This is a genomic window from Acrocarpospora sp. B8E8, assembly GCF_039871605.1.
In the GTDB taxonomy this organism is placed as follows: domain Bacteria; phylum Actinomycetota; class Actinomycetes; order Streptosporangiales; family Streptosporangiaceae; genus Acrocarpospora; species Acrocarpospora macrocephala.
In genome coordinates this window covers 57,060-113,531 of sequence record NZ_JBDPLV010000029.1, presented here as the reverse complement: position 1 = coordinate 113,531, position 56,472 = coordinate 57,060, and the positions used below count along the sequence as shown (strand labels likewise).

57 protein-coding genes and 2 pseudogenes (1 of these 59 cut by a window edge) are annotated in these 56,472 nt (G+C 67.4%); 39 read left to right on the top strand and 20 right to left on the bottom strand.

All coding sequences use genetic code 11. From position 1 onward, the window contains the following. Window positions 1-17: 17 nt before the first annotated feature. Window positions 18-227 (bottom strand): hypothetical protein, encoded by a 210-nt coding sequence (locus tag ABGB08_RS26815; RefSeq protein WP_347594917.1) that lies wholly within the window; start codon window positions 225-227, stop codon window positions 18-20. 408 nt (window positions 228-635) lie between these two features. Then, the gene (locus ABGB08_RS26810) at window positions 636-2,129 is read right to left on the bottom strand and encodes a bacterial transcriptional activator domain-containing protein (RefSeq protein ID WP_347594915.1); all 1,494 of its coding nucleotides are present in this window, start codon (window positions 2,127-2,129) and stop codon (window positions 636-638) included. 168 nt (window positions 2,130-2,297) lie between these two features. On the opposite strand from ABGB08_RS26810, the gene ABGB08_RS26805 reads away from it, so the two are divergent. The 6 genes from ABGB08_RS26805 (at window position 2,298) to ABGB08_RS26780 (ending at window position 5,703) form a co-directional block, all read left to right on the top strand. Next, window positions 2,298-2,537: a hypothetical protein gene (locus tag ABGB08_RS26805; RefSeq protein WP_347594913.1), complete on the top strand. Its 240-nt coding sequence runs from the start codon at window positions 2,298-2,300 to the stop codon at window positions 2,535-2,537. Continuing rightward, window positions 2,524-2,736 carry a hypothetical protein gene (locus ABGB08_RS26800; RefSeq protein WP_347594911.1) on the top strand — a complete coding sequence of 71 codons (213 nt, stop codon included), beginning with the start codon at window positions 2,524-2,526 and terminating at the stop codon, window positions 2,734-2,736. The genes ABGB08_RS26805 and ABGB08_RS26800 overlap by 14 nt, the downstream gene beginning before the upstream one ends. A 127-nt stretch (window positions 2,737-2,863) precedes the next feature. Then, complete coding sequence (locus ABGB08_RS26795; RefSeq protein WP_347594909.1) at window positions 2,864-3,088, top strand: hypothetical protein; 225 nt, start codon at window positions 2,864-2,866, stop codon at window positions 3,086-3,088. Window positions 3,089-3,626: 538 nt separating this feature from the next. After that, window positions 3,627-3,956: a PadR family transcriptional regulator gene (locus ABGB08_RS26790; protein WP_347594907.1), complete on the top strand. Its 330-nt coding sequence runs from the start codon at window positions 3,627-3,629 to the stop codon at window positions 3,954-3,956. Between the two features lie 48 nt (window positions 3,957-4,004). Then, window positions 4,005-5,273, top strand: a complete 1,269-nt coding sequence (locus ABGB08_RS26785) for a hypothetical protein (protein WP_347594905.1) — start codon at window positions 4,005-4,007, stop codon at window positions 5,271-5,273. 298 nt (window positions 5,274-5,571) lie between these two features. Next, entirely contained in the window at window positions 5,572-5,703 is a 132-nt protein-coding gene (locus tag ABGB08_RS26780; protein WP_347594903.1) for a hypothetical protein, read from the top strand. Window positions 5,704-5,824: 121 nt separating this feature from the next. On the opposite strand, the gene ABGB08_RS26775 is transcribed toward ABGB08_RS26780, so the two are convergent. From ABGB08_RS26775 to ABGB08_RS26755, 5 genes are all read right to left on the bottom strand, one after another. Beyond that, the gene (locus tag ABGB08_RS26775) at window positions 5,825-5,989 is read right to left on the bottom strand and encodes a hypothetical protein (protein WP_347594901.1); all 165 of its coding nucleotides are present in this window, start codon (window positions 5,987-5,989) and stop codon (window positions 5,825-5,827) included. Between the two features lie 138 nt (window positions 5,990-6,127). Beyond that, entirely contained in the window at window positions 6,128-6,289 is a 162-nt protein-coding gene (locus tag ABGB08_RS26770) for an ABC transporter ATP-binding protein (protein ID WP_347594899.1), read from the bottom strand. Window positions 6,290-6,371: 82 nt separating this feature from the next. Then, window positions 6,372-6,506 carry a hypothetical protein gene (locus ABGB08_RS26765; RefSeq protein ID WP_347594897.1) on the bottom strand — a complete coding sequence of 45 codons (135 nt, stop codon included), beginning with the start codon at window positions 6,504-6,506 and terminating at the stop codon, window positions 6,372-6,374. Between the two features lie 581 nt (window positions 6,507-7,087). Continuing rightward, complete coding sequence (locus tag ABGB08_RS26760; protein WP_347594896.1) at window positions 7,088-7,330, bottom strand: hypothetical protein; 243 nt, start codon at window positions 7,328-7,330, stop codon at window positions 7,088-7,090. Window positions 7,331-7,616: 286 nt separating this feature from the next. Then, on the bottom strand, window positions 7,617-9,071 hold the full coding sequence (locus ABGB08_RS26755; RefSeq protein ID WP_347594894.1) for a transposase: 1,455 nt from the start codon (window positions 9,069-9,071) through the stop codon (window positions 7,617-7,619). Between the two features lie 981 nt (window positions 9,072-10,052). Between ABGB08_RS26755 and cas10 the strand changes: the two genes are divergently transcribed. The 12 genes and pseudogenes from cas10 to cas2 all read left to right on the top strand — a co-directional run bounded on the left by cas10 (window position 10,053) and on the right by cas2 (window position 21,796). Beyond that, a complete protein-coding gene (gene cas10, locus ABGB08_RS26750; RefSeq protein ID WP_347594892.1) occupies window positions 10,053-11,786 on the top strand; it encodes a type III-B CRISPR-associated protein Cas10/Cmr2 in 1,734 nt (577 codons plus the stop codon). Further along, the gene (locus ABGB08_RS26745; protein WP_347594890.1) at window positions 11,783-12,841 is read left to right on the top strand and encodes a type III-B CRISPR module-associated Cmr3 family protein; all 1,059 of its coding nucleotides are present in this window, start codon (window positions 11,783-11,785) and stop codon (window positions 12,839-12,841) included. Before cas10 ends, ABGB08_RS26745 begins: the two co-directional genes overlap by 4 nt. Beyond that, complete coding sequence (cmr4, locus tag ABGB08_RS26740; protein ID WP_347594888.1) at window positions 12,838-13,680, top strand: type III-B CRISPR module RAMP protein Cmr4; 843 nt, start codon at window positions 12,838-12,840, stop codon at window positions 13,678-13,680. The genes ABGB08_RS26745 and cmr4 overlap by 4 nt, the downstream gene beginning before the upstream one ends. After that, on the top strand, window positions 13,661-14,104 hold the full coding sequence (locus ABGB08_RS26735) for a type III-B CRISPR module-associated protein Cmr5 (RefSeq protein WP_347594886.1): 444 nt from the start codon (window positions 13,661-13,663) through the stop codon (window positions 14,102-14,104). The genes cmr4 and ABGB08_RS26735 overlap by 20 nt, the downstream gene beginning before the upstream one ends. Beyond that, window positions 14,094-14,891 carry a type III-B CRISPR module RAMP protein Cmr6 gene (cmr6, locus tag ABGB08_RS26730; RefSeq protein WP_347594884.1) on the top strand — a complete coding sequence of 266 codons (798 nt, stop codon included), beginning with the start codon at window positions 14,094-14,096 and terminating at the stop codon, window positions 14,889-14,891. Before ABGB08_RS26735 ends, cmr6 begins: the two co-directional genes overlap by 11 nt. Next, on the top strand, window positions 14,888-15,793 hold the full coding sequence (locus tag ABGB08_RS26725; RefSeq protein ID WP_347594882.1) for a hypothetical protein: 906 nt from the start codon (window positions 14,888-14,890) through the stop codon (window positions 15,791-15,793). The genes cmr6 and ABGB08_RS26725 overlap by 4 nt, the downstream gene beginning before the upstream one ends. Next, on the top strand, window positions 15,790-17,118 hold the full coding sequence (locus ABGB08_RS26720; protein WP_347594881.1) for a hypothetical protein: 1,329 nt from the start codon (window positions 15,790-15,792) through the stop codon (window positions 17,116-17,118). The genes ABGB08_RS26725 and ABGB08_RS26720 overlap by 4 nt, the downstream gene beginning before the upstream one ends. After that, window positions 17,115-18,323: an RAMP superfamily CRISPR-associated protein gene (locus ABGB08_RS26715; RefSeq protein ID WP_347594880.1), complete on the top strand. Its 1,209-nt coding sequence runs from the start codon at window positions 17,115-17,117 to the stop codon at window positions 18,321-18,323. The genes ABGB08_RS26720 and ABGB08_RS26715 overlap by 4 nt, the downstream gene beginning before the upstream one ends. 609 nt (window positions 18,324-18,932) lie before the next feature. Further along, the gene (gene cas6 / locus ABGB08_RS26710) at window positions 18,933-19,661 is read left to right on the top strand and encodes a CRISPR system precrRNA processing endoribonuclease RAMP protein Cas6 (RefSeq protein WP_347594878.1); all 729 of its coding nucleotides are present in this window, start codon (window positions 18,933-18,935) and stop codon (window positions 19,659-19,661) included. Next, on the top strand, window positions 19,612-20,376 hold the full coding sequence (locus tag ABGB08_RS26705) for a reverse transcriptase domain-containing protein (protein WP_347594876.1): 765 nt from the start codon (window positions 19,612-19,614) through the stop codon (window positions 20,374-20,376). Before cas6 ends, ABGB08_RS26705 begins: the two co-directional genes overlap by 50 nt. Then, window positions 20,280-21,512: pseudogene (gene cas1, locus ABGB08_RS26700) on the top strand (CRISPR-associated endonuclease Cas1); the annotation flags it as partial. The gene ABGB08_RS26705 and the pseudogene cas1, both read left to right, overlap by 97 nt. After that, window positions 21,509-21,796 carry a CRISPR-associated endonuclease Cas2 gene (gene cas2 / locus ABGB08_RS26695; protein WP_347594874.1) on the top strand — a complete coding sequence of 96 codons (288 nt, stop codon included), beginning with the start codon at window positions 21,509-21,511 and terminating at the stop codon, window positions 21,794-21,796. The pseudogene cas1 and the gene cas2, both read left to right, overlap by 4 nt. A gap of 501 nt (window positions 21,797-22,297) precedes the next feature. Here the strand turns inward: cas2 and ABGB08_RS26690 are convergent. From ABGB08_RS26690 to ABGB08_RS26675, 4 genes are all read right to left on the bottom strand, one after another. Then, window positions 22,298-22,582 carry a transposase gene (locus tag ABGB08_RS26690; RefSeq protein ID WP_347594971.1) on the bottom strand — a complete coding sequence of 95 codons (285 nt, stop codon included), beginning with the start codon at window positions 22,580-22,582 and terminating at the stop codon, window positions 22,298-22,300. A gap of 22 nt (window positions 22,583-22,604) precedes the next feature. Next, window positions 22,605-23,180, bottom strand: coding sequence for a transposase (locus tag ABGB08_RS26685; RefSeq protein ID WP_347594965.1), 576 nt, complete (start codon window positions 23,178-23,180; stop codon window positions 22,605-22,607). A gap of 127 nt (window positions 23,181-23,307) precedes the next feature. Next, window positions 23,308-23,874, bottom strand: coding sequence for a tyrosine-type recombinase/integrase (locus ABGB08_RS26680; RefSeq protein ID WP_347594963.1), 567 nt, complete (start codon window positions 23,872-23,874; stop codon window positions 23,308-23,310). Further along, complete coding sequence (locus tag ABGB08_RS26675) at window positions 23,861-24,298, bottom strand: site-specific integrase (protein ID WP_347594872.1); 438 nt, start codon at window positions 24,296-24,298, stop codon at window positions 23,861-23,863. Before ABGB08_RS26675 ends, ABGB08_RS26680 begins: the two co-directional genes overlap by 14 nt. A gap of 20 nt (window positions 24,299-24,318) precedes the next feature. On the opposite strand from ABGB08_RS26675, the pseudogene ABGB08_RS26670 reads away from it, so the two are divergent. The 8 genes and pseudogenes from ABGB08_RS26670 to ABGB08_RS26635 all read left to right on the top strand — a co-directional run. Continuing rightward, window positions 24,319-24,639 (top strand): annotated as a pseudogene (locus ABGB08_RS26670) (hypothetical protein); the annotation flags it as partial. Window positions 24,640-24,878: 239 nt separating this feature from the next. Further along, window positions 24,879-25,397 (top strand): tyrosine-type recombinase/integrase, encoded by a 519-nt coding sequence (locus ABGB08_RS26665; protein WP_347594961.1) that lies wholly within the window; start codon window positions 24,879-24,881, stop codon window positions 25,395-25,397. A 140-nt stretch (window positions 25,398-25,537) separates the two neighbouring features. Then, window positions 25,538-25,711 (top strand): ATP-binding protein, encoded by a 174-nt coding sequence (locus ABGB08_RS26660; RefSeq protein WP_347594959.1) that lies wholly within the window; start codon window positions 25,538-25,540, stop codon window positions 25,709-25,711. After that, window positions 25,678-26,295: a tyrosine-type recombinase/integrase gene (locus tag ABGB08_RS26655; RefSeq protein ID WP_347594957.1), complete on the top strand. Its 618-nt coding sequence runs from the start codon at window positions 25,678-25,680 to the stop codon at window positions 26,293-26,295. Before ABGB08_RS26660 ends, ABGB08_RS26655 begins: the two co-directional genes overlap by 34 nt. Next, window positions 26,292-28,178, top strand: a complete 1,887-nt coding sequence (locus tag ABGB08_RS26650) for a tyrosine-type recombinase/integrase (RefSeq protein ID WP_347594870.1) — start codon at window positions 26,292-26,294, stop codon at window positions 28,176-28,178. Before ABGB08_RS26655 ends, ABGB08_RS26650 begins: the two co-directional genes overlap by 4 nt. Window positions 28,179-28,385: 207 nt before the next feature. Further along, window positions 28,386-28,847, top strand: coding sequence for a hypothetical protein (locus tag ABGB08_RS26645; protein ID WP_347594868.1), 462 nt, complete (start codon window positions 28,386-28,388; stop codon window positions 28,845-28,847). Then, a complete protein-coding gene (locus ABGB08_RS26640) occupies window positions 28,837-29,235 on the top strand; it encodes a DUF6262 family protein (RefSeq protein WP_347594866.1) in 399 nt (132 codons plus the stop codon). The genes ABGB08_RS26645 and ABGB08_RS26640 overlap by 11 nt, the downstream gene beginning before the upstream one ends. A gap of 21 nt (window positions 29,236-29,256) precedes the next feature. After that, the gene (locus ABGB08_RS26635; RefSeq protein ID WP_347594955.1) at window positions 29,257-29,427 is read left to right on the top strand and encodes an ATP-binding protein; all 171 of its coding nucleotides are present in this window, start codon (window positions 29,257-29,259) and stop codon (window positions 29,425-29,427) included. Window positions 29,428-29,471: 44 nt separating this feature from the next. Here the strand turns inward: ABGB08_RS26635 and ABGB08_RS26630 are convergent, their stop codons facing one another. Continuing rightward, window positions 29,472-29,711, bottom strand: a complete 240-nt coding sequence (locus ABGB08_RS26630; RefSeq protein WP_347594864.1) for a hypothetical protein — start codon at window positions 29,709-29,711, stop codon at window positions 29,472-29,474. Window positions 29,712-30,308: 597 nt separating this feature from the next. Here ABGB08_RS26630 and ABGB08_RS26625 point away from each other — a divergent pair. From ABGB08_RS26625 to ABGB08_RS26580, 10 genes are all read left to right on the top strand, one after another. After that, a complete protein-coding gene (locus ABGB08_RS26625; RefSeq protein WP_347594862.1) occupies window positions 30,309-34,736 on the top strand; it encodes a CHAT domain-containing protein in 4,428 nt (1,475 codons plus the stop codon). Window positions 34,737-34,742: 6 nt separating this feature from the next. Next, entirely contained in the window at window positions 34,743-35,312 is a 570-nt protein-coding gene (locus ABGB08_RS26620; RefSeq protein ID WP_347594860.1) for a hypothetical protein, read from the top strand. After that, window positions 35,312-36,763 (top strand): hypothetical protein, encoded by a 1,452-nt coding sequence (locus tag ABGB08_RS26615; protein ID WP_347594858.1) that lies wholly within the window; start codon window positions 35,312-35,314, stop codon window positions 36,761-36,763. Before ABGB08_RS26620 ends, ABGB08_RS26615 begins: the two co-directional genes overlap by 1 nt. A gap of 1,588 nt (window positions 36,764-38,351) precedes the next feature. After that, window positions 38,352-38,531 carry a hypothetical protein gene (locus tag ABGB08_RS26610; protein WP_347594856.1) on the top strand — a complete coding sequence of 60 codons (180 nt, stop codon included), beginning with the start codon at window positions 38,352-38,354 and terminating at the stop codon, window positions 38,529-38,531. A 41-nt stretch (window positions 38,532-38,572) separates the two neighbouring features. Next, window positions 38,573-39,061 (top strand): hypothetical protein, encoded by a 489-nt coding sequence (locus ABGB08_RS26605; RefSeq protein WP_347594854.1) that lies wholly within the window; start codon window positions 38,573-38,575, stop codon window positions 39,059-39,061. A gap of 521 nt (window positions 39,062-39,582) precedes the next feature. Further along, entirely contained in the window at window positions 39,583-39,804 is a 222-nt protein-coding gene (locus ABGB08_RS26600) for a hypothetical protein (protein ID WP_347594852.1), read from the top strand. Between the two features lie 823 nt (window positions 39,805-40,627). Continuing rightward, window positions 40,628-40,954 carry a PadR family transcriptional regulator gene (locus ABGB08_RS26595; protein ID WP_155361815.1) on the top strand — a complete coding sequence of 109 codons (327 nt, stop codon included), beginning with the start codon at window positions 40,628-40,630 and terminating at the stop codon, window positions 40,952-40,954. Next, the gene (locus ABGB08_RS26590) at window positions 40,951-41,307 is read left to right on the top strand and encodes a DUF1048 domain-containing protein (RefSeq protein ID WP_347594850.1); all 357 of its coding nucleotides are present in this window, start codon (window positions 40,951-40,953) and stop codon (window positions 41,305-41,307) included. Before ABGB08_RS26595 ends, ABGB08_RS26590 begins: the two co-directional genes overlap by 4 nt. Before the next feature lies 1 nt (window position 41,308). Then, entirely contained in the window at window positions 41,309-41,635 is a 327-nt protein-coding gene (locus ABGB08_RS26585) for a DUF1048 domain-containing protein (protein WP_347594848.1), read from the top strand. Window positions 41,636-41,730: 95 nt separating this feature from the next. Beyond that, on the top strand, window positions 41,731-42,135 hold the full coding sequence (locus ABGB08_RS26580) for a hypothetical protein (RefSeq protein WP_347594846.1): 405 nt from the start codon (window positions 41,731-41,733) through the stop codon (window positions 42,133-42,135). A gap of 237 nt (window positions 42,136-42,372) precedes the next feature. On the opposite strand, the gene add is transcribed toward ABGB08_RS26580, so the two are convergent. Genes add through ABGB08_RS26545 form a run of 7 tightly spaced genes read right to left on the bottom strand, consistent with a single transcriptional unit; the run spans window position 42,373 to window position 49,568 of the window. After that, the gene (add, locus tag ABGB08_RS26575) at window positions 42,373-43,347 is read right to left on the bottom strand and encodes an adenosine deaminase (protein ID WP_347594844.1); all 975 of its coding nucleotides are present in this window, start codon (window positions 43,345-43,347) and stop codon (window positions 42,373-42,375) included. Between the two features lie 2 nt (window positions 43,348-43,349). Beyond that, window positions 43,350-44,120, bottom strand: coding sequence for a nucleoside phosphorylase (locus tag ABGB08_RS26570; RefSeq protein WP_347594842.1), 771 nt, complete (start codon window positions 44,118-44,120; stop codon window positions 43,350-43,352). A 21-nt stretch (window positions 44,121-44,141) separates the two neighbouring features. Next, complete coding sequence (locus ABGB08_RS26565) at window positions 44,142-45,077, bottom strand: ABC transporter permease (RefSeq protein ID WP_347594840.1); 936 nt, start codon at window positions 45,075-45,077, stop codon at window positions 44,142-44,144. Beyond that, on the bottom strand, window positions 45,074-46,144 hold the full coding sequence (locus ABGB08_RS26560; protein WP_347594838.1) for an ABC transporter permease: 1,071 nt from the start codon (window positions 46,142-46,144) through the stop codon (window positions 45,074-45,076). Before ABGB08_RS26560 ends, ABGB08_RS26565 begins: the two co-directional genes overlap by 4 nt. Next, window positions 46,141-47,694 carry an ABC transporter ATP-binding protein gene (locus ABGB08_RS26555; protein WP_347594836.1) on the bottom strand — a complete coding sequence of 518 codons (1,554 nt, stop codon included), beginning with the start codon at window positions 47,692-47,694 and terminating at the stop codon, window positions 46,141-46,143. The genes ABGB08_RS26560 and ABGB08_RS26555 overlap by 4 nt, the downstream gene beginning before the upstream one ends. Next, window positions 47,691-48,752, bottom strand: coding sequence for a BMP family ABC transporter substrate-binding protein (locus ABGB08_RS26550; protein WP_347594834.1), 1,062 nt, complete (start codon window positions 48,750-48,752; stop codon window positions 47,691-47,693). Before ABGB08_RS26550 ends, ABGB08_RS26555 begins: the two co-directional genes overlap by 4 nt. Before the next feature lie 15 nt (window positions 48,753-48,767). Beyond that, window positions 48,768-49,568, bottom strand: coding sequence for a GntR family transcriptional regulator (locus ABGB08_RS26545; RefSeq protein ID WP_347594832.1), 801 nt, complete (start codon window positions 49,566-49,568; stop codon window positions 48,768-48,770). Between the two features lie 174 nt (window positions 49,569-49,742). On the opposite strand from ABGB08_RS26545, the gene ABGB08_RS26540 reads away from it, so the two are divergent. Continuing rightward, window positions 49,743-50,681 carry an SAM-dependent methyltransferase gene (locus tag ABGB08_RS26540; RefSeq protein ID WP_347594830.1) on the top strand — a complete coding sequence of 313 codons (939 nt, stop codon included), beginning with the start codon at window positions 49,743-49,745 and terminating at the stop codon, window positions 50,679-50,681. 20 nt (window positions 50,682-50,701) lie between these two features. Here the strand turns inward: ABGB08_RS26540 and ABGB08_RS26535 are convergent, their stop codons facing one another. Then, a complete protein-coding gene (locus ABGB08_RS26535; protein WP_347594828.1) occupies window positions 50,702-51,946 on the bottom strand; it encodes an ROK family protein in 1,245 nt (414 codons plus the stop codon). Window positions 51,947-52,202: 256 nt separating this feature from the next. Between ABGB08_RS26535 and ABGB08_RS26530 the strand changes: the two genes are divergently transcribed. Continuing rightward, window positions 52,203-55,013: a carbohydrate-binding protein gene (locus tag ABGB08_RS26530; protein WP_347594826.1), complete on the top strand. Its 2,811-nt coding sequence runs from the start codon at window positions 52,203-52,205 to the stop codon at window positions 55,011-55,013. A gap of 20 nt (window positions 55,014-55,033) precedes the next feature. Further along, window positions 55,034-56,472, top strand: partial view of a ThuA domain-containing protein gene (locus ABGB08_RS26525; protein WP_347594824.1) — the 5' portion only. It continues 268 nt past the right edge of the window; 1,439 of the gene's 1,707 nt are visible here — the first part of the coding sequence; its start codon is at window positions 55,034-55,036; its stop codon lies off the right edge, out of view.

Here is a 56,472-nt window from a genome sequence, read left to right as displayed (position 1 = left end):
CGCACTCCCGGCAGGCATTACCGCTTCCCAATGATCAGCACGGCGATCAGCAGGGCCGCAGCGCCAGCGATCGCGGTGACCAGGACGGAACGAGTGCTCATGTAGGCCCCGACGATGGCGGCGATCACTCCGTTGACCGGGACTAACAGAGCGCCTGCGTCCCAGGACGGACGGAGCCGCGGCGGGGGCTCGGACTCGATCGGCTGGTCGATTTCGTTGGCGGTCAAGATCGGTTCTCCTCGTGGAAAGGACGACAGGGTTGCCATCACTGGGGAGACCGGCTGGCCGACACGGATGTGAAAAACGCGGCTCAAGGGTTCAGGGTCGGCGGGCAGACTGATGGGCAGGTTCGGGTGTCGCTGCACAGGGGGAGGGCGTCGGTGCCTTTGGATTCGGCGGTGCGTTCCTGTGCATCCCTCGGCCCAGTGTTGCCGAGGGAACAAGCCTCATCCACGACAAAGCCACCGACTGATATCTGGCTCCGAATCTCACTTGCGAACCACCTGTTCTGGATCACAGGGGTGGTGAGCGTTTTGATTTCTGTGATTGGTGGGTGAGACTCTTCCCGCCTCCGAAATTGGTCAGGTGAGCTTCTCACTGGATCCCCCACAAAGAGGCTCGCATGATGACGGACTCTACGAAGACATCGCTCTCGCTCGGGGACCAGCTGTGAGCTGGTGAAACAGACGGATGGTGTCGGAATGGGGTTTGCCATCGAGGCTGATGTCGGCGATCTGGCGTAGGCATTGGCGCCAGGTTTGGTGGAGGGTGGCGAGGTTGCCTGCGGCGTGTTCGGCGCGCATGAGGGCGCGCCAGAGTTGTTCCGCGGTGGGGTCAGCTGTCAGGCCGCAGCGTGCGGCGCGTGCGGCGGCGGCGGGATTATCTGCGGCTAGTTCCAGGTCGGCCAGATCGGCGGCGGCGTCAACGATTTCGGCACGGATGGTTTCCAGCAGTGAGGGTTGCAGCCACCAGTAGTAACAGCCAGTGAAGGCTTGGCCGCGGATCAGCCTCAGCGCGTCGCGCAGGTGCTCGATGGTGTCGGCGGGGTGGGTGCGGTCGAGGGCGGCCAGGTGCTGGAAGCGGGCCCAGTCCAGGGTTGCGTCGTGCAGGCGGTAGAGGCCATTGCCGATGTGGCGGATGCGTTGCTGACCGTCTGGTGCGGTGCCGAGGCGCTGGCGGGTGCGGGACAGGTGCTGGCGCAGGGAGTCGGGGGGTTTGGGGGTATCTTCGTCGGGGCCGAGGTACGTGGCGAGTTGGCTGTTGCGTAGCCCGTAGGGTTCGTGCAGGGCCAAGAGGAGTACGAGTTCAGCCTGTTTGGGCAGGAGTTCCTGGTGGGTTCCGAGGATTTCCAGTGGTCCGAGGATACGGATCTGCAGGCCGTGGTCGCCTTCGGCAGTTGCCGTCACCGTGGTTGCGGTCGACGGACCGGGCAGGGCTGGGTAGGTCGGGACGTGGTGTCCGGGGTCGGCGAGTTGGGTGGCGCCGAACAGTAGCGCCAGATCGCGATAGGCGGGCGCGGGTAGGGCCGGCGGCCGAACGGTCAGCCCCAGAGGACTTGCGTGCAGGACGGGGCCGTGCTGGGTGTTGGCCAGCTCAAAGCGGCCTCCAGCATGGTCATCGGCGCGGTTGTCGGCGGTGGCGCGGGCCGGATGGTCGGGCAGGATCGCGGCGATGCCGGTGCTGTCTTGGAGCAGTGCGCAGAGCTGGTCCAGATCCTGCGCAGAGGGGGGACTTACGCTGATGAGCAAGACGGGGCCGTGATCTCCATCGGGGCCCGCCCGGTGATCGGGCTCGCCGTTTTGCCGGTGAGGGCTCGTGGCGGGCTGGCTGCCGCTGTCGGCATTGGTGTGATGGAGCGGGTCCGTAGGATCGGTGCGGCGAGCCAACATGTCCAGTGCAGCGCCCAGGGCAGGGTAATTGACGGCTCGGGGGCCGAGCACTGACATTTCGGGAAAGCCGACCAGGATGACCTGTCGCCAGGGTGCCCAGGGGCTGGTGGTGGCCTCGAAAGCGATCATCCGCAGATAGGCGTCAATGAGCGCGGTGGCACCGCGGCAGACGGTGACACCCCGACGTTGAAGATCCACCAGGAGACGTCCCCCGTCCCGAGTGAACCCGGCGGTGACCATGCCGGGCACCGGATGAGGCCGTGAGCCGGGGCGGATCGGTGAGTCCGCAGGATTCTCGCGGAGAGCTAGGCGCCAACGCATGTCCTGGCTACCGGCCACGACGGCGAACGGAGGAGGAGGCGGTGGCGCGGGGGCGGTGAGCACGATCTCAACGGTCCCGTCGGCTAGATGGATCCCGGCGACGCTCCGAATAGGCGGATCCTGGCGGTGGAGGAGATCGCCGAGAGCGGTCAACGCCGTGGCGAGTTGGCGGTCGGCTTGGGTGGCAAACCGGTAGTGGCGGTGCAGATCTTGCTCCACCCGCTGGATTTGAGGATCGGCGGGCAGGTGGATGCGGTCGCCGGGTGCGCGCTGCTGACGCTGATGGTGGCGCAGCTGAGCCAGGGTGGTCAAGATGCCGCCGGCTAAGACGCCGGTGCCGAAAACGACCGGCAGCGCCGCGTCGATCAGCGTCACTGTTGGGGACGATGTCGTCGGCGTGGACGGTGTGTTCGTGCCTGATGGTCCCGCGGAGAGGTGGTCGAGGGAAGAGTCCTCGCTGGTGGAGACGGCGGCGAGGATCATCGCCGGTGGGGCTGCGGCGGCCACGGGAGTGAGGGAGGAATGAGTAATAAGGTGCTGCGTCCGGGTGACTGGGTGAGTTTCGACGGTCTCGCGGCTCCCCACGGCAATCCGGGAACGCGCCGGCGGCGAATCAGAACGCGGAAGCACATCCCGACGACAGGGGAATCTCGATGCGCAAAGCACTGCTCACTGTGGTGGGCCTCGTGGTGGCCGCGTTCGCCATGTTCGCCGTCTCTGCCTCGCCCGCGAGCGCGGACTCCTGCGACGAGCTGGTCTGGGCGATGAACTACCACAACTCGATAGGCAACTACGACTACGCCAACTGGCTTGGCACGCTGGCGACCAAAGCCTGCGAAGGCCGCGACTTCGTGCCGGTGAACAACTCAGCCTCCTAGGATCGCGTGTTGTCCCGGCCGAGCGGTAGTTCGGCCGGGACAATGGTGGCTCGCCGAGGACGCGAGTGAGCTCTACTGCCGGGCGGTCACGCAGTGCCGGCCTGGGTGTTGGGCCAGTTGAGTACGGAGTTGAAACGCCCTTGATCCTGCTCGCCGGCCAGGGCACAAGATCTTCACGGTCCGCGAGCAACTTGAGGCGCTCGACCTCGGAGCCCCGGTGGTATCGCACTTTCAGTAGACCGCGGTCGTCAACGGCCTTGGCCGGCAGGCGGGCGTGCTCACTAGGAGGCCCAGCGGCTGGCCGCCAAGCTCGAGGCACTCGGCCACAAGGTCACCGTCCAGCCGGCCGCCGCCTGCTCCCCTCCTTAGCCGTCCCCAGCCGAAGATCACGGTCAGGGTTCGCTATCGCCTGCTTGGCTGAGGTCGATTCATGTGTCAGCCTCGCCCAGAAGATATGCATCAAACCTCCACAAAACATTGACAGCCCCGACACAAAAGGATCTTGCATCCTAACTCTATCTAGATAGATATTGGAGTCATGGCACGTGCACGACGTCCCTCCCCGCAGACCGCGGCTGTGCTCATCGCCCTCGCCGAGGCGGGCGCGGGCTGGAGTCACGGCTACGACCTGTGCCGCAACCTCGGCCTGAGGGCGGGCACGGTGTATCCGATCCTCATCCGCCTCACCGAGCGCGGTCAGGTGGAGACCTCCTGGGAGACCGACCCGCCGCGCGGGCGGCCGGCCAGGCACCTGTATCGGCTCTCCATCGCGGGCGCCGAGCTCGCGCGCTTCGTTGCCGAGTCGGCGCGTGCCGGCGACGGCGCACCTGCCCCCGGCGCGGCCCGGCTCGCGCCCAGGACCACCTGACCGCGACCGCTCAACCCCCGGCACGCCCTTGCCGTTCGGAGACCTTCGATGATGGACATCCTCAACTTCCTCCTCGCCCTGGCGGTGCTCGCACCGGCGCCCCTGCTCGCGATCGTGGTGCTCACGGTCCGAGTCCGTAACGCCGTGCGCCGGGGCGGAGCGGGCGCGCTCGCCGCCGGCATCCGCGCCGCGTTGCGGGGTGGCACCGGATGGCCCGTGTGGCCGGGACTGATCGTTGTCGCCGCCGGCACCGGGTTGCTCACCTTCGGCATGGAGCGCGTGTACCTCGCCATAGTCACGAACGGCCCGCGCTGGGGCTTCGACGTGATGCTGCTGGCCATAGTGCTCGGACTGCTCGCGGCGATGGTGACCGGCGGACTGGCCAGCCTGGCCGCGGTCACCGTGACCCGTGCCCGCGGATTCGGGGCCGGAACCGTCGCCGGGCTGCTCACGCTCATCGCCATGGCCGCCGGTGCCGCGGCCGCGCACCTGCCGTTGCGCGCCGCCTACCTGGCAGAGCCCGGCACGTTCCCCGTCGTCGCGAACCTCGGCACAGGCGACCTGCTGATACCGTTTGACATCTTCTTCCCCACGCTGATCTGGGCCCTGCCGTGGCCCATCCTCGGAGCCGCGCTCGGCACCCGCGCCGCGACCGTCGGCCATCAACGTGCGGTACGCGACGTCTGGCAGCTCCTGCTCGACCTGGCCGCCGCCGACCTGCCTGAGAACCGGTCCGCGTGGGGTGCCGCGCTGCAGGCCGAGCTCACGGCGATCGACGATCCGGCCGAGCGCCGCAGGTTCGCCCTCGGCGGGACCTGGACCGCGCTGCGGTCCAGGCCGCCGCGCGGCACGTGGTTGCAGGCCGCTGGGGCGGCCCTCGTCGTGGCTGTTGGGACGTTCGCCGCCTCGCGCTGGTCACTGGCGCACGACCAGGGCGGCATCCTCAGCTTCTGGACGGGCGTTCCGACCGTCGTGCTGCTCGTCGTCGCGCTCGTTACGGCCTGGCGCGCCCGATCCTTCGGCTCAGGGCTGCGCGGCGGAGCCGTGGCAGGGCTCGCCGTCTTGGTGGCGGTGCTCGCCGTCAGCATCCCCGAGGCCGTGGTCTGGGTGAACGAGCGTGCCGGCTACCTGAGCACCGGCGACGCCGTGCCGCCGACGTGGCAGGCGGCGGTCCTCGACGTGCTGCGCCCGGAGTTCCTCGTAGGCATGATCGTCTTCTGGGCGATGGGCGCGGCCATCGGCGCGGCCCTTGGCGCGGCCATCGGACGCCTGCGCACCGGGGCTCCCGACGACCTCGTCGCGGCCGCTGACCGCTGACGCCGATCCAGAGGCGTCCAGATCCCGGAGAGCGGCGGATCGCTTGATCGTTGTTCGCTGTTCGCTGTTCGCTACACTCGCCCTGAGTCGCACGTCGGCAGGGCACTGGCAGGGCTGGACAACGCCGAACACCCCAACTTAATCGCAGCCGCTCGCCCTTGGCCGCTTCCTTGAACTGGCGGCGGCTGTTCACCGAGTGGATCGCCCTCACCACCCACGCCCAGTAGGCCGCCCGCCACCTCGGAGACCGCCACGGCGAAGGCACGGGGGTGGGCAACCTCGGGCTCGGGCTGGCCTGGTGCGGCGCGTTGAGGAGGCCGTCACCGCCTTCCAGCAAGCCGCCGCCATCTTCCACGAGCTCGGCGACCGCCACAGCGAGGACATCGCGATGAGCAATCTGTCAGCGACTCAGGAAGCGCAGAACAGGTAGCCACCTACGGTCACGGCGCCAAGATCCACCGAAGATGCCAACTAACCCCGAACAACCCACGCCGTTGCCGCCCGAATTGAGCTGACACCTACCAGCTCAGCGGACTCCGCTCTCGTCACCTTCAGCTGGAACGGACATGGATGGAGGATTTAGGCTCGTCGCGGGCTCTGCGGTGGCGGCCGATCGAGATGATGAGCGGGGTTCCGCTGACGGGGTCGGTGGTGATCTCGTAGCGCAGGTCGAAGACCTCCTCGACCGTGTCCGGGGTGATGACGTCGGCTGGCACGCCTTCTGCGACGATGCGGCCAGCCCTTCATCGCGATCACATGGTCGGCGTGGCGGCACGCTGGTTGAGGTCGTGCAGGGCCATGACAATCGTGCGGTTCTCCCGGCGGTTCAGGTTGATCAGGTCAAGCACGTCGACCTAGTGGGCCATCTCGAGGAAGGTGGTGGCCTCGTCGAGGAGGAGCACCGGTGTGCCCTGCGCGACGGCCATTGCGATCCAGGCGCGCTGCCGCTGGCCCCCGGAGAGTTCGTCCACCACGCGGTCGGTGATGCCGGTGGCGGCCAGCGCTCCCTGCACCACCTGCTGATCGGCCTTCGACCACTGCCGCCACCAGGTCTGATGGGGTGACCGGCCGCGCGTGACCAGGTCGATGACTCCACGCTCAGTCCGGCGCGTTTAGCGGGCCGATGATGGCGCGGCGCAATTCGGCCTCGCCCATCGCCGTCACGGTGAACGGCCCGGCCCGCAGCGCGTCGATAAGGGGCGGCAGGGGACGCGCAACGATCCCAGAAATCACCGCGCACTCCGATGACGATCAACCCCGCCAGCTGGCCGCCGGGACCGGCCGGAGTTTCGGCAGTGGCCCGTAGCACCGATATGAACGCCTGAAGCGACTCGAAGGCCGTGTCATCCAGGCGGGGACTCTGCTTCGCCGAATCCACCGCGATCTCCGCATCACCCACTCCGGATGACGCGAGGGTGAAGATCTCTTCAAACTGGTCCACCACCAGTACTAGACGCTCCTGCGCCGAATGCGATCTCGGTGAGCCCGTCTGCTTCAACACAACCTGGCGAAACAGGAGCGGGGCTTGATCGGGATGCGCGGCGAGCGTCGCGCGGACGTTCACGGGATCCGTCCCCGCGAGGGCGGCCAGGTGAATGGCCAGCTCGGTAAGCGGATCGGCGGTGGGAGACATGACCACGCGAGGCCACCGCGCGCTGCCGGGCGCACCGGGAAGCCGGCCCGCGGCCAGATACGGCAGCAGTCCTGCCCGGAGCAGAGAAGACTTTCCCGCGCCGGACGGCCCAGTCACCAACAGCATGCCCAGACCATCCAGTCGCGTGGCGAGCATCTGGGCCAGTTGGGCGGTGACCTGCTCACGGCCGTAGAACACATCCGCGTCGTGCCAGCCCGCGATAGGGGCTGCCCGACCACACCTGTTCGGTGCGGTCGGAGGCAGAGTAGTGGTGCTGGTGGTCGTGATACTCGATGGTGCCGGCTACAGGGCCGGTGAAGAGGTTGTCATGAAACTCCACATGGTCCCCGGCGTAATGCTGGGCTTCGCCCGGGACGTCGTCCGTGGGGTTGTCCGTGGCGCTGTGTCCGTCAGACGGGGTCATGGCGATTGTGATCTGGGGGGCGAGTCATTGCGCTCTTCCCGGTGACCGGTCCGTGGAACACGTTTCCCTGAAACTCTATGTGGTCGCCTCCGTAACGACGCGTGACCTCAGGCGTGGGAGTAAGAAGACTCGGAGAAGCTTGTCCTGAACGGGTCTCGTCGGCGGTGGGGGAAAGCGGCTCCGCGTTGACGGCAATCGCGGGTGGACCAACCCCGGCGGAATCAGCAGGCGTGTTTTCCGGGCGCGTCCGGCCATGGAGCGCGATGACTAAGCTTGCGATTTAACGTCACTCTCGGTGTTCGTTGTCCGTGGTTACGGTCTTGCGGTAGGGCGGATGCTTGTCCTTCGGCCGATTCCTTGATCCTTTAGGGCGTCCGGGTCCCGGTCGGGTGAGTTTCGGTGAGTCGGCGGGAGTTCCCAGTTTTGCGCGGAGACGGCGAAAGCCGAGGCGGACCCGGTAGGGGCTGAGTCCTCGTCCCGGTTGGGGATGCGGATGCCAGGGGCGGCGCAGGTCATCGACATGGGGGCTGGCCAGCCGGAGTTGGGCGTAGGCGGCCAGGATCAGGTGCATCCAGCGGTCGGTGGCCTGCGCCGAGGCCAGATGGGCGCGGGCCATGCCCAGGTAGACCTTGGCGAACCGGTGAAAGTGTTCTTGATCGAAGCGGCGCAGGTAGGCCCTCCACAGCAGGTCCACCAGATCCGTGTCGGCCTGGACCGGGCCGGCGTGCCACAGCCAGAGATCTTTGGTCGGCTTGCGGCCATCGGGCAGCCGGTCCACGACGATCTGGATGATGGTGCCGCGCACGGTGGGCAGCCGCTGGTCGGCGGGATGGCCGGCCCAGCGGCCGGTGCGGGTGAGCTTTTGATGCAGGCCAGTCCAGGCCCGGACCGCCACGGTGCCATACCGGGCCGAGTTCGCGACCAGGTCGATGTCGGGGGTGTGCCGCCTGGCCGGGTCAGAGCAGGAGAACTCGCGGCCGTGGCGCTTACCCGCTCCCCTTTCGCCGGGTTTGCGCGGTTCGGGATCGGCGTAGAAGACGCGGGTGGCCCGCAACCGGACCAGCACTTGAACATGATGATCGGCCAGCGCATGGGAGATGTCGGTGGCGTAGTTCCCGGCATCCAGCATGACCAGCGGCGGCGGGTCGCCCGCGGTGAGCTTGCCGGTCGCCTCCAGACCATCGAGCAGATCGGTGATCTGCTCGATGGTGACATCAGTGTGCTCTTCCCCCGGGCGGATCCGGCGCGCCTGGATCGGATCCACCCACGAGGCGGAGCCCCACTGCACGCCCACCAGGATGCTGTAGGGCCAGCCGGGCAGGAACGTGTCGCCGCCCTTGCCGCGCACCTGCACCATCACCCGCTCATCGGCGTACTCGGCGTCCGGCCGGGCGTCCGGCGTCACATCCAGGGCGAACATCAACGGCTCACCCGGCCGGGCCGCCGCCGACACCCCTAGCAGCAGGCGCCGCAGCCCGCCCGCGTCGATTCGCCCCTGATCCAAGGCCGCGTAGACCGAGCCGTGCCCGCGGCGGAACTCCGGCTCCATCGACAACTCCACCGGCGAGCGGACCGGCCCTTGCGCGCACAGCATCGCATCGGTGAGCTCGAACAACGCGTCCGCCCGGCGCCACAGCAGTCCGTGCAGGTCGGCACGGAAGTCGATCAGGGGATGAAGATGTGGCCGACCAGCTGCCCCAACGTCCTCCGCCACCTCGCGCACGGCTGCGATAGTGAGCATCTGCGGCCACCCCCTTGGTCTCCGGTGTCTCTCAACTCCGAAGATGAGGCGGTGGCCGCTCACCATCGTCACGACACGCCGTATCGAAACGGCTACGTTCCGGTATGTTCCGCTATCTAGTGATACGCCACAACATCGGGCTTAACGTGCCTCCACCTGCACCAACGCCCGGACCTGCTTAAATCGCAAGCTAAGCCGGCCAAGCCGATGAACACACCCAGGACACTGCCCAGCTGATCGGCCCGATCCAGACCGGTCAACACAAAGATCATGCCTAGCGCCCCCACCACGGAGGCCATCGCCACCTGCGCTCTTCTGATCCGGGGCCTTCGCCGTATCGCCACGAACTCCATCGTGAAGCATGATCGATGAGGGGGAGCGGATTTCTCCAAGGTCGCATGAAGGCCGGGACAGGACGGCTGGGTACCGGTGGCCCATCGGGAACAAGCGAACCCGCTCCGGGTACAGGGCGGCGCAGCGGCACCGCAGGTGGGGATATTGGTCAACGTGTCGCATTCGTTTGCCCCGAAATGCCAGGGAAGGTGGCCTGACGGTAGGCCGAGGGAGTGCGTTTTAGGTCGCCGCCGGTCAGATCGACCCACGAGTACTTACGGTACTTTCCGGCCACTTCGTTTTCCGACGTCCACTTTGTGCTGTTCTTGATTCTTTCGGGGTCTGGTAATCCCTCTTACCGGCATCCCGCAGTACATCTCGTCCACGCGGACGAGATGTACCTGCCTGGCGCGCCCTTTCACGGCCTGCTCGCCGACGATCCCTGGCGGCCCAGCCTCGGTTACGCGACCTGATTACGAAGAACCTGGGCGATGACGACTCTGGTTATGTTCGGCTGTCTGGAGATATCGGCTCGCTCTAAATTGACGTTTTGGCGGATCTGTCGGATGAATGCGGGAAGTTCTGCGGTGCCGGTTTTCGGCCGTTAGCCTGAGACCTCCGCGAAACTGGCAAAACGGGGAGGGCGGCGTGCCGGAAGGGGATGTCCTTCGGCGGGATCTTGTGGTGGCGGCGATTCCCGGGGTTCAGCGGTTTGTCGCGGAGTCTCGGCGTACGGGTGATCTGTTCGCGTCGAGCCAGATCATGTCGCAACTGGCAAGGGCGCTAGTGGAGGCTGCCGCCGGGGCGGAGTTGGTGCTGCCGGGGCCGGGCGACGTCGATTCGGGGATCCCGAACCGGGTCGTGGCTCTCACCTCCCCGGGTGGGGGAATCGAGCTCGCCCGCCGCATGCGGGAGGCTGTCGAGGCTCGTTGGGAGAAATTCAGGGCCGCTGCCAATGCGCTGGAGAGTCCTGGATTCCCCATGGTCCAGTGGGTTGTCATTCCGCCGCTGCCGGGAGGTTATGAGGAGCAGTGGGGCCGGGCGCAGGAACTGCTGGCGGAGCGGAAGAGAAGCAGGAACTTCGTGTTCGCGCCGCTGCCTCAGGAGCGGATCTGTTCCCTGACCGGCCGCTGGCCAGCCGCGCGCGTGCCCGCGGACGCCAGGAGGGTCAAGCCGGGCGAGTTCCTGTCCGGGATCGGCCTGATCAAACGCCAGCGGGCGCGTGGAGCGCGGTTCCCGTCGACCTGGTCGATCGCGTCGGCTCCCTACCGGGGAGACGTGATCAGCCTAGCTCAGAGCCGTCCCGAATGCCGGGAGGCGATCGGGGATCTGTGTGCGGCAGTGCAGTTGTTGGAGGAGTTCTTCGACGGTGAGGAACGTGCGGAGCTTCGCCGTGGCGGTGGGGCGCTACCGGGACTGCGGCCTTCTTCGGACGAGGTCGTGGACTGGCTGCGTGAAGTCGAGGGCGCTTGGTGTGTGCCCGGAACGTGGGAGCCGGAATCGTTGCGGCGGGAGTACGGGCTGGCAGCCCGCCCCGGCAGGGAGATCTGCGAACCGGGCCGGGAGGCTGCTTCGACGCTGCGTTCACTGATGAAGGCCGAGGCGGGGGCAGCGTCGTTGACGCCGTACCTGGCCGTGCTCGCACAGGACGCGGACCAACTGGGCAGGACGCTGGGCGACAGCAGCCGGTCGGCCGGTCCCTTCCGCGACTGGCATGGCCGGGTGTCGGGTGCTCTGGCGGAGGCGGGCCGTGCGCAGCGGGCGGTGATCGAGTCGGCGGACTGCTTGGGGCGGGTGGTGTACGCGGGAGGCGACGACGTGCTCGCCCTGTTGCCCGCGGCGACGGCTCTGCGTGCCGCCCAGCGCTCTGCCGCTGCGTTCCGGGACGCGCTGTCCGGAGCGGTCGGGGGTGAAACCCCCACCGTGAGCACGGCACTGGTGTTCTTCCACGCCTCATCGCCCTTGCAGTCGGCGGTGTCGCGGGCGCAGCTGCTGCTGAAGGAGGCCAAGGCGTGCATGCGGCCGGGGCTGGCGGTAGCCGTCCATCACCGAGGTGGGGAGCGGGCCAGATGGGTGTCCGCGTGGAGTGACGGCGAGGTCGCGCTGCTGGCGCATCTGGAGACGCTGGTCACCGCGATGACCGGCGAGGGCACGTTGTCGGCGCGGCTGGCGATCGGGGTGGAGCGGGACGCCGATGCGCTGGCGGCACTCAGCCCCCGCTGGCTGCGGAGGGAACTGGCCCGGCGAGCCGTACGGCATGGCCTGCCGGAAGAAGCGGGGGCGGCCCTGTATGCCCTGTCGGTGCCGCGGGGGGATCACATCGAGATTCCCGTCGACGCGCTGCTGGTGGCGCGCTTTCTCGCCGCGGAGGGCGGCCGGTGACGCGCTGGGTGGTGCTGGAGCCCCTGGACACCATCGTGATCCGGGATGGGCGGGCATTCGACGCGGGGACCAACTCCGAAGCGCGGGCTGTTCTGCCCAGCCCGTCGACGATCGCCGGGGCCGTGGGCGCCGCCTACGGGGCGCCGCCGGGCGCGGGACGCGATCCCGCCGCACGGGGAACGATTCTGCCCGAGCGGGTCCAGAGGCCGTTCATCGCGTCGCGGACGGCCGCTGGGTGGGAGACGCACTGGCCGCTCCCCGGCGATGTGATCCAGGTCGGCCGGGGCTTGGAGCGGATGCGCCTGTCATCTCCGGGTCCGGGTGAGGTCACCGATCTGAGTGATCAGGTCGAGATGTTCCTCAGCGCGCCGCAGGACAGTGAGCCGGCGGAGGGCTGGTGGGACGGCGACGCGCTCGGCGCCTATCTGTGCGATGGGCGGGTGAGCGGGAACTTGAGCGCGTTCTGCGAGGGTGAGGGCGGGCGTCAGCCGTGGCGGGTGGAGCGCAGAGTGGGCATCGCCCGGGAGAACCGGATGGCCGCCGAGGGGATGATCTACTCCACCGAGCATCTGCGGCTGGCCGAGGGACACGGGTTGGCCGCCCGCTGTGTCGGCGGGCCGATGGGATCGTTGCCGGTGCGGACCGTCGACTTCGGGGGCCGTGGCCGGCGGGCGCAGATCCACCAAGCGGCGAGCGTGGCGATGCCCGAACCGGTGACGGACTTTCCCGGCGGGCGGATGCTGCTGTACCTGGCCACGCCCGCGGTGTTCCCCGGCGGGGACTGGAAGCCGAGGATCGCGGGTGCGCGGCTGGTGGCGGCGGCGGTGGGGCCACCGCAGGTGATCACCACGGTGACCGCCTCCGGTGGACGGGTGCGGGGCGGGTTGCTGATGTGGGCGGCCCCGGCCGCCAGCGTGTACTACCTGTGTTTCCCCGATGAGGAGGCTGCCGCGCAGGCGGCCGGGCGGCTCCAGGACGAGCCGCTGGAGCAGGCGGAGGACTGGATGAGGAGCGCGGGATTCGGGTTCGCCCTGCCCGGAAGGTGGTCTGCGTGAGAGCGCTGCTGTTGCTGTACGCGGAGACTCCCGTCCACGCGGGCGCGGACACGGGTTCGGGTGTGGTCGACATGCCGATCCAGCGGGAGGTGGCGACAGGGCTGCCCATCATCAAGGGGGAGAGTCTCAAGGGCGCGCTGCGTGAGCACTTCCGTGACATCCCGCGGTGGACGCAGATCTTCGGGTCGGAACCTCCGCGCGGCGGCGAGGAGACCACGCCCGGCTCGTTGCGCGTCCACGAGGCGCAGCTGGTGGCCTTCCCCGCCCCGACGATGGAGGACACCTTCGCCTGGGTGACCTCCCCGATGGCGCAGGCCCGCCTGGCCCGCAAGACGGCGCTGGCCGGGCTCGCGCTGCCGCCGGTCCCCGCGCCGCAGGAGACGTCCTGGATCAGCAGGGAACAAGCCGGCGAACTGGTGATCGGGCCGTACGTCGCCGCCACCCAGTTCAGCGCGGCGCTGAAGAAGTGGGCGGCCGAAATCGCCCAGCGGGGGTTCCCGGATGACAGTTATTTCCGGGCCAAGTTCCAGCGTGACCTGGTGTGCGGCGGCGACGACCTGCTGGCGGCTGTGAGCCGTGACTGCGCGCCGGTCACGGCGCGGGTGCAACTGGGCGGCACCGGGGACACCCGGACCAAGACCGTGCGCAACGGCCCGTTCTACAGCGAATACCTGCCCGGGGAGAGCCTGCTCGCGGCCCTGCTCGAAGGCAGCCCCGGCGACCTGGGCGCGGTGGCCGCGCTCGATGGGCAGGTGCTGCGCGTCGGCGGAGACGAGAGCATCGGCAAGGGCCTGATGTGGTGCCGCCTGTGGAGGCCTGATGACGCTACGGCGAGCTGATCACGATCTGGCGGCCGATGCCATGCGGGCGCTGGACCGCATCCGGGAGGCCTGCGGGCAGAAGGTCTCGCCGCAGGTGCTGACCCGGCTCCGCGCGCTGCCGACCATGCTGCGGGCCAGCGGTGTGCTGGCCACGCTGGCCTTCTACGCCGCCAAGCGCGGCGAGAAGAAGGAACTGGAGAAGGCATACGACATCGTCGGTGCCGAACTGCGCGCCCAGATCTGCGCGGTGCTCGGCTGGCAGGAGACGGGGCGGCCCTCCCTGAGCCTGGACTTCCTGACACGGCTCACCGATCACCTGCGGGCCAAACCGGCGAGCCTGGGGATGCTCTCGGTGCGGCTGGAGGAGTTCTCCGGATGGCTGAGCCGCCTGGCCGAAGCGCTGGAACGAGAACAGGACCGGGAGGGATCCGATGCCTCGTGATCAGCTCGTTCTCGGTCCGCTGGCGAAGTTCGTCGAGGTAGTGGACGGGCGATTCAGACCCGCGGAGCGCCTGAAGTCGGCCAACGGGCGGATCCTGCTGCACCGTACGGCGGTGCTCGACGACGACCTGGTCGACGAGCCGGTCCTCAAGACGGCGGTGAAGTACAACCTGGGACAGGGCGAGCGGGCCGGGACCTCGGCAAGCGACCTGGTCGAAGCCGTCGCCAGACGACGGCAGGCGGCGATGGACGGGCTCGGCCCGATCAGGCGCGTCGAACTCCGCATGTGGGGCGCGCTGGTGACCGGCACCGCAACGGGCAGAGTGCGGGATGTGGGGATCGAACTGGACGGCACCTACGGCTGGCCCGTGCTCCCCGGCAGCTCACTCAAAGGCGTGACCCGGGAGTACGCGCGCCAGCACGGCAAGCCCAGCACGGAAATCTTCGGCTCCGAACCGGAAGCCGACGAGCACATTCCGGGAGCGGTGAGGTTCTTCGACGCGCTACCCGGCCCGGGCGGGGTAGAAGTCGTCGAGCACGTGCTCACACCGCACACGCGCGGATATCGCAGCGCGGCCGGGTCCGGGAGCCCGGCTCCGCCCGGCGAGCACATCAACCCGGTGCCGATCCCGTTCCTCGCCGTCGAGCGCGGCGCCTTCATCGCCTACCTGGCCGGCCCGGAACCGCACCTGAGCGCCGCCGCGGACCTGCTGAAGGAGGCCGTCGACGAGCTGGGCGTGGGCGCCAAGACCGCCTCAGGTTACGGGTATCTGGAGGCGACGATATGACGATCTATGTCGTGCCCTGTGGCCTGTCGGTGCTCAAAGGGTGGGACCAGCGGGCCGCGCTGCCCGGCGCCAAGGCGGGCAGGTTCGTGGAGGCCCTCGGCGTCTGGGCTCAGCGGACCCCGCTCACCGGCGCCGATCCCGACCGGCTCGCGGATCACGACGTCATCGACTCGGCGCGGCGCGCGCTCGGCTCCGCCGTACCGGACGCGGGACTGCCGCGGTGGCCCGCCGACATCTGCGCCGAGACCGGCACCCTGCACGCGAAGGGCCTGCGCCGTCTCACCGGCGGCGACGACCGCGTGGTGCTTCTGGCCTCCGACACCCGGACGGGGATCTCGGCCGCTCTCTGCGTCGCCCTGCTCTTGGGCGACGAGCGCGTCGCGTACGTGTCGGCACCCGCCGGCGACGGCGAGGTGGCCGGCTTCCGGGGGCGGCTGCGTCCGGGGACCGCGACGGTGGTCCGCATTCCCGGCCTTCCACAGGATCTGAACGGCGCGGTCGGGGCCATCGGCCGGGTGCTGCGCGCCGTCCACGAGGTAGACGAGGACCTGCAGGTCCACCTGACCGGAGGCTACAAAGCCACGCTGCTGCACACGCTGGCCATGACCGAGATCGTCTACTCCCAGGCGCCGGAGCGGACCTCGGCCTGGTACACCTTCGAGGGCAACGCCTCGGGGGCCACCAGGATCGGTCTGCGCCGTTTCCCCAAGGGCTACCTGGACGTGATGCGGGCCGAGCTGTCGCGCGTCAAGCAAGGACTCAAGCCGCAGCGCGGCCCTGAGGCCTTCCAGGCCGAGGTCGCCTGGGAGAGGTACGGCTCCGGCTACCGGCTGAACGACTTCGGGCGGGGATATCTGGCCGTGCTGGGCGAGATCCCGGGCAGCAACGACGGCAGCCCATGACAGACTTCGCCGATCTGATCGCGCTGCCCGGAGAAGTCCCCTGCCCCGTGCCGGAGCTGGCCGGCGGCGACGACATCGACGCGGTGTTCAGGAACCGAAGCACCGTCGATCGGGTCGCCGCGTGGCGGAAGGTGCTCGCCCGGCAGAACAGTGGCATCTGGCGGTTGTTCGCCTTCCACCCGGGCACGGTGGGGCGATCGTTCACCCTCGATGAGCAGGCGCAGGTGCGCTGGCAGATGCTGGCGGAGATCTATGAGGCCTGGTACGGGATGGCCGCCGACAACGCGGTGCCCGGACTGGGCGCCCGGGAGGCGGCGATCGGTGCCGGATACCTGGCCAGGACCCGGTGGCTGCTGCTGTCGGCGCCCTTTCGCTGGCGTATTGACGGGGAGCCGGTCGATTCGCTGGTCGAGCGGGCCAGGGAGGCCCGCGAGGCGTGGCTTGGCGTTCTGGCCGCGATTGAGGATTATCCGAGCCTGGCGGCCATCATCGATGTCGAGGCCGACGCCCGGGACATCGCCATGGTTGAGATCGGCAGAGACGCCCTTGAGGAGGGATCTGGCGGAGACCCGGCACGAAGCGGCATCTGCGGATATGTCGTGACACGGATTCTGCTACCGCGGTTTGCCTGGTACGACACCGCGCGGACGATCCGCCGCATGCAGGGTGACTCGGTTCTTTGGAGGTGGTACGGCGCCGCGGCGCTGTTCGCCTTGGCGGTTGCCGCCTTTCTCGTCGGCCTCGCATGGCCGTGGGTGTTCACCGTGTCTGCCGCGCTGGCCGTCGCCGGATACGCGGTGATCGCCTACAGCGCGGTGGCCATGCCCGCCTCCGGCTGGGTGTGGTTGCTGCGCCAGCCGGCCAGCTCGGCGGTCGGCCTGCTCACCCTGGCAGCCCTGCCCGCCGACTGGTGGTCCAGATCCGCTCCCGGTACGGCGCTGGCCGCCGTCGCGGTACTCACGGCGATCGGCTTCGGATACCTGGCGATCGAGGCCGGCAATCACGGCGCCCAGGGATGGCCGCTGGTGCGGCGCGTGGCCGTCGTGGGCACGATCGGCTTCGGGCACGCGGCGGCTGTCAGCGTGATCGGGCTGCGGTTCGTGTTACCCGCCTTCGCCGCGACAGCCGAAGCGCCGGGCGTGCCCGAGAGCATCGCCTGCTGGTGGAGCGCCCGCGGCTGCGGACCGGCGCTGGATCCGTGGCTGCTGGTGCTGGCCGCGACGGCGTGGAGCTTCGTCTCGGGCGTGTTCCTGCAGATCCTGTGGGACGACCAGCCGATCACCGCGCCGCTCGCGCACGTCGCCTGGCGAAAGGGGCCACGATGACCTGGCAGCCGCTTCCCCTGCGGACCGTCACCCCCGCCTTCCTCGGCAGGTTTCCCGAGGGCGCCGGCTCGGGGCAGATGGCCTTCCCGATCCCCAGCCTGCGCGGCGTCCTGGCCTACTGGCTGCGCGCCCTGGCCGGGCCTCACGTCGGGGACGACACCGGCCAGTTGCTGCGCGCCGAGACCGAGCTGTTCGGCACGGCGGCGGGTGAGGGGACAGCGGGTCCGTCCAAGATCTTGTTACGCGGCGGCCGGATCGCAGTCAGCGCGCCGCCGGCTCCGGATCTGAAACTGGGCTACCTGATGGGACCCGGCTTGACCGATGAGAACCAGCCCAGACCCCGCCGTCTGGGCCCTTCCATCCTCAAGCTCGAGGTCCGGAATCTCGGCAGGCCCAGCCACGCCGATCTGTTCTTCAGCGCATTGTGGGCGTTGCGGACCTTCGGCGGCATCGGCGCCCGTACCCGCCGCGGGTTCGGCACCCTCGCGATCGATCCCGATCGGGTCCCGCGGCTGAACCTGGAACGGAATTCCTTCGACCGGGCCTGGCTCATGCGGGACCATCCAGCCGATCTTCCCGCGGTGCTCGACTGTGTCGCTCGGGCTCTGGCCGATCTCGGTGTCCGGAACGGGACTTTCGCCGGCCAGCCCAAGTATCCCTGCTTCGCCGACGGCTGGTTCCACGTCGCCGAGCATTGGCTGCGCGAGGGTGGGACGCACCTGCTCGCGCTGGCCGATCTGGGGGACCTGCTGAAGCGGTTCCGCCACCCCGGAACGCCGCCGCAGCCTGGGAGGCTACCGAACACCGCCGGATACCGGCAGATAGCCCGGGCGTACGCGGAACGAAGGACACCGGCCGGGCCCTTCCCCGACGGCGCGCTGGGGCTGCCGGTCGTTTACACCGTCCACGGCTTCACCGAGTCGGTCACGGTCGAACCCGTGGACGCCGACGCCAGCCCGGCTCGGCGCGCGTCCCCCTTATGGCTGCGGGTGACCCCACGCGCCCGCGGCTGGCGGCTGCGTTCCCTCGCCTTCCACACCCAATGGCTTCCCGATGATGTGCGGCTCCGCGTCAAGATGGGCACCACATCGGGTGGGCGGCGGCCCGACCCGGTGGCCAAGCCCAGTGCCGCCACGATCAGGGCCGAACTCGACCGCTGGTTCACCTTCATTGACGCCGAGCGTCCCGCTGGGCCAGGAGGATGAGATGGGCCGGGTACAGGAACACGCGGAGGGCGTCGAAACCGGCTCGGTTGGCGCACCAGAAATGCCCAGCTCCAGGGCCTGCTGCCAGCGAACGCGACACCCATCACGCCCACGAGGACCATGATCGCCGCCGACGCGCGCAACGATCTCCAAACACGCAGGCCACCACCCCCGAAAACCGCCAGCCGTCACAAACCCCCGCCCGACCCGAAGAGCATGGAACCTCGAACCCACCGAGGATCGCCTGCGTGTGCTCGTGGTCACAAAACCGCCCGACCCGAAGGGCATAGAAACGCAGCAGAGGCAGACGAACACCTTGCTGTAGTTCGGGTGGTGTCACAAACTCCCGCCCGACCCGAAGGGCATAGCAACGGAGGAGTGCCGCGAGGAACTCGTATGGTTCTCGTAGTCACAAACCCCCTGCCCAACCCGGAGGGCATAGATGCACGGCGATGGGGAAGGTGAACCACGGGATGCCCGGTCACAAGCCCCCCGCCGCCAATAGCGGCTCGTTGATAATCTCGCCGACCCGGAAATTAGAAACCAGAAATGTGTGGTGCATATTGCTGCATGGGTCACAGGCTCATCCGACCCCGAAAGGAGTATCGCGTGCCGGAGGCAATTTTATTGCGTCTGAGAATCGAGGGTGCAGGAAAGGCGGATACTCGGCAATTGCACGGACTAGCATGTTCTCTGTTCGAGAAAGATGGGGACCATGCCGCTCAAGTGAAGCCGTTTTCCGTATGGCCCCTGTCCCCGGATCCGATGGACCCGGAGACCGGGGTGATCCTGCGCTGTGCCTGGCTGCGAGAGAATGCTATTACGTTCGATCCGGATACGCTCGCTACGGTCCGGTTGGGGGCGCGATCCTGTCGCATCACTGGTTATGAACGTCACCAGGAGTCGTTCGAGTCGGTGATGACGGGGCCGAAGGTCGGCGAGGCAATCCTTTCGTTCCGGTCCCCTACATTCTTCGCAGCCAACGGGCGCCGGGTCATCACGCCGGATCCCCGTCTCATCCTGGGCGGCTACCGGCGGCGCTGGAACGAGTCACTCCCGGAAGCTTCGCCGTACGTGATCGAAGACGAGGTCTGGACGGCGGCCAAGAGGATGGTCGAGTTGCGCTCGTTCGACCTGAGGACGGTCAAGCGCGACGGTGGTCATGGCACCGAGGTGTCCGGGTTCGTCGGGACCGCCACGCTGAGGGCGCTGTCGGCCGACCTCACAGACGTTTTCGGCCCACTGCTGCGGTTCGCGCCCTACTGCGGGACGGGCGCGCAGACCACCCATGGCTTCGGGGCTACGACGATCACCTTCCCAAGGCGCGGTGATGGGTGAACTCACCGCGCGGGCGTTCACCGAGCAGAACCTGCTGGACGCCTGGCATGCCGTACGGGAATCGGCGTTCGAAGACGGCGAGGCGGGACCCGAGGTGGAGCGGTTCGAGGCCGCCGCCGCACGGAAGATCAGCGCTCTCGCCGAGGAACTCGCGGACGGGAGCTTCACCCCCAGTCCGGTGATACATGTTGAGATCGCCAAGCCGTCCGGCGGTGCCCGGATCCTCGGGGTGCCACTTCTGATCGACAGAATCGTCGAACGTGCGCTCCTGGCCGAACTCGACGCCGTCATCGACCCGATCCTGCTTCCGTGGAGTTTCGCCTACCGGCGCGGGCTTGGGGTCAGGGACGCGATCGCCGCTCTCGTCGAGGCACGGGACGCGGGCGCGGCGTGGGTGGCGCGCGCGGACATTGAGGATTGTTTTGCGAGCATCCCGCGCTGGGAGGTCCTGCGCCGTCTCCGGGCGGTCATCACTGATTCCGCGGCGGTCGATCTCGTCGGCCGCCTGATGGACCGGCCAGTCGCCGGCAGGCGTGTCAGCCGGATGACCGAGGAGTCGGCCTCCACCAGGGCAGCGCGCTGTCCCCGTTGCTCTGCAACCTTTACCTTCACGAGTTCGACAAGGCGATGCTGGCCGAAGGCTTCCGTGTCATCCGCTATTCCGACGACTTCGCCGTCCCCGTCCGCGATCGTGCTGAGGCGGAGAGGGCCTTGACCACAGCGAGCCAGGTACTGGCCGCTCTGCGATTGGAGGTCAATCCGGCCAAGAGTCAGATAGTCGCCTTCGACAACGGTGTGCCCTTTCTCGGTTCCACGGTTACCTCCACGACCAGCCCGGGCGTGGATGCGCTGTCGCATCCCCTGGAAACGATCGTCTACGTGGACAGGGATGGCGCACTGCTTCGCAGCCGGGGAGAGCGGCTCACCGTTGAGCACAACGGGCAGGTGCTCTTCCGGCTCAACTTCCGGCGGATCCGGCAGGTCGTGTGCCTGGGCAGGGTCGGGATGACCACACCGTTCCTGCACCGGGCACTTCGATCCGGTATCGATGTGGTGGTGCTCGACGACCAGGGCGGCCCGGGCGGACGGCTTACCTCGCTCGCGGTCACCGATCCGACCCTCCGCCGGGCGCAGTATGCCGTGGACGACGGCCGTGATCTGGCGAGGGCCTTCGTGGACGGGAAGATCGCCAATATGCGTGTGGCCCTGCTGCGCGCCGCAAGACGGCACCCGGATCAGATGCTCGCCGACATCGCCGAGACGATGGCCGTGACACGCCTGGTTCTGCCCGACGCCAGGTCAATCGAGGAGATCATGGGGTAGGAAGGCTCGGCGAGCCGGGAGTACTTCCGCGCATGGCGGTACCTGTTCGGCGACCTGTGGGGTTTCCAGGGGCGGCAGCGCCGGCCGCCGCCCGACCCGGTGAACGCGATGTTGTCGTTCGGCTACACCCTCCTGGTACACGAGGCGGTTGCCGCCCTGGAGATGGCACGGCTCGACCCTGCGGTCGGGTTTCTGCACCAGTCTCGGTGGGGTCGGCCCAATTTGGCGCTCGACCTCATGGAGGAGTTCCGGCCGGTGGTGGTCGACGCGGTGGTACTGCGGTGCCTGACGACAGGCATTGTCCGGTCCGAGGATTTCGAGGTGGTGCCGGATCGGGGCTGCCGAATGAACGATCACGCGCGGCGCGCCTTCGTCGCCGCGTACGAGCGCCGGATGCTCACGCTGTTCACCCACGAAGGCACGCGACGGCGGATCTCCTACCGTGTTGGCCTGTCTCTGCAGGCCAAGGCACTGGCCCGGACCATCGTGGATCCCGGCACGCCGTACCGCTCGATCAGGTGGAAATGACTATGCAATACCTGATCTGCTACGACATCGCCGACGACGCCCGCCGCGACGACGTCGCCACTCTGCTGTCCGGGTACGGGCCGCGGGTCCAGTTGAGCGTCTTCGAGTGCGACGTCCCGTCCCGTACGGTGGCCGCTGAGCTTCGCGGAAAGCTTCGTGCCTTGATCGATCCCATCGAGGACCAGATCCGGATGTATCCCCTCGACGATCGCATGGCCCGTGGACTCGTGGTGATCGGAGCTCGTACGATCGAGGAACGCCAGGATTTTTGGATCATCACATGATCGGTACATAGTCCCCGGGGAACCGGCCGAGGAGACGTCGGTTGGCGCATCGCAAACACCCAGCTCACAGCCCCTCAACCGCCGGGAGAATCGCAATCATGCTCTCCAGGCGGATCGGTTAACCAGCCCGCGCGCGACGATCTCCAAACCCGCAGGTAGACGGTCATCAGATAATCGATCCCTCGCAAAGCCCCGCCCGATTCCCAGGGCATAGAAACAACCGAAGAGGAACGCGGCTCCGATGGTCGGTGCCACTCGCAAAGCCCCGCCCGATTCCCAGGGCATAGAAACTTAACGTGGATGCGCTATCTTTTGACCTAGGCGACTGCCACCCCAAATCTTTCACGATCTTGAGCGATGACGACACAGCGTCAGATGATCTTGGTTGCTTGTGTGTGGGCATGGCGCGGGCCCGGCGGGGTTTGCCGGGGTGGCCCTTGGTTTCCCCTGGCGGGCCGGTGGGCGGGGCCTTTCCTCTGGTGCGGTCGGGTGGGGTGCTGGTCAGGGCGGTGAGGCGGTGAGGTCGCGGATCTTGGTCCAGGCCAGGATGAGGTCGGCGACGTGTGGATGGTCGTCGGGGAGCCGGATGATCCGCCCACGCGCGCGCCTGACGCGGGCGGGGACTCTCAGCAGTTGTTCACGGAGCCGGGCGGGGGTGGCTTTGCATAGTTCGGGGTGGTGGTCGAGGACCAGCAGGCGCAGCCAGGCCAGCAGGTCCGCGGCGAGCATCACGGCCAGGCACCAGGCTTGATTCTGTGCGAAGGCGTAGAACGGGAACCGGTCCAGCCCAAGATCTTTTTCGTCTTGATCACCGATTCGACGCCGGCGTGGTTGCGGTGGAAGACGTCGTGGCGCTGGTGGTGGTGACCGGCAGGTTGTGGGCGACGGCTAGGAAGCGCTGGCCGCGCTTCTTCTCGATCGCGCTGGCCTGTTTGCGGTGGCGCGGGTGCAGGGGTTCGAAGCGGGCGACGACCTTCATCTGCCGCGACCAGCCGTCGGCCAGGGCCAGCAGGCCGGTCAGGTCGGCCACGTGCGCGCCTTTGCGGATCTTCCCTTCCGGGGTGAGGGCGGCTGACCACGCGGTGGCGGGCACCTTGACGATCGCGGCGCGGACCGGCTCGGTGACGTCGAAGCCGACGCTGTAGCGCCAGTCGTAGCCGTGTTCGGCGGCTTGGGCGCCGATCCAGGTCAGCAACTCCTTGGTGGCCCCGGCGCCATCGACCCGGACGATGATGTTCTTGCGGTGGCGGGCCGGGATCTGCGCGATCGCCTGTCTCAGCACGGTGCGATGGTCCTCGGCGGTGTTGGACCCGGCATTGCCCTCACGGAGCAGGATCGCGACGACCTCGCCGGTGTTGGCGATGGTCACCACCAGCGGATGCAGGCCGAAGATGTGCCGCTTATAGGTGGGGGCCGAGCCTTATGGCGATGCCGCTGTTATGCCGAGTCTTGGCGTGGGTCTGCTGGACGGCGGGGTTCCGGGCTCCCCTGCGGACGGCATAAATCGCGGTTCATAGGCTGTCGGGGAAGGCGAGGAGTTGGTCGGGTGGTTTGTAGCGGCCCGGGGGAACATCCGGCGGGGAGGTCCGGGCCAGGGCGCGTTCCTTCAACTCCAGATCGGCGTGGAGGTACTTCTGGGTGGATTTGATGTCGTCGTGACCGAGCCACAGGGCGATGACAGCGAGATCGACGCCAGCGAGTCGCAGGCGCATGGCCGTCGAATGTCGCAGCGTGTGGGGCGATAGGTTCTTGTCGGCCAGGGACGGGCACTGGTCGACGGCGATTACGTGGTACTTGTCGAGCCGGGCCTGCACTGCATCGCGAGACAGGAGCCGACCCTGTCGGGTGCAGAACACCGGATCGCCTGGTTGGCCGGCGCGTTCGGCGAGCCACTGCCGGAGCACCACGACGGTGGGTGCATCGAGCGGGGTGCAACGGTCTTTGCGGCCTTTCCCAGTGCAGCGAAGATACGGTCCGGTGCCGAGGTGGACGTCACCACAGGCCAGGTGGGCCAGTTCGGACACTCGCAGTCCTGTTCTCAGCGCGACCAGCAGGAGAGCGTGGTCACGCCGCCCGATCCAGGTGCTGCGGTCGCAGGCGGAAAGGATCGCCTCGGCTTCGATGTCGGACAGCCAGCAGATGACGGTGGTGGCGGTCCGGCTGCCCTCGATGGCCAGTACCCGCTGGATAGTCGCCGAATCGTCGGGGGGCGCGTAGCGCGGCGTAGCGAAACAACGAGTGGATCGTGGCGAGACGGGCGTTGCGGGTGCGCGGGCTGTTTCCCCGTTCGATCTCCAGATAGCGGAGGAACCCGGTGAGCAGCTCATGGTCGAGTTGGTGAAGGTCCAGCCGCCACGGTGGCGTGCCGGTCGAGGACTGGGCGTAGGTGAGCAGGAGGCGCAGGGCGTCGCGATAGGCGGCGATCGTGTGCGGGCTGGCGTGCTTTTGAGTGATCAGTTTGTCGGTGAAGAAGCTCTGCAGGATGGGGGCGAGACGGGTCACGAGCGTTCTCCCGGGGGCTGATGGGGGTGGCTCATCCGATCGGCGGCCAACCCCGAACTTCTCGCCCTAGCCGCCGCGCGCCAGGAAACCGTCTGGCAGGAGATCCGGCCATGACCTTGATCGCCAACACTCTCCAGGCCTTCTTCACCGACCGACTCATCCAGCAACGGCATGCCAGCCCCCGCACCATCGCCGCCTACCGCGACGCCCCTCGGCTGCTCCTCGGGTTCGCCCATGAGCGGACCGGCAAGACGCCATCCGAGCTCGATTGGGACGACCTGGACGCCACTATGGTCTCGGCGTTCCTGAACCACCTGGAAGACGACCGGAACAACAGCGTCAGAACTCGCAACGTCCGACTGACCGCGATCCGCTCCCTGTTCTCCTATGCCGCGCTGCAACATCCCGAACATGCGCTGCTCATCCAACGCGTCCTGGCCATCCCACCCAAACGCTTCGACAAGCGCATCGTCACATTCCTGACCACACCCGAGATCAACGCTCTACTCGCCGCGCCCGACCAATCCCGCTGGGAAGGACGACGTGACCGGGTCCTCATGCTCCTGGCGATCCAGACGGTCTGCGTGTTTCCGAACTCACCGGCCTCAACTGTGGTGATGTCACCCTCGGCACCGGCGCGAACGTCCGCTGCGAGGGGAAAGGACGAAAACAGCGGGCTGTCCCGCTCACCGGCCCCGTCCAAGACCTCCTCCGTGACTGGCTCATCGAACGGGCTGGATCGCCCGGCGACGCGTTGTTCGCCACCCGCTCCGGACGACGACTCACTCGCGACGCCGTCGCACTCCGCGTCAGCACCCACGCCGCAACCGCCGCGCAGCGCTGTCCCTCCCTACTCGGCAAGCGACTCCACCCGCACGTCTTGCGGCACACCTGCGCGATGTCCCTGCTCGGCGCGGGGGTCGACACCGCCGTCATCGCGCTCTGGCTCGGCCACGCCGGCGTCCGCTCCACCGAGGTCTACCTCCACGCCGACATCAGCATCAAGGAGAAGGCTCTCGCCCTGACCACCCCCACGACCGCGGCCCTGGGCCGTTACCAGCCGACAGATCAGATTCTGGCGTTCTTGGAGAGCCTGTGACTATGCCGAGACTGGAACGGGCGATGCGGGGAGAACGCCCAGCTCCGCCCCCATCAGGGAGGTCACCTTGACGGGATCCTCGGCATAGTCGCCGTGTCGGCATAGATCGATCTATGCGGATATCCGCATAGGTCGACGAGCTGGGCTATCTGGAACTGGACAAACGCGGTGCTGAGCTGCTGTTCCAGGTTTTGACCGATCGGGAGGAGACCGCGAGCGTCGCGATCGCCTCCAACGAGTCGTTCGTTGGGAGCAAGACCAGAACGCCACCGGGCGATCGCTGCGGGCGGAGCGACGGCCGCCTCGCGAACTGACCCAAGCGGAGATGACAACCCTGATCGAGTCCTGCGACCGGTTGCGCGACAAGTTCCTGCTGAGCTTGTTGAAAGACACCGGTCTGCGGATCGGCGAGGCCTTGGGCCTGCGGCATGAGGACCTTGATGCTCGCCGTCGGCTGGTCGATGTCCGGCCCCGCGCGAACGTGAATCGAGCGCGGGCGAAGAGCTGGTCGCGGGAGGTCCCGGTCGACGCCCAGTTGTTCCGCCTCTATAGCGATTACCTGCACGAGGAGTACGGGATGCTGGACTGCGATTACGTGTTCGTCAATCTCTGGGGCTCTCCAGTCGGAGCGCCGATGAGTTACGCCAGCGTCGACCGGCTGGTGCGCCGCCTGCGGGCCCACACGGGCATCGCGTTCTCGCCCCACCTATTCCGGCACAGCTACGCCACCGCGTTGTTGCGCCGCGGCGTCACCGCCGAAGTCGTGCAGCACCTGCTTGGTCACTCCAGCATCAGCGTCACCGTCGACACCTACTCACACCTGGGCATCGAAGACGCACGTCGCGCCCTGACCGCGGCCGGGCTGCTGGACGGCCCGGCGACGGGAGCGACACCATGAGCCGCCCGCAACCACTCCCGGACAGGGACGCCGATCCCGGCACCGGCCTTGCCGCCCGGCTGCGACCACGATTCGCGCAGCCGGTAATCCTGGTCGATCCCGACGATCCGGTGATCGGCGGATCGCGGTGCCTGGTGCCGGTCTGCGAACGGCTGGCCGTGGTGTTCGGCAAGTGCTCGGCCCACCATCAGCGGTGGATCGACGACGGCCGCCCCGACGACGTCGAGGCCTGGGCAAAGACGGCACCGGCAAACCGGCGCTGGCTGCAGCAGCCCCCGAAATGCTCGATCGAGACCTGCCGCCGCAGCCGCCGCGAGCACGGCCTGTGTCACTCCCACGCCAGCCGCTGGCAGCATCAAGGCCAGCCCGACTTGGCACGCTGGATCGCCGACGGCGGCGGACCACTACTCCCCGCCGGGGACAACTGCCGGTTTCCCGACTGCAAGCTCGCCGCCGAGGGCGAGGCGGGATTGTGCGTCCACCACCGCAATCGGTGGATCCGCGCCGACCGTCCCCCGATCGAGTCGTGGCTGTTGGGCTGCGCCACGTTCGGCCAGGACCGATTCGACCTGCGGCCCCTGCCGATGCTGATGAGACTGGAGATCGCCTACGCGATCCAATGCCGCGTCGACGAGCGGCGCAGCCAGACCCGGCCACACCAGATCCGGCGGCTGCTGCGCGCGCTGCCCGGCGGCGGAGTGACCTCCCTGCTGGAGCGCAGCCCCGAATCCTGGATGACCTATCTCGGCTTCTCCAGCGAGCGCGGTTACATCGAGCGACGCTTCCTGCTGGATGCCATCGGTTACCTGCGCGACCTGGTCGAGGGCGTCGGCTGGGACGCCGAATACCCGCGCGATGTCTGGTTGCTGCGCCGACTCGGGTTCCCCGGCCGTGACACCCAGTTCCGGTTCACCGGCATCGCGCCGACCTGGTTACGGCAGCTGACCAAGCGCTGGGCCCGCTGGCGGCTGTCGACCGGCATCGCCGTCGCCACCGTCGGCGCCGACATTCGCGCGATCACCTTGTTCGCGCAGTCTTTCCCGGCCTTGCAGCGCGGGCCCGAGGCTCTGACCCGGGAGCTGGTCGAGGTCCATCTGGCGCATCTGGCCGAGCGGTTCCCCAACCCGAAAAGCCGCACCGGCCAGCTCAGCAGCCTCGCCGGACTGCTACGCGTGGCCCGTCAACACCAGTGGGAGCCCCGCCTGGCGCCGCAGGTCGACCTGTTCCCCGAGGATTATCCGCGCCTGGTCGCAGGCCCGCCACGCGCCCTGTCCGAAGCGGTGATGGCCCAGCTGGAGCACCCCGACAACCTAACCCGCTTTGCCGATCCCCGCGGCCGGCTGCTGGCACGGATCTTGATGAGCACCGGCCTACGCGTCGGCGATGGCAGCCGGTTGCGCCTGGACTGCATCGTCCGTGACGGCCAGGGCGCGCCCTACCTGCGCTACACCAACCACAAGATGCGCCGCGACGCGTTCGTCCCCATCGACACCGACCTGGCCCAGGCCATCGCCGCCCAACAGCAGACCGTACTCGCCGAGTTCGACGACCCGACCTATCTGCTACCGCGGCCGACCCGCAACCCCGAGGGCAAGATGCCCTTCAGCGCCGCCACCTTCCGCGGAGAACTACGCACCTGGTTGCGCGTCAGCGACATCCGCGACGAGCTCGGCCAACCGGTCCACGTCTCACCGCACCAGTGGCGCCACACCTTCGGCACCCGGCTGAAAATGAGCGGAGTTGCATCGAAGGCATCATTCGGCAAGATCCGTGACTACGCGCTACCTGCGCCGCAGCTCACAGCCCATCAGCGGAGCGTGGGCCAGAGCTGGCCGCACAGTGCGCGTGACCTGCGACGTCATCACGCCAGCTGCATCAGGTGACACGGTGATGCACCCAGTGAGGTTGCATTAGATGACCGAATGATGCGTCAAGAGCAACGACCAAAAGCATCAACGAGGACCGGAGCTACTTCGGTCCGTACTTCGAGCCGAGGCATTCGCAGGGTTTGAACATTGCTCTCTACCAGTTTCAACAACGAGGTCCCGCAAGAAACCGTCCGTCGTCTGCTCGATCACGACTCGCACGCTATGACGGCGCACTACGCGCGGCTGTCGGACACCACCATCCGCGAGCAGTGGGAACGCGCCCGCAAGGTCAACATCGCCGGCGAACATCTGGCCCCCGACACCGGCCCCTTGGCGGAGGCGATCTGGATGAAGAACAACCTCGCCCGAGCCAAGATGGCGCTGCCCAACGGCTATTGCGCCCTACCGCTGCAGCAGAAATGCGAATTCGCCAACGCCTGCTTGACCTGCCCGGTCTTCGTCACCACCGCCGAGTTCCTGCCCCAGCACCGCCGCCAGCTCGAGCAAACCCAGGCCCTTATCGCCCAGGCCGACCACAACGGCCACCAACGCCTGGCCGAGATGAACCGCACCGTTGAGAGGAACCTGCTCGCCATCATCGACGGCCTCGCCACATCAGACGGGTGCTGCGGCAGCGGGGCCTCCTGCGGCTGCACCCAGAAAGGCACCACCTATGCCTGTTGAGCACGTCCATCGCCTCGCCGAACATGCGCGCCAGCGGCACGAACAGGCTCTGCAGCGAGCCCAGCAGACGCTCACCGAGCTGGCCGACACCGGACAACCCGTGACCGTCACCACGCTCGCCACCCGGGCCGGAGTCTCTCGCTCATGGATCTACACCCAGCCCGAGCTGCGTGAGCGGATCCAGCAACTGCAGCGCCACCGCACCAACGCCGACCTCAGCCGGGGCAACGCCACCCGGGCCAGCGACGAGTCGCTGCGTCGTCGCCTCGCCCTTGCTCACGAACAGATAAGCCAGCTACGCACCGAGAATCAGCACCTGCGCGATGCGTTGGCCCATGCTCACGGCCAGCTCCGCGCAGCTCGCCTCACCGTCCACGACCAGCAATGAGCAGCATCTCGTGTCGAAGACATCCGTCCACGACATAAAACACCTGCTCAGTGGCAGAATCCCGCAGTTGAGGTCGAGATAACCACCGCGATCGTCGACCGGCTCACGTTCAACGCCACCATCATCGAGACCGGCACCGATTCCTACCGGCTCGCCCGCACCCGCGCTCAGCAGGACTCCAACGCTACCTGAGCCCGACACCAACGACGAGACCGTCAGCATCAACGAGTGGGCGCTCACCAGCCCATATCTTTGGCGAGCTCCTCCTGCGCAGCGGTAATCTCCTCAGCAGTCGATCCAGTGACATCGACATCGGCAGCCCACTCGAACCTGGACAGCACATCGGCCAGCGCCTGCTTCTGCGCAGGATGCGTGATGGGCACCGTGTTCAAATCCGTGGTCATCAACCAGTCGAACAACACCACCGCATCAGCCCGCCACAACCTCAGGTTCACGACCGGCAGATCAGAATCCATAGCGGTCATGATGCCCGCCCGACTACCGAGACACCCATCAGACACCGTCACCACAGACGCCAGGCGATTTCAAAACCCGGATCCAACCCTCAGCCCGACGCCCGAGACCACAGCTTCAGATCCTCGAAGTGGCAACGTAACTCGTTCAACAAACCCCGCCCGAAGATCACCAACTGGCAGCAGAAGTCGCTGAGGCCTGGCAGCAAAACCCGTGCGAAAAACCAATCACAGCATGATCGCGAGTTGGGCTTCGACCCCGCCCGTCCTAGCGAAGCCGCCAGCCTGCTACCAGGCCTGCCAGCAGCTACTCTGACCGGACTTCCGCTGGCAAGCGACGGCGAGCTTACGGACAACAAGATCATCCGCTACATAAAGGCTTCACTTCCCGCTCTGCTGGACGCACGGAAAGGCCTTATTGTCTGCAGGCTGGGCGACGAATGGATGCTTTGCGTGGATACTACTGCTTATGCGATAGCAGGTAGTCGGCCAGCGGCATCGTTCGTCTCGCAGCACTTGCATGTGACGGCAACGGACTCGCCGTAGGCAAGTGCAGTGGGGGTACTTGCAGTGAGCCAGAATTCTGCCTCCGGGCAAGGCGTGCCGGGCAGCGAGCACCTGCTGCTAGCTCAGGAGGCGGTCAAGGCAGGAAACCACCGCGAGGCCTTTGACATCTTGCTGGAAGGCCACCGACAGGTTAGCGCGCGGCTCGATGCCGGCGACGCCGGAGCACTCACCGGTTATGTCGAGCTAAGCATCGTCCTCAGCCGCTTCCTCTACACGGAAGACGCGCTCAAGGTTCTCAGTGCCGGGCTGGCTCGGGCTCACCGCGCGGGCTCTACCGAGCTTGAACTGGCGCTTGCCCGGGCGCTCTTCTACCAGCACGCTGAGGAGGCAGACTGGCAGACAGCCCTGCATTATGCCAGCACCTTCCCCGCACTGGCGGCAGCGTGGCGCGACGGCAGCGGCACTGACCCTGACCTCACCGAGACCACAGATGTCCTGCTCACGGTGGCATCCGAGGCTTATCAGCATGCTGCGTACGACGTCTCATCGGCACTGGCTGGCATCGCCGTGGTGCTCGCCAGCGACCGCGCCGACGCCTGGAGGATGCTTGGCTGGGCGCGCCTACGACAAGACGACGGCGAGGCCGCCATCAAGGCGTTCGCAAAGGCCCTTGAGCTGGACCCCAGCCGCGTAGGGCTCTATCGCGGCCTGGCGTACGCCTACCAGATGGCGAGGCAGCCCGTCGAAGCGCTGGCGGTGATGGACAAGGTGACCACCTCCTCTGAGGCCGTGATCGCCGATTTCTTCACCCGGGCTGACCTGCGCGGCAGCGCTGGCGACTATGCCGGGGCGCTGGCTGACCTGGAGGTCGTGGAGGCTATGGCACGCGACGCGCCTGCGGCAGAGTCGCCCCAACCACGGCGTGATCTGCCCACGGGGCCTGCCGCGGTGGCCGAGTACGCCCGGAGCATGCCAGCCTCGGACCTGCGGGACTTCGCGATGATCAAGCGCGTATCAATGCTTCGCGAGCTGAACCGCGCCACCGAGGCCGAGCAGGTCGCCCGGCACCTCATTGCGACTGGGGACCGGGCTACTGCAGCGGGCGCGTCGGGCCTGCTGGCAGACCTGCTGATAAGCCAGCAGCCGCCGCGCGCCGAAGAGGCCGCCGAGTATTACAGCCGGGCCATCGCGAATGGCCTAAGAACCTCGGCCGTGTACCTCGGCCGGGCTGATGGCTATCTCCGCACTGGCCAGGTAGCGGAAGCCCTGGCTGACCTGGAGGCCATCTGCGAGGGACACGAGACACCGTACGCTGTCCGCGCAGCGAGACTGCTTGACGACTTCCTCCGCCACCATCCGGACGACTGCGATGTACGGGTCGTGCTCGGCCACTGCCTAATCGAGGCCCGCCGGCCCGCTGAGGCGGTGGCGGAGCTGAGCAAGGCGCTGGCTGCCCAGCCGCGAAACTGGAGGGGACTGATGTGGCGCGGGCTGGCGCGCGTTACGGTCAGTTTCGGGGAGGACGAGGCGGCGCAGGCGTGGAACCGGAACCTGCCGCCCGAGCGCACCCGCGCAGCTCTCGAAGACCTGGCCGCAGCCACCCTAGCGGCCCCGGCAGCGGCCCGGAGCGAGCCGCGACAAACCCTGGTCTGGCTGGTGGAACGGCTCATCTTTCTTCGCGGTACCTATCACGAGCTGGCGCTCCCCCGGTCTGCGGTTCACCAGCTCGTAACGCGCGCGGTACCCGAGCTGAGTGAGGTGCTCCGAAACCTGGCCGCGGCCGCGCTCGAACACAGGCCGGGCGTGTTCCAGAGCGACATCGACCTGTGCCTGTCGGCACGCGCCCTCGCGGTCAAGCACGAGTTCACGCTCGTCGCGGCACGGATCGACCTGCTCCTGGCCGACAACTACCTGCGGCTGTACGAACTTCAAAGCGCGTTGGACCACATCGCCGCAGTCTGGGCAGCGCTGCCCGCCCTGGGGTACCTGCCCGGCGGTGCCCCACCTGTGCAGCAGAAGCAGGATACGGAGGTCCTGCGCAACGGAGGGATAGCAATCAACTGGGACGCCGACCATATGGGCCTGTCAGAGCTGGTCACCACCCAGATCGTGCATGACCTGATGATCTACAACGCCGAGGCAGTCGCGCGGGCCGGCGATCCGGACCGGGCAGTCCGCGAGCTGGGTGCGCCGATCAATGAGGTGACCGAGTTCGTCACGGCTGGCTACACCGATCCGCGCCCCGGCTTTCATGTGGTCTCGTTGCTGCGTGATGCCGGGGACACGGAAAAGGCGAAGGAGGTCCTCGACGCGATCACACCTGCCGCCGAAGAGGCCGGCGAGGTCGTTGAACTCGCGAATCTGCAGGCCACCTTGCACTTGAAGCGGAAGGAATGGGCGGACGCCGAACGCATCCTGGTCCCAGTCGTGGATGCAGGCCGCTCAGCACCGGGCGCCACGGCCACGCCAGACCACCTCGTCTCCGTGATGAACCTCGCCACGGCACTCATGTCCCAACGGCGCTACCAGGACGTCCTTGACCTGCTTGACCAGTACCCGATGCAGCCGGGCACCCGGTACCGCACGGCATACGGCTGGCACATGACGCGGGGGCAGTGCCACTTCTGGCTGCGCAACTATTCCGCCGCTTATGACGACCTGGTGGCCGCCATAGACCTGGCTGACTCGGTCCGCGGAAAGCTGCGCGACCAGGAGTTGAGAATCAGCTGGCAGGCCGAGCTTGCAAGGCTGTATGAGCTCGCATTCCAGTCTGCCGTACTCTCCTTCAAGTTCAGCGAGCGTTTCCACCTCATGGAACGGTCACGCGCCCGCGCCTTCGTCGACGACCTGGGCATGCGCGGAACGGATACGCCTGCCGTCAGAGAACTGGCGGAGGCCGTCGAGCGATGCCGTAGCCGGCGCAGGCTGCTGCGGCGGCTACTAGCGAACCCTGACGTGCCCGACCGCGTGGAGATCGCCCGGCAGCTGGAAGATCTCGACGGTAGCCGTCAACCGCGAAAACGCCAGGCAGACCTCACGGCCGCCAGCCCCGCTGAGATCTTGGCCAGGCTTACCGGAGAGGGTCGCTCCCTTAAGAGGCTGGAACAGGACCTGGAACGGGAACGCCAGACGGCGTGGGACTCAGTAGCGGGCAGTGCCTTCACCTACGACGAGATCCGGGAGTTCCTGATGGCAGCAGGCAGACCGGACGGCTCGCCGGGCGGCCGCCGAAACCGCATCCTGCTCGCCGAGTACTACCTCACCAGCGACCTGCTCACCCTGTTCATGGTGGGGGTCGATATTCCGGGGCCGGTCCCGCGGCTTATCGTGTTCCCACGAGAGGAGGTACTGCGCTTCACCCGGTCTGCGTTCGGCACGGATACTAGTGTCGAACCCGGAGTCCACCCCGTATTCGACCAGGCCGAGTTCCAGTCGCTCTTCCGCCCGTTCGTAGCGCCGATAGCCGAGCACTCCGAGCCCGGTGACCTACTGTGGATAGTCCCGCACGACTTCCTGCATTACGTGCCGTTGCATGCGGTCGAGATCGACGGCCAACCGCTGATCGCCCGTAACCCTGTCGTCTATACCCCGAGCGCATCCGTGCTACCTCCCTGCCACGCCCGGGCAGCCGCTCGGCATCGGCTGTGGGGCACCGCTGCGGTGCTCGGCGACTCGCGCGGGGACCTGCCGCACGCCCGCGACGAGGCGCGTGCTGTGGCGGAGCTGTTCGGCGCGGAGGCGCACGTGGGCCGCGCCGCGACCGGGCGGCGGCTGCGAGATCTAATCGCCGGCGCACCGGACGTCGTGCACCTGGCCTGCCACGGCCGGTACGACGCCGCCGACGTGTTCCAGTCAGGCGTGCTTCTGGCCGCGGGCCCTGCCGCGCCCGATGCCCTTGAGCAACTCACCGTAGAGGAATTGCTGGGGCTGCGGATCGACTCCGGCCTGGTTACCCTCAGCGCCTGCGAAAGCGGCGTCAGCGAGTTACGCCCCGGCGACGAGCTGATCGGCCTGACCCGCGCGCTGCTGCACGCCGGCGCGCCGAGCGTCCTGGTCAGCCTGTGGCCCGTAAGCGACCTGTCCACGAGCTTCCTCATGCGCGAGTTCTACCGCCTGGTGAGAGAAGCGGCGCCGGGCTCTCCCGCCCGCCTAGCACGGGCGCTGGCTGGGGCTCAGCTGTACCTGATGAGCCTTACCGCTGAGCAGGCTATCGGCCTATGCAATGAACGCCTCGCTACGGCCACCGAGCCCGTGGGAAAGCTGACAATCGAGCTGGAGCGTGCGGGCGTGCAGATAGCGGCGGGCGACCTCTCGGAGGCGATCGCCTGCTACCGCAGCGCCGCACAGTCGCTGCGCCAGGTTCCCGGCCCGCTCGCCAGGTCCCTGCTCCGCGAGGTACTCGAAAAGCTGCCCCTGCTTGAACTCAAGGCAACAGGAGCGGGCAACGCTGACTACTCGCGGCGGCCCTTCGCGCACCCGTATTTCTGGGCTCCTTTCACCCTCGTCGGCGACTGGCAGTGAGGTTAGATGAGCGGACTTTCCATCTCAGGGAATCTCAGCGGGATCATCGAGGCCAGCGCGCATCACAGCGCGATCCAGGCACTCGACATGCTCCGGTCCTCGGACGCCGCGTACTGCGTGATCACCGATGCCTGCGGGCCGCTCAGCCTCGCAACAGCCGCGGACCTCATGGCACTGGAGGCAACCGCACCCGCCGGGCTGTCGGATCTGGCCGCGCGGCTCCCGGAGCTTGTCGTCGTGCAGGATAAGCCGGAGACGCTTAGCCCCCGGGAGGTGAGGGTTCTGGCCAGGCTTATCTCCGGCCGCGGGATCGGCGCGGTCCTGGTTGACGACGGGGCGCGACCCGTGGGCGCGCTGCCGAAAGACAGCATCGGGGCCGCAATTGACCTGGCTGACCTTCGCATCTCCGGGCGGCGCTGGGGACCGCCCCGGATTCCCGCCCTAGAGTTCGTCTGCCGCAAGTGCGTTCCGCCGACGTACCGGATGCCGCGGTCCGCCGAGTCCGAAGCGCCGGTGTGCCGCCGGTCATATTTCCATGGCCCGATGGAGTTGCTCGGCGACGAGGACCACGGCTGATGTTCGCCGCTGTCCTCAAGCAGGTCACGGGATACTTCGATCGGCGGGCGCTGCTGTCGACGTTCTTCCCAACGCTGGCATTCCTCGCGGCCGTCATCCTGACAGCAGCCGCCGCAGGACCCGGGATCGCCGCAGCGGCATCTTCCTGGGGCCGCGAGCCGGGCCTCATCCAGGCCGTCGCCATATCGGGGTTCCTGGTCACGGCCACCCTACTCTCCCTGCTGCTGAACAGCCTTCGGCCGGTAATCGACCAGGTCTTCCAGGGCGACTGGCCTCGCGGCCTCGCGGCCACCCGGCCTGCCGCATGGCAAACGGCCCGGCAGTACCACCGACGCGCCCGGTTGATCGCGGATGACGAAGCTCTTGAGCGCCAGGAGATCGCGATCGCGGCCGAGCTCAGGACACTGCCGAAGCCCGGCCCGCAGGCGGCCGGGGACCTGTATGACGCCGGGCAGGCCGAGCGCGAACTCACAGAAATAGAGGAGCTGCTATCGCGGAGCACCGGGATGATCCCGGTCTGGGCGGAGCTGGAGGAGATCAGCGCGCGGCTCACCCGACTGGCGGGCGCGATAGCCTCCGAACCGGCTGCCGCTGCAGCCCACATCGAGCGCTTCACCACCGTCACCCTGGCCGCCGAGGCGGCCCTCGAGAGCGCCGCGGAGCACGCCCGGGAGCAGCGTGCCCGTGTACAGCAGGACCTGTTCCTCTTGTTCGCGGCCCCCCCAGCAGCCGTGGCCGGCACCCGGCTTGGCAACATCATGCGGTCAGCCGAGCAGTACCCGCGGACCCGGTACCGGCTAGACCCAGTAGTGACCTGGTCCAGGCTGCAGCCGCTGCTGCCCGGTGAGGTCTCCGCTCCCCTGAAGGACGCCAAGGCGGCCGTCGACATCCTGCTGACTTCCGTCGTGTACATCACTGTTATCGGGATGACCGGAGCGGTCTGGGCGGGGCTGTACGCGCCGGTGCCCGGCGACTCGGTATTAACCGCGCTAACCATCGCCGCCACAGGCCTCGCGGTAGCGGTGCTCCTGGCGCGAACAAGCCGGGGGACCGGCCAGTATCTTACAGCTGCAGGCTTGGCTACCTGCCTGGCTGCGGCGCTGGCGCTGGGCCACTACACCCACGCTCCGCTGTGGCTGGCGATCACAGGGCGGACCGCGACTGCGGCCCTACTCGCGGTCGGCGTGCTGACACTCTCCCTCTGCCTGTACCTCGGCGCATGCCAGGCAGCCCTGGCCTATGCCGAGCAGTTACGGGCGGTTTTCGACATGCACCGCTGGCGTGTCCTGGAACAACTCCGGCTCCCGCTGCCAGCCAACCTTGCCGACGAAAGGAAAATCTGGGAATCAGTGATGGGCTTCCTATACCGCGGCGACCTGTCCAGCCTGTCCCAGCTCACGTACGGTTCGCCCCAGCCAGCTGATGCCGCGCGAGAGGTCACGCCTGACTGAAGCCGGCTCGTGACGCAACATCGCCGACGACCACAACGTCGCCCCTAACGGTTCAGAAAGTTCGGCCGTGTGGCGAACCTTGTCGGGCTCGAATATTCGCTTTTGCTATGCCACCTGGGCGTATTCGTTGATCAGCGCACCGAAGACCGTGCGTCGGGTAACGTGTGCCTGCTCAAGGTCGACCACCTCCGGGGCCTTCCCCCGCGGAAGTGGACACTGCGGGTGCCGACAATTCATCCGTGCAGGTCGCAGGCATGATCGGTGTTCGCATGGCTCGGGGCCGGAAGGAGTCGCGACATTGCGCATGCCGAAAATTCATCCGTGCAGGTCAAGCTGCATGTTGCGATGAGCCTGCGACGTCGCAGCGACTCCAACACTATTGCGAATGATCAAATGCGCAATGCGGACCGACGACTGCGAAGCTCGCAAAATCTCAGCCCGGTTGCCCACTTCGCGCTTATCCCCACACCGATCTGGCCCGCACCGGATGTGGAGGCGGACCCGGTTAGCCCGGGTACCGCGTCCCCGATTCGCGTTGCCATCTAGGACCAGTGTCCAGCCAGCAACTGGGGATTTGCGACGATGTCTGGACAAGAACGCGCAGCAACGGCCAGCACAGGGTCGGCCAGGCAGCACCCCTCCGCTGCCTACAGCAGCCGACTCAACGCCACCTACTCAGGCCAAGCCGGGCAGACGTAGGGACCGTGCTCCCGATTGCTCCCGCCCAAACGCGCTCCCGGCGGGAGCAAACGACATTCCCGAACCGCTCCGAACGGGCATCAACCGACCCCCACATTCCGCCCCGGCCTGCGGCACCTGGAGAAACCCCAGGTCAAACCATGATCGGAACTACACTGACACGGAAGAGGTCACAGGTTAAATCCCAGCGCCGGAACAGGACAGCAGGGCTTGATCGTCCGAACACGCGAGGGGCAGCCCGTTCCGGGACGCGCCGTTCTTCGACCACTGATCGTGTCTAACAGGGGCCATGCCAGGGACAACAGAAGATCTCTGGTGAACCCTACGAGGTGTTCCCGACATGGAACTGGTCCGTGATCACGAGGGCTTGGCGGGAAAACCGCACGTCATGGCGTTGTCCATCTGTGCAGTGCCCTACCGGGGGCACTCACCAAAGAGCCCGTCACCTGCGTGAACACAGGCGACGGGCTTTGCTCATATCCGGTGATCCACAGCCGGATCCGGCGGATTACGGCTGTCCGGTCCCAATGCGATCCCAAGGGATCAGTCATCGCTCGACCTCGGAGATGCGCCGCCGAGCGACTTCGTCTGCCCGACGATGCACTTGGCTTAGATCCTCAACAGGACGTCCACACTGTGCCCAGCCCCCCGCCGCAACCTGCGTAGCCGCGACTCCGGCATTCAGCCAGGTCGGCACACGAGCGGAGTCATCGGACGCGGCGGCCACGCGGGATGGCTTCGTTCGGACGTCGAGGCGCCGACTCCCTCCCGCCCGCATGGTTAGCCCGTCACAGAGCTTCGAAGACGACATGGCGGCGCCTGACACCACAGCTGGCCGATTAGTCTACCTAAGTTGCCTTGGTTCCGGCAACTTAGGTAGACTAGACTCGTGATGAAGAAGCGGGACCTTGAGCGGCAGATGAGACGCCTCGCAAAGGAGTACAACGTCGAGGTGACCGTGAAACAAGGCGGGAGTCACGAAAAGTGGTTCGCAGGCGCCGAAGCGATGCCGATTCCTCGACACGCCGAGATCAGGGAGAACACAGCCAAGAGCATTCTCCGCGACTGAGAGCAGATCCTGAGCGAGGTCGCACAAGAGGAGGAGGACAGATGAACGACATCTACCGCATCGTTGCGAGCCGAGATGAGGACTGGTGGGGGCTGGTCGTATCCGGGCCGGGCCTGAAGCGTCCGCATCACACACAGGTCAAGCGCCTAGAACAGGCCGAAGAGATGGCCCGCGATCTGGTGGCGCTCATGTTGGACGTGGACGAAGCAGATCTGAATGTCATATTCGATGTAGTGCTGTCTGATGAAGGCGTCGCCAGCGAGCTGAAAGAGGCACTGGAGGCACGAGCCACTGCCGAACAGGCACGCGCGGAGGCAGCCAGTAGGACATACCGCACGGTGGCCGATCTCAGCAAGCGCGGCTATGTGCAGCGCGACATCGGATTCCTCCTGGGTATCTCACATCAGGCTGTCGGCAAGCTGCTGAATGAGACGGCCAAGTCCCTATCTGAGGAAACCAACGAAAAGGTAGCACCAGCGGCCAAGAAGCGTGTGCGGCAGCGCAGCCGCCGGAGACTCACTGACGCCTAGTGTTGCGACTGGAGAGGTCTACCGGGGGTTCGCTCGCGTGTGCCATTGGCTCGCCGGTGGCTCCGCGCGGGAGATAGTGTGTCTCACATTCTTGACCACAGTCTGCCTTACGTCGGCTGATCCGGTCCGAATACGGTGAACGGCATGCTCCATTTGGATGCTGTACGGCTGGGCCAGGAAGCCGCTCGCAAACTGGCGTTGTCCGGTGAACGTGAGATCCGCCCGGGATTGACCGACATCGAGTTCGCCAGATCGAAACGGCGTACGGTTTCGAGTTTGCCGACGACCATCGCGCCTTCCTCGCGGCGGGACTACCGATCAACTCCGGCCAACCAGAAGAGTGCGCTACGTGGGAGCGACCATGGCCGGACTGGCGTGATGGAGATGAGAAGGAGCTTCACGCACAACTGGCGTGGCCTGTCCGGGGCGTCCTGTACTCGATCCAGCACGGCAATTGGCCACGGTCCTGGGGACCCCGCCCCGGCGACGACATCGAAGCACTACGCCTCGCCGAACGAAGAATGGCCGACGCTCCTAAGCTCGCGCCGATCTACGCGCACCGATTCCTGCCAGCGGGACATGGCACGTACGGCAATCAAGTGCTGTCGATCTGGGGAACCGACATCATCAGGTACGGCAAGGATCTTGTCGCATACGTCACCAATGACTTCTACCCGAGGGACGATGACGCAGGTCCGTGGGAGCAGGGAGCGCTCATCCCGGTCTGGGGTGAGTTCAGCTAGCCACAAGATCAAGCAATCGTAGCGGCGGGTGCGCTGATCATGGCCCAGCCGGGTGAGCAGGATAGTGCGCACAAGGCGCTGCCGCCGCCACGGTTGAGCCGGCGGCGAGAGGTTTTGCCGAGGGCGCTAGCTTTGTGCTGCACATGTAGCAGCCACTCGAAACGGGATACCTTCTTCGCCATGAGTGCCCAGTACGCATGGTCTGAACGCTTCCCTGCAAGGCATCCGGTGACCGGGGGTTCTGATCACATCGTCAGTGGAGGCGGCGTGGGTACGTCTCGCATCTGGCACGGTGCTTAAGGACTCTCTCATCCCGGCTCCGGCCGGTGTCGGTCCCCTCCCGTCCCGCGAAGGGCGCGGCTTGCCCGGATCGAAGCTGGCTCCAGACTTCGGGATCGCCCTCAGCGAGGTCGGGAAGATGGACGTCAGACTTCCGAAGGTTGATCGCGACGAGCTGGGCGGCAGACGGTAGGCGGCCTTGGGCTGCCGGGGGGCGGGGCGGTCAGCTCGATCTCGGTCTCCACGGGTCCCACTGAAGGGTTTCCTCGGCGGCGTGACGGACGCATCCCGGGTCCTGGCCCCTGGTAGCCGAATGCGTTATGGACGCGGATCCCTAGCCGCTCAGGCCCAGGAGAACAGGGCGACAGGCGGCTGATGCCCTGCATGCACCGGCCGGCGAACAGAACCTTGGACATGCGGAGAAGCTCGTACGCGACGAGCTGGTTGCCGCCCATGTCCCACGACAGGCTGGTCCACTACTCGGTGGTACCGTATAGTGGTACTCGGTAGCACCGAGTATCAGGAGGGCGGAAGAGGACCCACGATGGACGACCTGACGGAGATGCTGAAGGGCACGCTTGAGGGCTGCGTGCTCGAAATCATCGGCAGCGAGGAGACCTACGGGTACGCCATCACGCGTCGGCTGAATGAACTCGGCTTCGCCGACGTCGTCGAGGGGACGGTTTACACCATCCTGCTGCGGCTGGAGAAGAACGGGCTCGTCCAGGTGACGAAACGACCGTCCGGGCTGGGCCCGCCGCGCAAGTTCTATGCGCTCAACGACGCGGGGCGAGAAAAGCTCGCGACGTTCTGGGCGAAATGGGAGTACATCACATCACGGATCGACAAGCTCAAGGGAGGCGGGAGATGAACTTCTGGGAGACCATGACAGGCAGCGATCTCACCAGGGAATGGAAGGCGTTCGAAGTTCGGGCCGAGGCATTGCCGACCGACTATCGGGCGGCGTGGGAAGAGATCAAGGGTCGTCTTTCTCCCTACTCGGACTTCACAGGTCGAAACCTGATGCCGATTCTCGACGGTGCTCTGGGACTGCTCGAAGAGACAGCGGCCGATGGGCGGAGCATTCACGAGGTGCTGGGTGACGACATCGAGGGTTTCTGCGCGGCGCTGGCCGGTGGAGAAGGGGCTCGGAGCTTTCGCGACCGGTGGCGCGAGCAGTTGAACAGGAACGTCGCAAGGAAATTGGGCCGGCTAGGAGGCTGACGTGGGCATCCAAGACATCATCGAGGGCAAGAAGCAGTGGCGGGCGCACATGGCGCGGGTCAAGGCGCTCCCGCCGGACTACCAGATCGTCTACAAGGAGATTCAGAGGTACTTCTTCAAGGTTGGACCGATCGACTTGCTTGACGGGTCCCTGCTCTCCGGGATCGTCGATTTCTTCGAGGAGGGCGTCGCGGCCGGCAAAGGAGTCCTGGAACTCATCGGCAACGACGTCGCTGCCTTCTGCGACGACCTGGTCAAGGACTCGCGCACCTACGCGGACATCTATCAGGAGTCCATCAGAGGGGAACCGGGCACGGCCGAGAAGTAACACCCGTCGACTCAGCTCCACCGCAAGTTCGTCAACCACGCCGTCCAGCCGGTCATCCCCCTGACCCTGGCCGACGTCACCGGTATCGCCCCCACGTGTCGGCCCACATCAACCGGAACGGCTACATCCCCATCGTCGTACCCGGTTTGACCTCCCGCCTGTTCGTGACTTCTCCCGGTGGCTCCAGGTTGCCGGTAGGCAGCCTCGGCCACACTGGCGTGCTCAACAGCAAGGTTCGGTTGAAAGGGCTGCGGCGACAGTGGGTGGAGGGAGGGTACGCGGCGTCGGTGCGTGCGCATAGCGAGACGGTCCTGCGGGCCTTCTACGACTTGCACCAGGACGCGGGCACCGGGCCGATCATCAACCCGTTCCCACTGCATCGGTCGCGACGGGGCGGGCGGCCGAACGCGCACCACAACCCGATGGAGACCTTTCTGCGAGATGTCACGGAAGGCCTTGAACTCCAAGACCCCTTCCAGCGCAGGCGCCGCACGAACTGACGCCTGAGCCTGGTCGAATTGGCCGGTCGACGGAACCCGAGCGCGTCCCTCGACCCGACGCGCCGGGTCTCCATCACGAAGAAGATGTACAGCCGCTTGAGGAACACGGTGTCGGCGTGCACGAAGTCACAGGCCAACAGACCGGCGGCCTGGGAGGCCAGAAACTGCCGCCAGCTCGATGAGGCCTTGTGTGGTGCCGGACCGGGCCCGGCCGCCGCCAGAATCAACGCCTCGAGATCAGTCCTCCGCTCGGATCCCCTCGAGAGCATGGCGCAGTTCCGCCCGGACACCGTCGTGGCAGAACGCGACCTCGACCGCCGTTCGGGCCATGCCGTCCAGTGCCGCGGGGGGCAAGCCACCTTCGGAGACCAGCGCCCGCACTTCCGACGCAAGCCGCACGCCGGTCGTGATGGGGTCGTCGTCGCCGAGTACCACCCTGCATCCGGCGGCCAGGAAGCGGTGCATCGGATGCTCCGCCAGACTGGGCGCCGCACCCGTCAAAACGTTGGATGTGGGGCACACCTCGAAGCACACCCCTTCGTCGGCGGCCCACTCCAGCAGCTGGGAATCGTCAGCGGCCCGGCTGCCGTGCCCGATTCGCGAGACGCCGAGCAGGTCGACGGCCTCCCGCACGGCATGACCGGGTGCGGCCTCACCCGCGTGAGCGGTCACGCCGAGCCCGTGCGAGCGAGCCATGGCGAAGGCGGCGACGTACGGCTCCAGCGCGGGGAACAGGAGCTCGTCACCGGCCACATCGAGGCCGACGACGCCGACCCCCGCCAGCTGGCAGGCCGCATTCGCCACCTCCATGTTGACGTGCTCGGGAACGTGCCTGAGCAGGCATGCCACCACCCCGGCCGGTATCGGCGCCGAGGCGACGCCTTCGCACACTGCGTTCAGCACCTCGTAGATCGACCGGCCGGGTCCCGCGTGGGTGCTGGGTCCCACCCGGAGCTCGACGAAGGACGCCCCGTCGGCTGCGGCGTCCTCGACCGCCTCCCTGGCCGCGCGGGCGATGCCGTCCAGGTGCGCAAGCACGGGATAGGCGGCGGCGACGTGGGCGAGGAACACGGTGAGGTCAGCGCGTTCCCGCATCCGCAGGGCGGCCTCCCAGCCGACGTCCGGTTCGGGGAGTCCTGCCGCTTTCGCCAGATCGGCGGCGGTCTCCGGCCGCAGGCATCCTTCCAGATGGGTGTGCAGGTTGAGCAGCACGGCTACAGCCCCAGACGGTAGACGGCCTCGAGGGCCACATCGATGCTGTGCTCCCAGCCCGTGTGCAGCCGTTCGTTGGCCTTGCCGTACACGACGTCGCCCGTCACCAGGTTGCCGGAGACCGCGCAGACCATGCCGGCGCGCAGACCGCGCAGTCGCGCGACGACGAACATGGCGGAGCTTTCCATCTCGACATTGGCGAGCCCCATCGACGACAGCTTCGCGATCCACTCGGGCGACTCCGCGTAGAAGGCGTCGTCGGTGGCGTTGAGCCCGGCGTGGGCGGCGAAGCCGCGCTCCTCGCCGAGCTCCGTCGCCACCTGCCTCAGCATCATCGTGAGCTCGAAATCGGGCACGGCCGGGTAAGGGAGCGGCACGTACGCCGGCGTCGTACCGTCATTGCGGTACGACCCCTCACTGACGATCAGGTCGCCCACGCTGATGTGCGGTTGCAGCGCCGCGGTGCTGCCCACGCGGATGAAGACCTTCGCCCCTGCGCGCGCCAACTCCTCGACGCCGATCGCGGTCGAAGGACAGCCCATGCCGCTGGAGCACGCGGTGATCTTCCGGCCCTTGTAGGTGCCGGTCACCGTACGGTACTCACGCTGGTGCGCCACCTCCACCGTGTCCTCGAGCCGATCGGCGATCAACTGCACGCGGAAGGGGTCTCCGGGCATCAAGACGACCTCGCTGATTTGGCCCGTCTCGACGCCAACGTGGTACTGCGGCCCGGTGACCCCGACGGCTGACTTGTCCACCAATTCGGTGCTCATTCGTTTCCTTTCACTGAGAGATCATTTCTTGACCGTCCTGCCCGTGCCGGGCCGGTACGGCACGCCTGCGGCGGCCGGTCCACGGACGCCACGTCCGAAGACCACGAACGCGAGAATCGTCGCGATGTAGGGGATCATGTTGAGGAACTGCGCGTCGACCATGTCCTGCGGCAGCCGGATCACCAGCGCGCTGGCGAAGCCGAAGAAGAGGCCGGCGACCGTGCTCCGCAGCGGGTTCCAGCCGCCGAAGATGACCGCGGCCAGCGCGATGAATCCGCGGCCTGCCGTCATGTTCTCCGAGAAGGCGGTGAGGAGGCACAGGGACAGATAGGCACCGGCGACACCGCAGAGGGCGCCCGACGCCGCGACGGCGCCGTAGCGCAGCCGGAGCACCGGCACGCCGGCCGCCTCCAGAACCTTGGGCGCCTCGCCGGAGGCCCGTAGCCGCAGACCCGTGACGGTGCGATTCAGCAACCACCAGACGGCGAACGCGCAGAGCAGGGCCGCCCAGAGGAACCACGACTGGGCGAAGAGAGCCGGGCCCAGGACGGGGATGTCCTTCAGAACCGGCACCGGCGTGCTGTCGAAACCGGTCACCTGGGGCGAGCTGCCCGGATTTCCGTACACCTGGGTGAGGAGATAACTAGTGCCGCCCAGGCCGATCAGGTTGAGCGCGGTCCCCGAGATGATCTGGTCGGCGCCGAACCGGATCGTCATGATCGCGTGGACCAGCGCGAGCGCCGTCCCCGCCGCGATCGCGCACAGCAGCCCGGCCCAGGCGCTCCCGGTGAGATACGACCCGAGCACGCCGAAGAAGGCGCCGGTGAGCATCAGCCCCTCCAGGCCGATGTTGACGACTCCTGCGCGCTCGCAGAGGATTCCGCCCAGCGCGGCGAAGATGAGCGGGGCCGCGAACCGGAGTGTCGAGGCGATCAGCTCGGTCAGGTCGAGCATCATCGCCCTCCCGCGGCGAGCCGGGCGGCGCGTGGCCAAGGCCCGGTCCTTCTGCGCAGAGTTTGGACCGTCACGAAGAGCAGCACGACGCCCACCAGCACGTCGATGAGGTGGGCGGAGATTCCCACATCGAACTGCATCTGCTGACCTCCGGAAGACAGTGCGCCGAGGACGAGCCCGCCGACGACGCACCCGAGTGGGTGGTTGCGGCCGAGCAGCGCCACACCGATGCCGAGGTAGCCGAGGTTGGTCACGAATGGCACGGTCATGTGGCCGTAGGTGCCGAGTACCTCCCCGGCCCCGGCGAGTCCGGCGAAGAGCCCGCCACCGCCCAGTGCCGCAGCAGCGGCGGCGGTGGGCGATGTGCCCATGTAACGGGCCGCTCGTGGTGCGAGGCCGGAGACGCGCAACTCCATTCCGTACGGCGTCCGCCACAGGACCACCGAGGCGACGACGGCGCCGGCCAGCGCGACGGCGAGCCCCACGTGCGCGCCGGCGAGGCCGCCGCCGATCATGGGTAGCCGATTCGATGGAAGCACGAAGTCCGATCCCGGCACCTGGCTGTGCGCGGAGAGCGGGTGCAGCAGCAACCACGTGGACAGGTCCGCGACGATGAAGTTGAGCATGATCGTCGTGACGACCTCGTGGGCTCCGAACCTGGCCTTCAGCGCGCCGGCGAGTGCGCCCACCAGCCCGCCGGCAAGCCCGCCCAGGGCGAGGACGGCCACCGGCCCGATGACCGGCGGCAGGCTGAGCGTGACGCCGGCCCATGCCGCGGCGGTGGCGCCGGCCGCGAACTGCCCGTCTCCACCGATGTTGAACAGGCCGCCGCGGAAGGCGACGGCGACGGCGATGCCGGTGAGGATGAGCGGCGTGGCGTTCTGCAGCGTACGGGCGATGGCCTCGGGAGACCCCAGGGCCCCGCGGAGAAGGGATACGTACGCGACGGCCGGGGAGACCCCGGACAGCGCCATGATCACCGCTCCGACGACGAGGCTCAGTCCCACGGCCGCGGCCGGAGCGGCGAGCCCGCGAAGGACCTGTGCCGTCGAGGCGCGCGGCGGCGTCACGATCCGTCTCTCGTGGTGGTCGTCACACGGCTTCCGGCTCCGGCCATGAGCAGGCCGAGGGACTCGTCGGCGGCCTCGCCTCGGGCGAGTTCCCCGGCGACCCGGCCGCCGGACATCACGACGATCCGGTCGCTGAGTGCCTTGATCTCATCGAGGTCGAGACTGATCAGAAGGACCGCACGACCGCGGTCGCGTGCGTCGAGCAACCGCCGGTGTACGGCATGGCCCGCCATGACGTCGACGCCGCGCGTCGGCTGGCTCACCACGAGGACCTGGGGATCATCCGCGAGCTCTCGCCCCACGAGAAGCTTCTGCTGGTTTCCGCCCGACAGGGATCCGGCGGTCTGATCGACGTGCGGCGGCCTGACGTCGTTGCCCTCGATCAGTCGGCGCGCCACCGCTCGCATCGCACGCCGCGACAGGAGGCCGCGCACGCGCACATTGCGCTGCCGGTGCCGGCGCAGCACCGCGTTCTCGTACAGGGGCAGGTCGAGGACGAGACCCTCGTTGCTGCGGTCCTCCGGCACGTAGCCGAGCCCGGCCTCCAGCCGATCACGGACCCCCGCGCGGGTGACGTCGGCGCCCGCCAGGGCGATCGAGCCGGCTCCCACTGGGCGAACGCCCGAGATCATCTCGGCGAGTTCGGTCTGGCCGCTGCCGTCCATTCCCGCGATGCCGACGATTTCGCCTCCGTGGACTGTCAGATCCACATCGCGAACCCGCCCGGCGCGGTCGGACACTCCCCGCAGCGTGAGCATCGGGGACTCGGATCTAGCCCGGGGCGCCACCGTGAGCTCAAGCTCCGTCTCTCTGCCCACCATCAGGCGCGCGAGCTCACCTTGGGTGGTGGCGGCCGTGGCCACAGTGCGGACGACCCGGCCGTCCCGGATTACCGTGATCCGCTCCGTTACCGCCAGCAGTTCGTGCAGCTTGTGCGAAATGAGGATGACGGACATGCCCTCCCTGGCCATGCCGCCGACGACCTGGAAAAGGCGGTCGCTCTCGGCAGGAGTCAGCACGGCCGTCGGCTCGTCGAGGATGAGGATCCTGGCTCCGCGGTAGAGGGCACGCAGGATCTCCACACGCTGGCGGGCGGCGACGCCGAGCGCCGCGATCTTCGCGTCCGGGTCCACCTCGAGGCCGAACCGCTCGGAGATCTCCACGACGGACGCTCGGCCTCTGGCTCGGTCGAGTATCCCCGCGTGGGCAGGCTCGGCGCCGAGCACCAAATTCTCCATGACCGTGAAGGCGGGGATGAGCATGAAGTGCTGGTGGACCATGCCGATCCCGCGGGCCAGCGCAGACGCGGGGCCGGCGATGTCGACCGGCGTGCCGTCGATCTCGACGGTCCCCGAGTCCGGCCGCAGCAGGCCGTACAGGATGTTCATCAACGTGGACTTGCCGGCCCCGTTCTCTCCCAGCAGACCGAGGACCTCACCGCTGCGCACCTCGAGGTCGATCCCGTCGTTCGCCTTGACCGCCCCGAACGTCTTGGTGACGCCCCGCATGCGCAGGGCGGCGGCGCGGTCGTGCCGATCTTCCGGGATCATTTGCCGCCGACCTCGGCGAGCGCCGTGGCAACTTTCAGGGAGCCGTCGACGATCTTCTTCTGGTCGTCGGCGACGGCCGTCTTGACGCTCTCGGGCACGACCGAGTCGAACTTGCCGAACGGTGCGAGCGCGATGCCCTGGTTGGACAGGCCGAACGACTGGACGCCCGCCTTCCACGTGCCGTTCGTCTGCGCCTCGATCGTGGACGAGACCGCGGTGTCGACCCGCTTGAGCACCGATGTGAGGACAGGGGCGTTCGGATTGGTCTGGGCCTGGTCGACGTTCACGCCGATCGCGAAGAACTTCTGGTCCTGGGCCACCTTGAACAGGCCGTCACCGCTGGCCCCGGCTGCGTGGTAGATCACGTCGGCGCCCTTGGAATGCATGTTGCTGGCGATCTCCGAGGCGGTGCCAGGATCGCTGAACGCCTGCGTCGTCGTGCCGACGTACTGGTAGAGCACCTGGCAGTCGGGGCACGCCGACAGCACGCCCTGCTTGTATCCCGCACCGAACTTCTCGATGAGCGGGGACTCCTGACCTCCGATGAAGCCGACCACCTTGTCGGCGGGGTTGGCGTAGTCGGTCTTGACCTGGGTCATGAGGCCCGCTACGACGCCGGCGAGATAGGAGCCCTCCTCCTCGCGGAAGACGAGGGAGGTGACGTTCGGTGCCTCGACGACGGAGTCGATGATCCCGAAGTGCGTGTTCGGGAACTGCTTGGCGGCGGCGGTGATCGCGTCGGTGAAGGTGAAGCCGATGCCGAAGACGGGCTGGAAGCCGCCTTGGGAGAGCTGGTTGAGGTTGTTGGCGTAGTCGGCCGGTGTCTGCGGGACCAGGATGCGACCCTTGGCGCCAAGCTTCTGTTCCGCAACCTTGAGGCCGGTACTGGCAAGATCGTTGAAGCCATGGTCGCCGAGGCCGCCGATGTCGGTGACGACGCCGGGCTTGATCGCGGCGTCGGAGCTGGTGCCGGTGGCCGTTTCCGAGCCGCCACCGCCACACCCGGTGACTACCATGACGGGGACTACCAGCAGGGCGGCGAGGTGCAGAGCTTTCATGCTCACTCCAGGGGTTCAGGGGGACGAGGTCTGGACGACGGTGAGGTGGCCTGCCTCTGGAGCGATGAGGTGCTTGGCCACGTAGATGGGCGAGCCGTCGAGTAGCACGCGCTGGGTAAGGACGAGGACGGGGCTGGCACTCGCCACTTCGAGGGCATGGGCTCGCTCGCTGCCAGCCGTACTGACCGAGACCTCGCACGAGCCCGGTCCCAGAGCGGCCCCGAACCGGTCGCTCAATACCGCCAGCATGCTGACAGGATCAGCGTGACGCTCCTCCAGCTCTACTTTCAGCCCCGGGTGGCTCGCGGCTAGGCGGTCCTCTCCCTGAACCCACTCCTGTGCGAGAGCCAGCGGCACGCCATCATCGACGATCAGGCTCTCCCACATGAGGATCACGGCATCGTCGGGCACGTGCAGTCCCCGCTGCGTGAAGTCCGTGCTGGTCTCGAGGTTGGCCTTCCGTCGCCGCACGGAGTAGGCCGGGCCGGGAGCGGCGAGCATCCGCTCTATCGGCTGAAGCTGCTCCAACCCGATGGCAGGGAGCACGTCGACGACGAACCGCCCGATGCCACGCTGGTTGCGGATCAGTCCGTCCTCTTCCAGCAGGATCAGTGCCTCGCGCATCACGCTGCGGCTGACTGCGAAGGCGGAGCTCAGCTCGGGCTCCGACGGCAGCAACTGCCCCGGGCCGAGCACGCCGCCGCGGATCGCGCCCGCGACCTCGCTGTAGACCGCGACGCGCAGCGGGAGGTTGCCGCGATATCGCAGCGGACGGGCGAAGGTCGACGCCGGAATCGCTCCCGCACGTGTGGCCATTGAGGGTCTCCAAAGGGGGTATATGATGTCAGACATCCTCGATGTGCTGGGAGTTTTCCCCAACACAGTTACTACTGTCAACCCCCTCCCACACCGATTTCACCTTCGCGTTCAGGACACAACACGGGTCTTGACAGTTGCTCCGGGTGCCGAATTGCTGGGTAGGGGCCCGTTATGCGAGTGATTGTCTTCCGGCTGATCCAGGTTCTGCTCTCGCCCCTGGCGGTCATCGGTTCGTCGGTCTGGGGTCTGTCGCTGATCCGGCAGGCGCGGCGGACCGGGTCCTCGGCCACGGTGCTGGCGTCGTGTTATCCGAGATGGATCCTGCACCACTTGCGCCAGCGGTGGGACGCGCCATGCGTGCGGATGATGAAGGTGCTGCCCACGCCGATCCGGCTCGGTCTGCGGTACGGGACGATGCCGACGATCATCGCCCACGCCGTGACCGGCTACGTGCCCAAGCCCTATCGGTATCCGTACCAGGGCCAGCCACCCATGATCCATCAACCGGTGGCGCGTACGACCTTCCACGACCGGGCCCTGGCCCGGCACCTGCCCGAGGTGGAGCAGTTGGTGGTGCTCGGGGCCGGGTTCGACACGCGGTCCTACCGGCTGCCTCCGGGCGCCGTTGTGCGGTGCTTCGAGATCGATACCCCGGGGACCCAGCGGGTGAAGCGTGAGGCGCTGGCCAAGGCCGGGGTGGAGGCGGGACATGTCACGTTCGTGCCGGCGAACTTCGAGGAGGAAGACTGGTTCGACAACCTGCTCGAGGCGGGCTTCGACCCGGGCAGGCCGGCCTACTTCCTGTGGGAGTCCGTGACGATGTATCTGGATCGCAAGGCCGTCGAGCGGACGCTGCGCAGGATCTCCGCCCCTGGCAGCGTGGTGGCCTTCGACTACTTCACGACCGCGATCCTGCGCAGCAACGACCCCTACTCCGCCTATGCGCGCTGGGCAGCCGACCGGATCAAGGAGCCGTTCAGGTTCGGCATCGACCAGGAGGAGGTGCCGGGGTTCCTGGAATCGTGCGGGTTGCGCGTGGAGGAGCAGCAGTCCTTCAACCAGGATCCGGTGCTGGCCGGGTTCGTCACCGCGACGGTCGAGAGGCGATAACGCCCCTGATGGGCGTGCTTTCAGGCGGAGTAGACGTGGTCGCTGATCAGGCGAGCCGCCCCCACGACCCCTGCGATGTCCTCCAGTTCCGACAGCACGATGGGCAGATTGCCGGTCGCCAGGGGCAGTGACCGGCGGTAGACGACGCTCCTGATCTCCGCGAGTAGCAGGTGGCCCAGCCGGGCGACCCCGCCCGCGATGATCACGAGCCCCGGGTTGAAGAAGCTGACCAGCCCCGCCAGGACTTGGCCCACGCGGCGGCCCCCATCCCTGATGAGCTGGACCGCCACGGCGTCACCCTGGGCGGCGGCCGCGGCCACGTCCTCGGCTGACAGCGTCCCGACCGCCACCAGACGTTCCGCCAGGTAAGGCGAGGCGCCTGAGCGTGCCGCGGCCCGCGCCTGGGCGGCCAGGGCGGCGCCGCCGAAGTAGGCCTCCAGACAGCCGGCGTTGCCACACGCACACACCGGGCCGAACTCGTCGACACTGATGTGCCCGATGTCGCCCGCGCTGCCCGAGACGCCACGGTAGATCTTGCCGTCGACCACGATGCCGCAGCCGATACCGGTGCCGATCTTGACGAGCAGGAAGTCGTGGACCTGGCGGGCGACCCCGGCGTGCAACTCCCCGAGGGCCATGATGTTGACGTCGTTGTCCAGCGTCGCCGGGCAGCCGAGCTCCTGGGTGATCATCTCGCGCATCGGGTAGCGGTCCCACCCCGGCATGAGCGGCGGCGCGACCGGGATCCCCTCCGCGAAGCTGACCGGCCCGGGGACCCCGATCCCGGCGCCGTGGAGCTGCGTGAACAGGCCCTGCTCGCGCAGCTTCCCCGCGAGGGCGAGCACCCGGTCCAGCACGTGCGCGGGGCCAAGCCGGATGTCGCACGCCTCGCTGACGTGCCCGAGCACGCCCAGTTCGCCGTCCGTCACCGCGACGTCGACCGAGGTGGCCCCGATGTCGATCCCGGCGAAGCGGGTGGCGCGCGACAACCGTACCCGGCCAGAACGGCGCCCGCCCCGGGAAGCGGCGAGCCCGTCGGTTTCGACCAGCCCGAGCGTCACGAGCCGGTCGAGTTCGCCGTTGAGCTTCGACCGCGACATTCGCCATGGGTGCGGGTACGCGGCTCCGGGTGGCAGCACTGGGGAGCCCGCGGAGGTGGTGGGTTCGGCGGCTATATCCGCCAGTTCAGCTCGCGAACGTGGCCCTTCCCGCAGCAGGCGCAGTAGTGCCGCCTGATGCGGGTTCTCCGGCCGGTTGGTCTTCACCCGGGACTCCTCAGGCAGCGCTTGTCCGGTTCGCGTGGAAGGTACTCCAGCTACTGCCGCTGCGGGAAGACTTCTCGCCGCCGACTCCTAACTTTCGTCACAGTGAACGAAAGTCGAGTCAACTTCGACGTAACATCTAGACACTTCGAATGTAACATTTTAGCCTTCGATCAAGACGTAAAAGTACGCTAATCGTCGGCGTGATCGGCGCACACGCTGTCTGAACTCTCTTGGCAGGAAGTGAGATCAACCGATCATGTTCCGAAGACTGGCCTTATGCGCTGCCATGATCATGGCCGCCGTCGGCTCCACCGTCCCGTTAACCGCCCCGGCGCAGGCCGCGCCGGGCTACGTCCAGGTGACCCTGGCCAAGGGCGCGGCCGAGACCGGCGAGCCCATGGGCCTGACCGTGCTGCCCAACCGGGGCATCCTCCACACCTCGCGTGAGGGCACCATCCGCTACACCGACCCGCTCGGCAACACCAAGGTGGCGCTGACCATCCCGGTGTACACGCACGACGAGGAGGGTCTGCAGAGCATCAAGGCCGACCCGAACTTCGCCACGAACCGATGGGTGTACGTCTACTTCGCCCCGCCGCTGACCACCCCGGGCGGGGACGCGCCGTCCGACGGCACGGCGGCGCAGTTCGCCCCGTTCAACGGGGTGAACCGGCTGGCCCGGTACACGGTCAACGCGGACCACACCATCAGCGCGACCTCGGCGGTCACGATCCTCGACGTCCCGACCTCCCGTGGCATGTGCTGCCACGTCGGCGGTGACATCGACTTCGACGCGGCCGGCAACCTCTACCTGTCGACCGGCGACGACACCAACCCGTTCGCCTCGGACGGCTACACGCCGATCGACGAGCGGTCGACCCGTAACCCGGCGTTCGACGCTCAGCGCTCCTCCGGCAACAGCAACGACCTGCGGGGCAAGGTCCTGCGGATCAAGCCGGGCGCGACCGGCGGCTACACCATCCCGGCCGGCAACATGTTCGCGCCGGGCACGGCCAACACCCGGCCCGAGATCTACGCGATGGGCTTCCGCAACCCGTTCCGGATGAGCGTCGACAAGGCGACCGGCGTGGTCTACCTGGGTGACTACGGGCCTGACTCGGGCACCGCCAGCGCCGGCCGGGGCCCGGCCGCCTCGGTCTCGTTCGAGCGCATCACCCAGCCCGGCTTCTACGGCTGGCCGTACTGCTCGCAGTTCAACGTGGCGTACGTGGAGTACACGTTCCCGTCCGGGCCTTCTACCGGCGCCTACAACTGCGCCGGCGGTCCGACGAACAACTCGCCGCGAAACACCGGCATCACCGCGCTTCCGGCCTCGCGGGCGGCCTGGCTGCCGTACGGGGTCGGGCAGGACCCCGCCAGCCTCTGCTGCGGCAGTTGGTCGCCGATGGGTGGCGTGGTCTACCGCTACGACGCCGCGCTCGCCTCGTCCGTGAAGTTCCCGCAGACGATGGACGGCAGGGTGTTCCTGGGCGAGTTCGGCCGCCGGTGGATCAAGACGGCCACGGTGAACGGCAGCGGTGGAGTCGGCACGATCGAGGCCTTCCCCTGGTCCGGAACCCAGGTGATGGACATGGAGTTCGGGCCGGACGGCGCGCTGTACGTGCTCGACTACGGCACCGGCTGGTTCGGCGGTGACGCCAACTCGGCTCTGTACCGCATCGAGTACAACTCGGGCACCACCGGCCAGGCCCCGATCGCCCGGGCCAGCGCCACCCCGGCCAGCGGCAACGCGCCGCTCACGGTGCAGTTCAGCTCGGCCGGGACCAGTGACCCCGACGGCAACCCGATCACGTACGCGTGGGACTTCACCACGAACGCCAGCACGGATTCGACCGCGGCCAACCCGTCGTTCACCTACGCGGGCAACGGCCAGTTCACTGCGACTCTGACGGTGACCGACAGCACCGGTCTCCAAGCCACGGCCAGCGTCGTCGTCAACGTCGGTCAGGCCACGGTCACCCTCACTCAGCCGGTCAACGGGCGGGTGTTCAACTTCGGTGACGCGATCCCGTACCAGATCACCGTCAGCGATCCGAACTCCCCGACGATCGACTGCAGCCGGGTGAAGCTCACCTACGTCCTCGGCCACGACAGTCACGGCCACGCGCTGACCAGCGCGACGGGATGCTCCGGCACCATCCAGACCACGGTGGACGGTGAGCATGACGCCAGCGCGAACGTCTTCGGCGTCTTCGACGCCGAGTACACCCCGGTCGGCTCGACCACGTCCGTCCACGCGACGCAGGTCGTCGCGCAACCGCGGACCCGCCAGGCCGAGCACTACAGCGCACAGCAGGGCGTGACCATCGTGACCAAGGCGTCGGCCAACGGTGGCAGGGCGATCGGGAACGTCGAGAACGGGGACTGGATCTCGTTCACGCCGTACAACCTGGCCGGGGTCACCTCGTTCACGGCCCGGGTCGCGTCGGCGGGCACCGGCGGGACGCTGACCATTCGGAGCGGTTCGGCGACCGGGCCCGTGGTCGGCACCGCCACGGTCGCGCCCACCGGTGGCTGGGAGAACTGGGTCAACGTCACCGGCACCGTGTCACCGCCGACCGGGACGGTCAACCTGTTCCTGGTGTTCACCGGTGGCGCGGGGTCGCTGTTCGACATCGACTCCTTCACGTTCAACAGCGGCACGCAGCCGCCGACCGGGACGAATCTGGCCCTGAACAAGCCCGCGACCGCGTCGAGCGTGGAATCGGGCGCCTACCCGGCCTCGGCCGCGGTGGACGCCTCCACGACCACCCGATGGTCCAGCGCCTTCTCCGACCCCCAGTGGATCCAGGTCGACCTAGGCGCCACCTACACCATCACCCGCGTACGACTGGTCTGGGAAGCCGCCTACGGCTCGGCGTACCAGATCCAGACATCACCCAACGGCACAACCTGGACAACAGCCCGATCCGTCACCGGCGGCAACGGCGGCGAGGACAACAACACCGGACTCAACAACTCCACCAGATACGTGCGCATCTACGGCACCACACGCGGCACCGCCTGGGGGTACTCGCTGTTCACCTTCGAGGTCTACGGCAGCTGACGCCAGCAACTGGAGGATTCATGCGCAAAGTCTTGACCGGTGTGGGCGCCGTCATCGCCCTCGCCGCCGCCACGCTCTACGCGACACCGGCCGCGGCCGCTGACGCGCCCTACGACGTGCTCGTCTTCTCCAAGACCGCCGGCTTCCGGCACGACTCGATCCCGAACGGCATCCAGGCGATCCGGGATCTCGGCGCCGCCAACAGTTTCACCGTCACCGCGACCGAGGACGCGAACGCGTTCACCACGGCCAACCTCGCGCAGTACGAGGCGGTCGTCTTCCTCAGCACCACCGGTGACGTGCTCAACGCGGCCCAGCAGACCGCGTTCGAGTCCTACATCCGCGGTGGCGGCGGCTACGTGGGCGTCCACGCCGCCGCCGACACCGAGTACGCCTGGCCGTTCTACGGTCAGCTCGCCGGGGCCTGGTTCGCCAGTCATCCGGCGATCCAGCAGGTCAACTCGAAGACCGAGAACCGAGCCCACCCGGCCACGTGGCACCTGCCGCAGACCTGGACCCGCACCGACGAGCTGTACAACTACCAGACCAACCCCCGCGGTACGGCTCGCGTCCTGGCGACCCTGGACGAATCCTCGTATTCCGGCGGGTCGATGGGCGCCGACCACCCGATCACCTGGTGCAAGACCATCGACAGCGGACGGTCGTTCTACACCGGTTTCGGGCACACCCAGGCGTCCTACGGTGAGGCCAACTTCCGCAGCCAACTGCTCGGCGGCATCCGGTACGCGGCCAAGCGGGCCAAGGCCGACTGCAGGCCCGAGACCGGGTACACCACCCTCTACAACGGCTCCACGACAGGCTGGTCGCAGTCCGGGCCGGGCAGCTTCACCAACTCCGACGCCACGCTGACCTCCGTCGGCGGCATGGGCCTGTTCTGGAACAGCGCCAAGCAGTACACCTCGTACTCGCTGAAGGCGGACTGGAAGCTCACCGGGGACAGCAATTCCGGCATCTTCGTCGGTTTCCCCAACCCGGGCGGCGACCCGAACGTCGCGGTGAACCAGGGCTACGAGATCCAGATCGACGCCAGCGACACGCCCGACCGGACCACGGGCTCGATCTACACGTTCAAGTCCGCCGACATCGCGGCACGTGACGCCGCGCTCAACCCGCCCGGGGAGTGGAACACCTACGAGATTCTCGTCGAAGGCCAGCGCATTCGCGTGTACCTCAACGGTTCGCTGATCAACGACTTCACCAACACCAATCCGAGCCGCAACCTGGACGGGTACGTCGGCATCCAGAACCACAGCGGCGCCGACCAGGTCGCGTTCCGCAATATCCGGATCAAGGAGCTCGGCACGCAGCCCCCGACCGGGACGAATCTGGCCCTGAACAAGCCCGCGACCGCGTCGAGCGTGGAATCGGGCGCCTACCCGGCCTCGGCCGCAGTGGACGCCTCCACGACCACCCGATGGTCCAGCGCCTTCTCCGACCC

Excerpts from the sequence above, each read along its gene's own strand:
- ABGB08_RS26810 (WP_347594915.1), bottom strand. The coding sequence starts at position 2,129 with ATGGTCACCGCCGGGTTCACTCGGGACGGGGGACGTCTCCTGGTGGAT.
- ABGB08_RS26805 (WP_347594913.1), top strand. The coding sequence starts at position 2,298 with ATGGATCCCGGCGACGCTCCGAATAGGCGGATCCTGGCGGTGGAGGAG.
- ABGB08_RS26800 (WP_347594911.1), top strand. The coding sequence starts at position 2,524 with ATGCCGCCGGCTAAGACGCCGGTGCCGAAAACGACCGGCAGCGCCGCG.
- ABGB08_RS26795 (WP_347594909.1), top strand. The coding sequence starts at position 2,864 with ATGCGCAAAGCACTGCTCACTGTGGTGGGCCTCGTGGTGGCCGCGTTC.
- ABGB08_RS26790 (WP_347594907.1), top strand. The coding sequence starts at position 3,627 with ATGGCACGTGCACGACGTCCCTCCCCGCAGACCGCGGCTGTGCTCATC.
- ABGB08_RS26785 (WP_347594905.1), top strand. The coding sequence starts at position 4,005 with ATGATGGACATCCTCAACTTCCTCCTCGCCCTGGCGGTGCTCGCACCG.
- ABGB08_RS26760 (WP_347594896.1), bottom strand. The coding sequence starts at position 7,330 with ATGACCCCGTCTGACGGACACAGCGCCACGGACAACCCCACGGACGAC.
- ABGB08_RS26755 (WP_347594894.1), bottom strand. The coding sequence starts at position 9,071 with ATGCTCACTATCGCAGCCGTGCGCGAGGTGGCGGAGGACGTTGGGGCA.
- ABGB08_RS26735 (WP_347594886.1), top strand. The coding sequence starts at position 13,661 with ATGACGCTACGGCGAGCTGATCACGATCTGGCGGCCGATGCCATGCGG.
- cmr6 (WP_347594884.1), top strand. The coding sequence starts at position 14,094 with ATGCCTCGTGATCAGCTCGTTCTCGGTCCGCTGGCGAAGTTCGTCGAG.
- ABGB08_RS26725 (WP_347594882.1), top strand. The coding sequence starts at position 14,888 with ATGACGATCTATGTCGTGCCCTGTGGCCTGTCGGTGCTCAAAGGGTGG.
- ABGB08_RS26720 (WP_347594881.1), top strand. The coding sequence starts at position 15,790 with ATGACAGACTTCGCCGATCTGATCGCGCTGCCCGGAGAAGTCCCCTGC.
- ABGB08_RS26715 (WP_347594880.1), top strand. The coding sequence starts at position 17,115 with ATGACCTGGCAGCCGCTTCCCCTGCGGACCGTCACCCCCGCCTTCCTC.
- ABGB08_RS26705 (WP_347594876.1), top strand. The coding sequence starts at position 19,612 with ATGGCTTCGGGGCTACGACGATCACCTTCCCAAGGCGCGGTGATGGGT.
- cas2 (WP_347594874.1), top strand. The coding sequence starts at position 21,509 with ATGACTATGCAATACCTGATCTGCTACGACATCGCCGACGACGCCCGC.
- ABGB08_RS26650 (WP_347594870.1), top strand. The coding sequence starts at position 26,292 with ATGAGCCGCCCGCAACCACTCCCGGACAGGGACGCCGATCCCGGCACC.
- ABGB08_RS26645 (WP_347594868.1), top strand. The coding sequence starts at position 28,386 with ATGACGGCGCACTACGCGCGGCTGTCGGACACCACCATCCGCGAGCAG.
- ABGB08_RS26640 (WP_347594866.1), top strand. The coding sequence starts at position 28,837 with ATGCCTGTTGAGCACGTCCATCGCCTCGCCGAACATGCGCGCCAGCGG.
- ABGB08_RS26630 (WP_347594864.1), bottom strand. The coding sequence starts at position 29,711 with ATGGATTCTGATCTGCCGGTCGTGAACCTGAGGTTGTGGCGGGCTGAT.
- ABGB08_RS26620 (WP_347594860.1), top strand. The coding sequence starts at position 34,743 with ATGAGCGGACTTTCCATCTCAGGGAATCTCAGCGGGATCATCGAGGCC.
- ABGB08_RS26615 (WP_347594858.1), top strand. The coding sequence starts at position 35,312 with ATGTTCGCCGCTGTCCTCAAGCAGGTCACGGGATACTTCGATCGGCGG.
- ABGB08_RS26605 (WP_347594854.1), top strand. The coding sequence starts at position 38,573 with ATGAACGACATCTACCGCATCGTTGCGAGCCGAGATGAGGACTGGTGG.
- ABGB08_RS26600 (WP_347594852.1), top strand. The coding sequence starts at position 39,583 with ATGGCCGACGCTCCTAAGCTCGCGCCGATCTACGCGCACCGATTCCTG.
- ABGB08_RS26595 (WP_155361815.1), top strand. The coding sequence starts at position 40,628 with ATGGACGACCTGACGGAGATGCTGAAGGGCACGCTTGAGGGCTGCGTG.
- ABGB08_RS26590 (WP_347594850.1), top strand. The coding sequence starts at position 40,951 with ATGAACTTCTGGGAGACCATGACAGGCAGCGATCTCACCAGGGAATGG.
- ABGB08_RS26570 (WP_347594842.1), bottom strand. The coding sequence starts at position 44,120 with ATGAGCACCGAATTGGTGGACAAGTCAGCCGTCGGGGTCACCGGGCCG.
- ABGB08_RS26565 (WP_347594840.1), bottom strand. The coding sequence starts at position 45,077 with ATGATGCTCGACCTGACCGAGCTGATCGCCTCGACACTCCGGTTCGCG.
- ABGB08_RS26555 (WP_347594836.1), bottom strand. The coding sequence starts at position 47,694 with ATGATCCCGGAAGATCGGCACGACCGCGCCGCCGCCCTGCGCATGCGG.
- ABGB08_RS26550 (WP_347594834.1), bottom strand. The coding sequence starts at position 48,752 with ATGAAAGCTCTGCACCTCGCCGCCCTGCTGGTAGTCCCCGTCATGGTA.
- ABGB08_RS26545 (WP_347594832.1), bottom strand. The coding sequence starts at position 49,568 with ATGGCCACACGTGCGGGAGCGATTCCGGCGTCGACCTTCGCCCGTCCG.
- ABGB08_RS26540 (WP_347594830.1), top strand. The coding sequence starts at position 49,743 with ATGCGAGTGATTGTCTTCCGGCTGATCCAGGTTCTGCTCTCGCCCCTG.
- ABGB08_RS26530 (WP_347594826.1), top strand. The coding sequence starts at position 52,203 with ATGTTCCGAAGACTGGCCTTATGCGCTGCCATGATCATGGCCGCCGTC.